Source organism: Calyptranema fuscum S582, from assembly GCF_055793305.1.
The window spans coordinates 57672-115342 of sequence record NZ_JBSLYH010000020.1 but is presented as its reverse complement, the minus strand read 5'-3'; the positions used below and the strand labels follow the sequence as shown (position 1 = coordinate 115342).

The 57671-nt window shown below is 48.3% G+C and carries 52 protein-coding genes and 1 pseudogene (2 of these 53 cut by a window edge); 39 read left to right on the top strand and 14 right to left on the bottom strand.

The window, feature by feature from the left end:
• The 3 genes from lpxA to ACR6Z4_RS15345 form a co-directional block, all read left to right on the top strand.
• On the top strand, positions 1-159 hold the 3' portion of the coding sequence (gene lpxA, locus ACR6Z4_RS15355) for an acyl-ACP--UDP-N-acetylglucosamine O-acyltransferase (protein WP_479718163.1). The gene continues 681 nt to the left of window position 1, outside the view; only the last 159 of its 840 coding nucleotides appear in the window; its start codon lies beyond the left edge, outside the window; the stop codon is at positions 157-159.
• Between the two features lie 172 nt (positions 160-331).
• Positions 332-1531 (top strand): lipid-A-disaccharide synthase, encoded by a 1200-nt coding sequence (gene lpxB / locus ACR6Z4_RS15350; RefSeq protein WP_479718162.1) that lies wholly within the window; start codon positions 332-334, stop codon positions 1529-1531.
• Between the two features lie 304 nt (positions 1532-1835).
• Complete coding sequence (locus ACR6Z4_RS15345) at positions 1836-2153, top strand: MGMT family protein (protein ID WP_479718161.1); 318 nt, start codon at positions 1836-1838, stop codon at positions 2151-2153.
• A gap of 91 nt (positions 2154-2244) precedes the next feature.
• Here the strand turns inward: ACR6Z4_RS15345 and ACR6Z4_RS15340 are convergent, their stop codons facing one another.
• On the bottom strand, positions 2245-2826 hold the full coding sequence (locus tag ACR6Z4_RS15340) for a hypothetical protein (RefSeq protein WP_479718160.1): 582 nt from the start codon (positions 2824-2826) through the stop codon (positions 2245-2247).
• 657 nt (positions 2827-3483) lie between these two features.
• Here ACR6Z4_RS15340 and ACR6Z4_RS15335 point away from each other — a divergent pair.
• Positions 3484-4407: an alpha/beta fold hydrolase gene (locus ACR6Z4_RS15335; protein ID WP_479718177.1), complete on the top strand. Its 924-nt coding sequence runs from the start codon at positions 3484-3486 to the stop codon at positions 4405-4407.
• Positions 4408-4567: 160 nt separating this feature from the next.
• Here the strand turns inward: ACR6Z4_RS15335 and ACR6Z4_RS15330 are convergent, their stop codons facing one another.
• Positions 4568-5542: a cysteine synthase A gene (locus ACR6Z4_RS15330; protein WP_479718159.1), complete on the bottom strand. Its 975-nt coding sequence runs from the start codon at positions 5540-5542 to the stop codon at positions 4568-4570.
• A 250-nt stretch (positions 5543-5792) separates the two neighbouring features.
• Between ACR6Z4_RS15330 and ACR6Z4_RS15325 the strand changes: the two genes are divergently transcribed.
• The gene (locus ACR6Z4_RS15325; protein ID WP_479718158.1) at positions 5793-6581 is read left to right on the top strand and encodes a class I SAM-dependent methyltransferase; all 789 of its coding nucleotides are present in this window, start codon (positions 5793-5795) and stop codon (positions 6579-6581) included.
• Positions 6582-6858: 277 nt separating this feature from the next.
• On the opposite strand, the gene ACR6Z4_RS15320 is transcribed toward ACR6Z4_RS15325, so the two are convergent.
• Complete coding sequence (locus tag ACR6Z4_RS15320) at positions 6859-8334, bottom strand: BCD family MFS transporter (protein WP_479718157.1); 1476 nt, start codon at positions 8332-8334, stop codon at positions 6859-6861.
• Between the two features lie 522 nt (positions 8335-8856).
• Here ACR6Z4_RS15320 and ACR6Z4_RS15315 point away from each other — a divergent pair.
• From ACR6Z4_RS15315 to ACR6Z4_RS15255, 13 genes and pseudogenes are all read left to right on the top strand, one after another.
• Positions 8857-10857 (top strand): cation:proton antiporter, encoded by a 2001-nt coding sequence (locus tag ACR6Z4_RS15315; protein WP_479718156.1) that lies wholly within the window; start codon positions 8857-8859, stop codon positions 10855-10857.
• A 59-nt stretch (positions 10858-10916) separates the two neighbouring features.
• Positions 10917-12515 carry a gamma-glutamyltransferase family protein gene (locus tag ACR6Z4_RS15310; protein WP_479718155.1) on the top strand — a complete coding sequence of 533 codons (1599 nt, stop codon included), beginning with the start codon at positions 10917-10919 and terminating at the stop codon, positions 12513-12515.
• 311 nt (positions 12516-12826) lie between these two features.
• Positions 12827-15613 (top strand): TM0106 family RecB-like putative nuclease, encoded by a 2787-nt coding sequence (locus tag ACR6Z4_RS15305; protein ID WP_479718154.1) that lies wholly within the window; start codon positions 12827-12829, stop codon positions 15611-15613.
• A gap of 184 nt (positions 15614-15797) precedes the next feature.
• Positions 15798-16127 carry a DUF433 domain-containing protein gene (locus ACR6Z4_RS15300; RefSeq protein ID WP_479718153.1) on the top strand — a complete coding sequence of 110 codons (330 nt, stop codon included), beginning with the start codon at positions 15798-15800 and terminating at the stop codon, positions 16125-16127.
• A 5-nt stretch (positions 16128-16132) separates the two neighbouring features.
• Positions 16133-16336: pseudogene (locus tag ACR6Z4_RS15295) on the top strand (DUF5615 family PIN-like protein); the annotation flags it as partial.
• Between the two features lie 97 nt (positions 16337-16433).
• Positions 16434-16601, top strand: coding sequence for a hypothetical protein (locus ACR6Z4_RS15290; RefSeq protein WP_479718178.1), 168 nt, complete (start codon positions 16434-16436; stop codon positions 16599-16601).
• 452 nt (positions 16602-17053) lie between these two features.
• Entirely contained in the window at positions 17054-17305 is a 252-nt protein-coding gene (locus tag ACR6Z4_RS15285; protein WP_479718152.1) for a hypothetical protein, read from the top strand.
• 29 nt (positions 17306-17334) lie between these two features.
• Entirely contained in the window at positions 17335-18210 is an 876-nt protein-coding gene (locus ACR6Z4_RS15280) for a DMT family transporter (protein WP_479718151.1), read from the top strand.
• A gap of 175 nt (positions 18211-18385) precedes the next feature.
• Complete coding sequence (locus ACR6Z4_RS15275) at positions 18386-18796, top strand: nuclear transport factor 2 family protein (protein WP_479718150.1); 411 nt, start codon at positions 18386-18388, stop codon at positions 18794-18796.
• A 3-nt stretch (positions 18797-18799) separates the two neighbouring features.
• Positions 18800-20137 carry a condensation domain-containing protein gene (locus tag ACR6Z4_RS15270; RefSeq protein ID WP_479718149.1) on the top strand — a complete coding sequence of 446 codons (1338 nt, stop codon included), beginning with the start codon at positions 18800-18802 and terminating at the stop codon, positions 20135-20137.
• A 113-nt stretch (positions 20138-20250) separates the two neighbouring features.
• Positions 20251-20748, top strand: a complete 498-nt coding sequence (locus ACR6Z4_RS15265) for an SRPBCC family protein (protein ID WP_479718148.1) — start codon at positions 20251-20253, stop codon at positions 20746-20748.
• Between the two features lie 268 nt (positions 20749-21016).
• Entirely contained in the window at positions 21017-21592 is a 576-nt protein-coding gene (locus ACR6Z4_RS15260; RefSeq protein ID WP_479718176.1) for a sigma-70 family RNA polymerase sigma factor, read from the top strand.
• A gap of 37 nt (positions 21593-21629) precedes the next feature.
• Positions 21630-22256, top strand: coding sequence for a cupin domain-containing protein (locus tag ACR6Z4_RS15255; RefSeq protein ID WP_479718147.1), 627 nt, complete (start codon positions 21630-21632; stop codon positions 22254-22256).
• A 170-nt stretch (positions 22257-22426) separates the two neighbouring features.
• Here the strand turns inward: ACR6Z4_RS15255 and ACR6Z4_RS15250 are convergent, their stop codons facing one another.
• A complete protein-coding gene (locus ACR6Z4_RS15250; protein ID WP_479718146.1) occupies positions 22427-25255 on the bottom strand; it encodes a TIR domain-containing protein in 2829 nt (942 codons plus the stop codon).
• Between the two features lie 369 nt (positions 25256-25624).
• Between ACR6Z4_RS15250 and ACR6Z4_RS15245 the strand changes: the two genes are divergently transcribed.
• Positions 25625-26839 (top strand): glycosyltransferase family 2 protein, encoded by a 1215-nt coding sequence (locus tag ACR6Z4_RS15245; protein WP_479718145.1) that lies wholly within the window; start codon positions 25625-25627, stop codon positions 26837-26839.
• Between the two features lie 145 nt (positions 26840-26984).
• Positions 26985-27545 carry a cysteine hydrolase family protein gene (locus ACR6Z4_RS15240; protein WP_479718144.1) on the top strand — a complete coding sequence of 187 codons (561 nt, stop codon included), beginning with the start codon at positions 26985-26987 and terminating at the stop codon, positions 27543-27545.
• A gap of 118 nt (positions 27546-27663) precedes the next feature.
• Here the strand turns inward: ACR6Z4_RS15240 and ACR6Z4_RS15235 are convergent, their stop codons facing one another.
• Positions 27664-28113, bottom strand: a complete 450-nt coding sequence (locus ACR6Z4_RS15235) for a helix-turn-helix domain-containing protein (protein ID WP_479718175.1) — start codon at positions 28111-28113, stop codon at positions 27664-27666.
• Between the two features lie 87 nt (positions 28114-28200).
• Between ACR6Z4_RS15235 and ACR6Z4_RS15230 the strand changes: the two genes are divergently transcribed.
• The 4 genes from ACR6Z4_RS15230 to ACR6Z4_RS15215 all read left to right on the top strand — a co-directional run bounded on the left by ACR6Z4_RS15230 (position 28201) and on the right by ACR6Z4_RS15215 (position 31068).
• Positions 28201-29010: a sulfite exporter TauE/SafE family protein gene (locus ACR6Z4_RS15230; RefSeq protein ID WP_479718143.1), complete on the top strand. Its 810-nt coding sequence runs from the start codon at positions 28201-28203 to the stop codon at positions 29008-29010.
• Positions 29011-29389: 379 nt separating this feature from the next.
• Positions 29390-30091: a hypothetical protein gene (locus ACR6Z4_RS15225; RefSeq protein ID WP_479718142.1), complete on the top strand. Its 702-nt coding sequence runs from the start codon at positions 29390-29392 to the stop codon at positions 30089-30091.
• Between the two features lie 106 nt (positions 30092-30197).
• The gene (locus ACR6Z4_RS15220) at positions 30198-30671 is read left to right on the top strand and encodes a GNAT family N-acetyltransferase (RefSeq protein ID WP_479718141.1); all 474 of its coding nucleotides are present in this window, start codon (positions 30198-30200) and stop codon (positions 30669-30671) included.
• Between the two features lie 4 nt (positions 30672-30675).
• Positions 30676-31068: a nuclear transport factor 2 family protein gene (locus ACR6Z4_RS15215; RefSeq protein WP_479718140.1), complete on the top strand. Its 393-nt coding sequence runs from the start codon at positions 30676-30678 to the stop codon at positions 31066-31068.
• A 168-nt stretch (positions 31069-31236) separates the two neighbouring features.
• On the opposite strand, the gene ACR6Z4_RS15210 is transcribed toward ACR6Z4_RS15215, so the two are convergent.
• Positions 31237-31914 carry a response regulator transcription factor gene (locus tag ACR6Z4_RS15210; protein WP_479718139.1) on the bottom strand — a complete coding sequence of 226 codons (678 nt, stop codon included), beginning with the start codon at positions 31912-31914 and terminating at the stop codon, positions 31237-31239.
• 838 nt (positions 31915-32752) lie between these two features.
• Between ACR6Z4_RS15210 and ACR6Z4_RS15205 the strand changes: the two genes are divergently transcribed.
• From ACR6Z4_RS15205 to ACR6Z4_RS15170, 8 genes are all read left to right on the top strand, one after another.
• The gene (locus ACR6Z4_RS15205; RefSeq protein ID WP_479718138.1) at positions 32753-33508 is read left to right on the top strand and encodes a phycobilisome rod-core linker polypeptide; all 756 of its coding nucleotides are present in this window, start codon (positions 32753-32755) and stop codon (positions 33506-33508) included.
• A gap of 296 nt (positions 33509-33804) precedes the next feature.
• Positions 33805-36081 (top strand): sensor histidine kinase, encoded by a 2277-nt coding sequence (locus tag ACR6Z4_RS15200; RefSeq protein ID WP_479718174.1) that lies wholly within the window; start codon positions 33805-33807, stop codon positions 36079-36081.
• A 3-nt stretch (positions 36082-36084) separates the two neighbouring features.
• Positions 36085-36672 carry a histidine phosphatase family protein gene (locus ACR6Z4_RS15195; RefSeq protein WP_479718137.1) on the top strand — a complete coding sequence of 196 codons (588 nt, stop codon included), beginning with the start codon at positions 36085-36087 and terminating at the stop codon, positions 36670-36672.
• 261 nt (positions 36673-36933) lie between these two features.
• Positions 36934-37407, top strand: a complete 474-nt coding sequence (locus ACR6Z4_RS15190; RefSeq protein ID WP_479718136.1) for a GNAT family N-acetyltransferase — start codon at positions 36934-36936, stop codon at positions 37405-37407.
• A gap of 52 nt (positions 37408-37459) precedes the next feature.
• On the top strand, positions 37460-37837 hold the full coding sequence (locus ACR6Z4_RS15185) for a GIY-YIG nuclease family protein (RefSeq protein WP_479718135.1): 378 nt from the start codon (positions 37460-37462) through the stop codon (positions 37835-37837).
• A 4-nt stretch (positions 37838-37841) separates the two neighbouring features.
• Positions 37842-38048: a hypothetical protein gene (locus ACR6Z4_RS15180; protein WP_479718134.1), complete on the top strand. Its 207-nt coding sequence runs from the start codon at positions 37842-37844 to the stop codon at positions 38046-38048.
• Between the two features lie 273 nt (positions 38049-38321).
• Positions 38322-38546 (top strand): DUF433 domain-containing protein, encoded by a 225-nt coding sequence (locus ACR6Z4_RS15175; protein ID WP_479718133.1) that lies wholly within the window; start codon positions 38322-38324, stop codon positions 38544-38546.
• Positions 38530-38862 (top strand): DUF5615 family PIN-like protein, encoded by a 333-nt coding sequence (locus ACR6Z4_RS15170; protein ID WP_479718132.1) that lies wholly within the window; start codon positions 38530-38532, stop codon positions 38860-38862. The genes ACR6Z4_RS15175 and ACR6Z4_RS15170 overlap by 17 nt, the downstream gene beginning before the upstream one ends.
• Before the next feature lie 328 nt (positions 38863-39190).
• On the opposite strand, the gene ilvD is transcribed toward ACR6Z4_RS15170, so the two are convergent.
• The 4 genes from ilvD to rimO form a co-directional block, all read right to left on the bottom strand.
• A complete protein-coding gene (ilvD, locus tag ACR6Z4_RS15165; RefSeq protein WP_479718131.1) occupies positions 39191-40876 on the bottom strand; it encodes a dihydroxy-acid dehydratase in 1686 nt (561 codons plus the stop codon).
• Between the two features lie 91 nt (positions 40877-40967).
• Positions 40968-41732, bottom strand: coding sequence for a 3'-5' exonuclease (locus ACR6Z4_RS15160; RefSeq protein ID WP_479718130.1), 765 nt, complete (start codon positions 41730-41732; stop codon positions 40968-40970).
• A gap of 438 nt (positions 41733-42170) precedes the next feature.
• Positions 42171-43592, bottom strand: coding sequence for a DEAD/DEAH box helicase (locus ACR6Z4_RS15155; RefSeq protein WP_479718129.1), 1422 nt, complete (start codon positions 43590-43592; stop codon positions 42171-42173).
• A gap of 9 nt (positions 43593-43601) precedes the next feature.
• Entirely contained in the window at positions 43602-44969 is a 1368-nt protein-coding gene (rimO, locus tag ACR6Z4_RS15150; protein WP_479718128.1) for a 30S ribosomal protein S12 methylthiotransferase RimO, read from the bottom strand.
• A gap of 704 nt (positions 44970-45673) precedes the next feature.
• Between rimO and btpA the strand changes: the two genes are divergently transcribed.
• From btpA to ACR6Z4_RS15135, 3 genes are all read left to right on the top strand, one after another.
• A complete protein-coding gene (gene btpA / locus ACR6Z4_RS15145) occupies positions 45674-46537 on the top strand; it encodes a photosystem I biogenesis protein BtpA (protein ID WP_479718127.1) in 864 nt (287 codons plus the stop codon).
• A gap of 425 nt (positions 46538-46962) precedes the next feature.
• On the top strand, positions 46963-47901 hold the full coding sequence (locus ACR6Z4_RS15140) for a vitamin K epoxide reductase family protein (RefSeq protein ID WP_479718126.1): 939 nt from the start codon (positions 46963-46965) through the stop codon (positions 47899-47901).
• A 19-nt stretch (positions 47902-47920) separates the two neighbouring features.
• Positions 47921-48499, top strand: a complete 579-nt coding sequence (locus tag ACR6Z4_RS15135; protein WP_479718125.1) for an Npun_F5749 family FMN-dependent PPOX-type flavoprotein — start codon at positions 47921-47923, stop codon at positions 48497-48499.
• Between the two features lie 226 nt (positions 48500-48725).
• Here the strand turns inward: ACR6Z4_RS15135 and ACR6Z4_RS15130 are convergent, their stop codons facing one another.
• Positions 48726-50021 (bottom strand): DNA double-strand break repair nuclease NurA, encoded by a 1296-nt coding sequence (locus ACR6Z4_RS15130; protein WP_479718124.1) that lies wholly within the window; start codon positions 50019-50021, stop codon positions 48726-48728.
• Between the two features lie 211 nt (positions 50022-50232).
• Positions 50233-50883, bottom strand: a complete 651-nt coding sequence (pdxH, locus tag ACR6Z4_RS15125; RefSeq protein ID WP_479718123.1) for a pyridoxamine 5'-phosphate oxidase — start codon at positions 50881-50883, stop codon at positions 50233-50235.
• 227 nt (positions 50884-51110) lie between these two features.
• On the opposite strand from pdxH, the gene ACR6Z4_RS15120 reads away from it, so the two are divergent.
• Positions 51111-52160 (top strand): glucokinase, encoded by a 1050-nt coding sequence (locus ACR6Z4_RS15120; RefSeq protein WP_479718122.1) that lies wholly within the window; start codon positions 51111-51113, stop codon positions 52158-52160.
• Here ACR6Z4_RS15120 and ACR6Z4_RS15115 read toward each other — a convergent pair.
• Positions 52147-52923, bottom strand: coding sequence for a phytochelatin synthase family protein (locus tag ACR6Z4_RS15115; protein ID WP_479718121.1), 777 nt, complete (start codon positions 52921-52923; stop codon positions 52147-52149). The genes ACR6Z4_RS15120 and ACR6Z4_RS15115 overlap by 14 nt on opposite strands.
• A 343-nt stretch (positions 52924-53266) precedes the next feature.
• Between ACR6Z4_RS15115 and ACR6Z4_RS15110 the strand changes: the two genes are divergently transcribed.
• The 3 genes from ACR6Z4_RS15110 to ACR6Z4_RS15100 all read left to right on the top strand — a co-directional run bounded on the left by ACR6Z4_RS15110 (position 53267) and on the right by ACR6Z4_RS15100 (position 57101).
• Positions 53267-54214 (top strand): class I SAM-dependent methyltransferase, encoded by a 948-nt coding sequence (locus tag ACR6Z4_RS15110; RefSeq protein ID WP_479718120.1) that lies wholly within the window; start codon positions 53267-53269, stop codon positions 54212-54214.
• A gap of 57 nt (positions 54215-54271) precedes the next feature.
• The gene (gene puuE, locus ACR6Z4_RS15105; RefSeq protein WP_479718173.1) at positions 54272-55183 is read left to right on the top strand and encodes an allantoinase PuuE; all 912 of its coding nucleotides are present in this window, start codon (positions 54272-54274) and stop codon (positions 55181-55183) included.
• Positions 55184-56210: 1027 nt separating this feature from the next.
• Positions 56211-57101: a class I SAM-dependent methyltransferase gene (locus tag ACR6Z4_RS15100; protein WP_479718119.1), complete on the top strand. Its 891-nt coding sequence runs from the start codon at positions 56211-56213 to the stop codon at positions 57099-57101.
• Here ACR6Z4_RS15100 and ACR6Z4_RS15095 read toward each other — a convergent pair.
• Positions 57098-57671 carry the final stretch of a diguanylate cyclase domain-containing protein gene (locus ACR6Z4_RS15095; protein WP_479718118.1) on the bottom strand. It continues 2873 nt past the right edge of the window, so only the last 574 of its 3447 coding nucleotides appear in the window; its start codon lies off the right edge, out of view; the stop codon is at positions 57098-57100. The genes ACR6Z4_RS15100 and ACR6Z4_RS15095 overlap by 4 nt on opposite strands.

Sequence of the window (57671 nt, the reverse complement as noted above, 5' to 3'; positions counted from 1 at the left end):
ACGTTTAACCAGGCGCTGGAGCAATTAGATGTATTAGCCGATAACGAGCTACTGCAACATCTCTGTCAGTTTATCAAGCTCAGCCAGATGCCGGGACGACGGGGTATTATTCCGGCTAAGAAAAAGAAACGGATTGAAGAGGATGACGAGAAGGGATAACAGTTAAATTTGGTCAGTTGGCTATGGAGCGGTTGGTAACGTAAGCTCAGCGCAGGTTCCAAACCATTCCACCACGAGTATCGCTTGATGAGCATTGCATTACGAGTATCAGAACGGGGTGTGTTGTGATTCCCCAGCGGAAGGGTGAAGAGGGGTTAAGGATAAACGTATTGTGAAAAGCCGTATCTTCATCAGCACCGGAGAAGTCTCTGGGGATCTTCAGGGATCGCTCCTGATTGAGGCATTGTTTCGTCAGGCGGATCGCTTAGGAATAGAGCTGGATATCCTGGGGTTGGGTGGCGATCGCATGGCAAAGGCGGGCGCAACACTATTGGGCAACACCAGCAGCATCGGCTCCATCGGCTTATTTGAATCATTGCCCTACGTCTTACCCACCATCTGGATTCAGCACCGAGCCAAGCGTTATCTCAAGCAACACCCCCCTGATTTGGTGGTGATGATTGATTACCTCGGTCCCAATATTGGTATCGGTAGCTATGCCCGGAATCAGCTGTCTCACATTCCGATTGTTTATTACATCGCTCCGCAAGAATGGGTTTGGTCACTGAGCCCGCGTAATACCCGCCGTATCGTCCAGATGACCGATCGGTTGCTGGCAATTTTTCCAGAAGAAGCTCGCTATTTTCAAGATTGGGGCGTAGACACGACCTATGTGGGGCATCCCCTGATCGATCGGATGCAAACGGCACCCAGTCGGGCAGAGGCGCGTGAGTATTTAGGGATTGCTCCGGACGAGTTGGCGATCGCCCTTTTACCTGCCTCTCGTCCGCAAGAGTTGAAATATCTTGTGCCTGTGATGTTTCAGGCTGCCCAAGAAATCCAGGCGAAGTTGCCGGAGGTGCGGTTCTGGATTCCGCTTTCGTTGGACATTTATCGTCGTCCTTTAGAACGCGCCATTCAACGCTATGGGTTGCGAGCACGATTGGTGACCCAGCACACCCAAATGGCGATCGCTGCTGCCGACCTGGCAATTACTAAATCAGGCACCGTAAACCTGGAAATTGCCCTCATGAACGTTCCGCAAGTGGTGATGTATCGGGTGAGTCCGTTTACTGCCTGGATTGGCGAACATTTGCTAAAATTTTCAATTCCGTTTATGTCACCGCCCAACCTGGCACTGATGCAGCCGATTGTGCCCGAATTTATGCAGTATCAGGCGACGCCTGCCAATATTACCCAGGCAGCCATTGACCTGTTACTCAATCCCGATCGGCAGCAATTGATGTTAGACGACTATGCCAGAATGCGGCAGGTTTTAGGCGAACCAGGGGTCTGCGATCGCGCTGCCCAAGAAATCTTGAACCTGTTGATGCGCGACGGGTCTAGACCTACTCAATCCCAGTCGGGATGACTGGAACTATGATCCCACGCTGATTGCCTGACACATCTCTGTAAGGGCAGGTTTAGCAAATCTCTGATCGCTTTGCAGTCAGCATATACAACGGTACGCATTAGGGTTAGGACGGGGTGCAGGGGTGGAACCCCTGCGTAGGGACACCGCCCCCATCCCCCCGATGTCCTAACTGGATTGCGTAGAGCCATACAACGGTGTACAAGTTCGTTAAGCACAGAGACAGTGTTGTGGGGCGCTCCGCGCCCCACAACACTGTCCTGAATCAACCTGCATAACGCTATAGAAACGGTATAAGACGTTTATGTCTACGTATGATGCCATTTATGCGATCGTTCGCCAAATTCCACCGGGGACAGTAGCCACTTACGGTCAGGTCGCAGATCTAGCCAACTTACCTGGACGGGCACGATTGGTTGGCTATGCGCTCTATCGGGTAGATATGCGATCGCCTGATATTCCCTGGCAACGGGTGGTCAATGCCCAGGGCAGGGTTTCAGAGTCGCCGTTTCGTCACGGCAGCGACCATCTTCAGCGATCGCTGTTAGAGCAAGAAGGCATTGAGTTTACCCCCGAAGGCACGATTGATTTAAGTCGCTACCGATGGCGATCGCCTGTGTAACATACACGTTGAGAGGGAGCTGTGCAGAGCGCGGCTCCCTCAACGCCCGTCATCGATCCAGGCGTCAAGCGCTGTCGTTAACAGCCGATCCCTAATAACTAAAGCTAAAATCATCCAGCGTAAATTGACCATCGAAGGTTTGAAACATGACCCGATGGATATTAGAGGCTTTCAGGCTTAATTTGACATTAGCGGGGGTAGGAGAACTGGACCCTGCCAGATTGGCTCCGGGGCTTTCGGTACGGGCAACAGGCTGCCCTTCAGCGTCGTAGGCAAGCAACACCGTGCGCCGAGAGCCGGTGACAAACCCAGCCACAGACCGCACCGGAATCTCAAACTTTGCTTCTACCCAGCCATCTTTGGGCGAACCCATCAGCACCGTCTTGCCCGACCGAGGCGGAAAGGCAGGATTAGAGGGTTGCAGTGCGATCGCATTAGAGAAGGTGACGCCACACTTCTGAAACTGCCGCTCTACCACTTCAAAACACCGCAACTTTTCTAAGTCTAAATGGACGCAAGACTTAGGCTTAGTCGGAACCAGGGACGACCCAGCCGGCCCGGGATCTTGAAAAGGACTGGTTGGAAAAACAGGAGCTTCAGCAAACTCAGCTTCGACTTCAAGACGATTGAAGGGCTGGTCAAAATCACGTTGAAACCCAGATGGCTTTACCATATCCTCTCCCAGAGATGACCTCATAACACTGACCAACATGGTTAACAGAACATTCACAACGGTCGAATCGTTCCGTTTCTCGTTACTTCAGCCAACATCGATCTCTCGTGTGTGAGATCGGGTAGCTGAAAAAAATATGAGAGATACAAACTAGACGCTAGGTTCTAGACAAAAGTGGCTCTCTCACTAACCAAACGTTGCAGCAATGTCACCCTGAGGAACTCGTAAACCCAAATCAATCGAAACCAAAAACCCATGTATCAAAAGATACTTGGCTTTCTATGTAGATACTCTTATTTTTACCTTAATCTCAAACTTTTCGATAGATGCAACCGCTCTTATGCAGCAAAATTTAATCTTTGACCGTCTGAGTCATCTATCTTAAGGCAGATATATGGGCTGTGCTTTTCAGATATCGGCTTAACGGTTGAGTAGTTTTTCAACGCTTTAGCGATCGCTGTGGTTGATAGAACGCCCTCAGATTAGCCTCAGTGTATTCACAGACATTGAGAATTTGTCTTGGAATCTCATCGGCGCAGTCAATCTGGCAAACCGTTTTCAGCCCCAGCACCCTGTACTCCAGATAGAGAACAGTGACTTCATCATGAATTTAAACTATCTATGGAAGAAGGCACTATTTCTTTATATCATTACATTATGTTACAACCATCCGGCTTTTTACAACAATCCGTAGCGACTAGTTTAGGGAATATCGTTTATTACACAGCGGATGGTCCCTTTTCTCAACCATCGATGTGGCTAGACCGAAGCGACTATAGCGATCGCCCGACGTTAGCATTCCTGCATGGCTTTGGCGGCGGGTCTTCGGCGTATGAATGGTCTAAGGTCTATCCGGCATTTGCCAGCGAATACCGCATCATTGCCCCCGATCTGTTGGGATGGGGGCGTTCTGAGCATCTCAGTCGCTATTACCAGATCGATGATTATCTGACGACACTCACCGAGTTTTTAGAAAAAACCTTTGAAGCACCCACCACTGTTATTGCGTCTTCTTTAACGGCTGCTTTGGTGATTCGAGTGGCGATCGCGCGTCCCGATTTATTTCAGTCGTTGATTTTGGTGACGCCTTCGGGATTATCTGACTTTGGCAACGACTATAGCCGCAGCTTCTTTGCTCAGTTAGTCAGCACTCCCGTTGTCGATCGGTTGCTTTACAATGTGGCGATCGCGTCTAGCAATGGCATTCGCAGCTTTTTAGAACAACGCCAATTTGCTCGCCCTGAGCGAATTTATCCCGAAATTGTAGATGCCTACCTTAAGTCTGCCCAACAACCCAACGCTGAATACAGTGCGCTTTCCTTTGTTCGGGGTAATTTATGTTTTGACCTTGCCAGCTACATTACCCAGTTGACCGTGCCAACCGCCATGCTCTGGGGACGGCAAGCCCAATTTACCGGCCCCGAAATTGGTCAACGGCTGGCTGCACTCAATCCCCAAGCCATTCAACATCTAGAAATTCTCGATGACGTGGGGCTGACCCCCCAACTCGAACTCCCTGCGGTCACCATCGGCTTGATCCGCAAATTCTTAACCCAGTTGAATGGGTCTCGCCCCACGTAAAGACAGGAGTTCTGCTGTGGCAACCCTCTGCGGTTTCAGATCTGGCGAGTGGATTTCGATCGGGTTGCGGTTGAATAGTGCGATCGCGACACCCTACCTGAAACGGGATGATCTGGATGGTGATGCCTGAGGCATCACCATCCATGCCGCAAATAGACCATCAGGCTGGCAATAATCCTTTTTCTGCCAACCATGCCTGATTAAATAACCGCGACTGGTAGCGGGCACCGCCATCACACAGCACCGTGACAATGGTATGTCCGGGTCCCAGTTGCTTGGCTAGGGTAACGGCGGCGGCGACATTGATCCCCACGGAGCCACCCATAAACAACCCATCCTGACGCAGCAGTTGATAAATCACCTGGATTGCTTCCAGATCATGAATCTGAAGGGCGTTGTCGATAGGGACATTTTCCATATTGGCAGTGACACGGCTATTGCCAATGCCTTCGGTAATCGAGCTGCCTTCCAGCTGAATTTGTCCCGTTTTGGCGTAGCTATAGAGACCGCTGCCCATCGGATCTGCCAGCACACACGTTATATCTGGATTTTTCTCTTTTAAGAAGAGTGCGACTCCGGCATAGGTGCCACCAGTTCCAGTAGCACAAACCCAGGCATCGACTTTACCCTCGGTCTGTTGCCAGATTTCGGGGCCTGTGGTTTCGTAATGGGCTTGGCGATTTGCCAGGTTATCAAACTGGTTTGCCCAGATCGCATTCTCCATTTCTTCGGCAACCCGTCCCGATAATTTGACGTAGTTGTTGGGATCGCGGTACGGCACAGCCGGAACTGGGCGAACTTCTGCCCCTAGCGTGCGCAACAAATCCATTTTTTCTTGCGACTGCGTATCGGGGATAATAATCAGGCATTTATAGCCTTTGGCATTACAGATGTGGGCTAAGCCAATGCCCGTATTGCCTGCGGTACCTTCGACCACCGTGCCACCAGGTTTGAGCAAGCCTTTTTTTTCTGCATCTTCAATGATGTAAAGGGCAGCTCGGTCTTTGACCGATCCCCCTGGATTGAGAAACTCGGCTTTACCTAAAATCTCGCATCCGGTTGCCTCACTGAAACTGTCTAACCGAATGAGGGGCGTGTTGCCAATGGTTCCTACAAATCCATGCTTAATATCCATTGTTGAGTTCCTGCGTCCTATTTCTATCTAGGGCTGTATACCTTGAGCTTACCAACGTCGAGCCGTTCAGACTAGCCCTTTAGGGTTGGGCGATCGCACGTCTCAGGGTGGGGCATGGTTGAATGCGGCTGTGCATGGGGACGCAAGCCCCCGGTTTACCGTTCTGATTCGCGCCCAAACCCAGTAACACCCCCGATGCTGCTAAGCTGATTGAAGCAATTAGACCCTTCGTTTGCCAAAGTTTGCCGATATGTCTTCTACCGGACTCTTGAGTTGGTTACGCCTGCCTGAAGCGACTCAAATGCAGGATTTAGATAACCCTGACAATATTCATACGATCCGCACTATTATCAAGCGCAAACCGTTTTTAAGAAATACTTACAAGAGCTTTTATCAAGACTTACTCAGCAAAATTAAAACCGTTCCATCGGATGGCGATGTGATTGAATTGGGCAGTGGAGCCAGTTTTTTAAAAAGCATGGCTCCCTCCATTGTCACCTCCGATATTTTGCCTTATAGCGGTGTTGATCGGGTGTTTTCAGCCATGGATATTCCGCTGAAAGATGGCACCGCTAGCGCCTTTTTGATGATCGATGTGTTGCACCACATCAAAGACTCCAGGCTGTTTTTTCAAGAAATGCAGCGATGTCTTAAAGTCGGCGGCAAGGTAGTCATGATCGAGCCTGCCAACACACTCTGGTCAAAATTTATTTATACCCATTTCCATCACGAACCCTTTGAAACCAGAGGGGGATGGGGTTTTGAAGAGGGTGGTCCGTTATCCGGAGCCAATATGGCAATTCCCTGGATTATTTTTAGCCGCGATGCCCAAATGTTTGCAGAAGAATTTCCCCAATTTAAAGTGCGATCGCAGCGAGTCCATACGCCATTTCGATATTTGCTCAGTGGCGGATTATCGTTCAGGCAACTGTTGCCTTCCCCCTTATATAAAGGGGTGGAATTGCTTGAATGGTTACTCAGTCCGTTCAACAATTACTTAGGCATGTTTGTCACCATCGAACTCGAAAAGATTGGATAAGGATCGTGAATGAAATAAATTCTCGTAGACCCCATTAAAAGTTTTAAACGGGGTGCAGGGGTGGAACCCCTGCGTGGGGCTTCGCCCCACCCCCCAGGGTGCCAAATTTAGGGTTCGCAACCCTAGTTCTTATTTGAGAGCGCGACGGCTTCGCCGTCGTGCGCTCAAAAAATTAGGCGTTGCTGATTTTGGGTATGAATTTGAACGTGAAACCAAAGGTTTCACGTTCAAATTCATACCATTATTAAGCACCGCCAAAAATTATGACATGGGCGGATCAGTCGATGTCTGCTTGCAATACATTGGCGATCGCTGCTTTGGCGTTGATGACAAACTCCTGGACATTGACTCGGCTGAGCAACCCAACTGCCACGATCATGGCGGTGGCTTCGGCAAAAAACACCAGCCCGTAGGCAAACGTGGCAGTTCCACCAAACAGCGTCTTGCCTAAATCAAGTAACGCGCCGCCGCTAATGGTGGCAAATCCTCGTGCCCAGGCTTGGGCTAAACCCCAGGCACCGATAAATGTGCCAGCCGTTTCTGCGGCAGTCAGGTCGAGCATCAGGGTAATCGCCCCGGTGGTGGCAACGCCGGATGCCAAACCAAACAGCAACATGACCCACTGGAGCAGTTGGGGCACTTGAGTCAAGCCAGCCACAATCAGCAATAGGGCACAGAAAGCAACCAGAAAGCAGCCCAGGCGGGTCGTCGCTTGCTTACCCATGCGAGGGATGATCAAAAACCCTGTGGTCGTCATCCCCATAATTGTCCCCACGCCAAAGAAGGCATTGAGCAAGGTCGTTTCGCCCACCTTCATGCCAAACACCTCAGCCCCATAGGCTTCTAAAACGGCATCTTGCATAAACAAGCCCATCGTCATGGTGATCAAAAAGGCAAAAAATAGCCCCGTCTGCCGCGATGCCGTCAACACCTTCCAGGCTCTGCCCAGAGTGATGCTATCTTCCCGATCGACCACCACCGAGCGCGATGGGTAGCGAGAATATTTGGGTTCAATCCCAATAGTCCCGATGACGGATAGGACGATGACCAGAAGTGGCAGGACGATGAACAGGGTGCTGACGACCTGCTGCAAAACGGCAGGTGGGGCATCGGCTTCTAGCTGGCTGAGAGAACCAAAAATGCCACCGGCTGCCAAAATCGTGCCAAACAACAGCATTGCCCAGACGATGCCAACCAGCTTAGAGCGATTGTTGTCTTCGGAAACATCGACTAATAATGCGGCAAAGGGCGTAGACCCGGCACTGATGCCTAACCCATACAGGGCAAAGACAAACGCCAACACCAGTGCCCACCCCCGGCTTTGCGTGCAATTGGCTTGAACAAAGAAGTCTTGCAGGGCTGCCCATCCGGTCGTTTGAACGGTGCAACTTTCTGTGGTGAGGCTGGCACCCAACTGCCACACCACTTGTACGGCTAAAAAGGCGATCGCCGCTGTGAACACAACGCTGATCCAGACGTAGCCCGTGCGATGTTGCCCAAACAACGGTTTTGAGTCCGACAGTTGACCAAACCAGACACGGGCTGGGGCAACAAAATAGGGAACGGCGAGAATTACAGCGACGATAGTAGGGGCGATCGCCAATTCTTTGATCATGATCCGGTTGAGCAATCCCAACGTCAGAATCGACATAATCCCTAACCCCATCTGATACAACCCCATGCGAAACATGGTTGGGAGTTGGATGCTGGGATACCGAATCGTCTCAGTTTGGATAAAGTGATCGGAGGTCATGCGGCTGCCAAATGGTTCGATTACAGGTTAGTTTTCTTGGGTTTGGGCGTTCCGCATTCGGGGAGTGGGCGACGCCCACTCCCCGAATGCGGAACGCCTATGATTTAAACATATCGGAATCAATCCCCCCGATGGATCAACCCAGGATTATTTTGGGCATTGCTGATTTTTGGTAGCGCGGCGACGCCGCGCTACCAAAAATCAACATCCGGGTTTTGTTGAATTGGTGATCCTGAGTGCGAAAAGAGGGTGAAATCTGAGACATATCACCTACTGCCGCAGCCTTTCATAGAATAGTCCTGCATGCACACCACTACATCCACCATACAATCTCAGGTCAGGCACTACAGCTGGTAGGACGGTTTCTCAGGGAAGGGCTGAATGATATACTTTACGGATTTGGTGATCGAAAAAAATCGTGTCGGTATCTTTCTAGTCATGGCAATGCGGTTCAGGCATTTGGCACCGTCAACATCATCGACTCACTGGCAAACCCGATGAGCGCTTCCTTAGGTAAGGCTGATGGATTCAACTCTTGAGATCACCTTGCAGATGGTCATGACCATCGTCGCAGGGATTAGTGCTCAAGTGCTGGCAGATTATCTGAAAGTCCCCAGCATTGTTTTTTTACTTCTCTTCGGCATTGCCCTGGGGTCTGATGGTCTGGGCGTGTTGCATCCGCAAGTCCTGGGGTCTGGTTTAGAGGTCATTGTCGCGCTGTGTGTTGCCCTGATCTTGTTTGAGGGAGGGCTGAGTCTAGAGTTACGCGATCTGGGGACGGTCTCCGATAGCTTGCGCAACCTGGTTACCTTTGGCACCCTGATCACGTTGATCGGGGGCGGCATGTCGGCGCATTGGTTTGCTGAGTTTCCCTGGGCGATCGCGTTTCTCTATGCCTCTCTGGTGGTGGTCACAGGCCCTACCGTGGTCGGTCCTTTACTCAAGCAAGTCAAAGTCGATCGCCGCGTCTCTGCCCTGTTAGAAGGTGAAGGCGTCCTGATCGATCCAGTCGGTGCGATTTTGGCAGTGGTCGTACTGGACGTGATTCTCAATGGCGATGCCGATGTGGTCTCCGTTGTCAGTGGGCTAGTGCTGCGGTTGGGAGTTGGTGCGGCGATCGGAGGTCTGGGGGGTTGGCTGCTCAGCCTGACGCTGAAACATGCCAAATTCCTGTCGGAAGATCTGAAGAATCTCGTGGTTCTGGCATGGCTGTGGGGATTGTTTGGCATGGCTCAGGCAATCCGCAGCGAATCAGGGCTAATGGCAACGGTGGTGGCTGGGGTCGTGTTAGGGGCAGCCGGTTTGCCCGACGAACGTCTGCTGCGCCGCTTTAAAGGACAGCTAACGATTTTGGCAGTGTCGGTGCTGTTTATTATGCTGTCGGCCGATTTATCCATTGCTAGCTTATTTGCCCTGGGTAAAGGAGCCGTGATCACCGTCGCCATTCTGATGTTTGTCGTGCGCCCGATTAACGTCTGGCTTTGCACCCTCAACAGCAGCATGAACTGGCGACAAAAGTTATTTGTCTGCTGGGTTGCGCCGCGCGGTATTGTGTCTGCCTCCGTTGCCTCATTGTTTTCCATTTTGTTGACGGAACGGGGCATCAATGGGGGGGATGCCATCAAAGCGCTGGTTTTTTTGACGATTATCTCCACAGTATTTGTGCAGGGGTTAACCGCAGGCTGGATTGCTCAGTGGCTTGGTATTACTTCCAGTCAGGCGACGGGGGCTGTGATTGTCGGGTGCAACCCACTCAGCCGATTAATTGCCCGTCTGTTTCATGAAAAGGGTGAATCTGTGGTGTTGATTGACACCGATGCCGATGCTTGTCAATTAGCCCGTGACGAAGGATTCACCACCTTTGTCAGCAGTGCCCTGGATACAGATGTACTGGAAAAAGCAGGCTTAGCAACGGCAGGTACATTTTTAGCCATGACCAATAATGGTGAAGTAAATGTGGTTCTGGCACAGCGAGCCGTCGAAGAATTTCAGCCGCCGAGAGTGTTGGCAATTTTTCCGGGTGATACTTCATCTACTACCAGTACAAGCCCCAAAGTGCAACAGGCATTTATCCCCGAAATTGCTCTGAAAACCTGGAATCGTTACATCAGTGATAACAAGATTCGTCTGGGTGAAACGATGATTCAACCCGCTACGGTGGAGGAACAGCGATCGCACTTGAAAGCATTAGTTGAGTCAGGTGAATTTGTCCCGATTTTGCTAGAGCGGGAAGGGCGTATCTTGATCAATCAGGGGATAGACGATTGGCAAGTTGGCGATCGCTTAATTTATCTGCTGCATGATCCGCGTGCAACCATGGTGAAGCGGCTGGCGGGCAGTTCTAGACCGCAACGGCTGAGTCTGGAAAAACTTCCCCAGATCGAAGAAATTCCTCGCTCGGTGAAATCCGACGAAACCCCAGTGCAAGAGCTGAAACCCAGCAGAAAAGTTGCCGAAGAGCTGACGAACGCGAGCCTTGATCTCACCCCTGCCGACATAGAGATTGTTGATAGTCCCAGTTGATTTCTGTCCCAAGTCAGCCCCATGCTGATAGTATCCCTACCTAACCCGCTGGCACGTTCATGAACATGAATACCCTGACCGATTATCCCTATGCTTCTGGTCGTCGAGTCGTTATGGGCCGACGCTGTGCCATGGCAACCAGCCAACCTCTGGCAACCCTGGCAGGTATGGAAATGATCTGGGCAGGGGGTAATGCCGTCGATGCTGCCCTGGCAATGGCGATCGCGCTCACCGTTGTCGAACCGACATCCAATGGTATTGGCTCCGATGCCTTTGCTTTGGTCTGGGATGACCGATTGCATGGCTTGAATGCATCCGGCAAAAGTGCCCAAGCGTTAACTCCAGACTTATTTGCTGGGATGGTTGAAGTCCCCCCCTATAGTTGGCTGGCGGTGACAGTATCCGGTGCTGTATCCGGCTGGCGATCGCTATCCGATCGATGGGGCAAATTACCGTTTGCACAATTGTTTGCTCCAGCCATTCGCTATGCCACCGAAGGCTTTCCTGTCTCCCCAGAAACAGCACGGGCATGGAAACGAGCAGAAGCTATCTTTTTACCGTTGACAGCGCCGGAATTTCAACCCTTGAAAGATGTGTTTTTCAAAGGCGATCGCGCCCCTCGTGCCGGAGAAATCTGGGGAAGTTTAGCCCATGCTCAGACGTTGCAAGCGATCGCTGAATCAGGCGGTGACGCTTTCTACACAGGTGAATTAGCCGAAAAAATAGCAGACTTTGCTGCCAGCACAGGCGGCTACTTGACCCGCGCCGATTTGGCAGCCCATGAAGCAGAGTGGGTCGAGCCAATTTGCACCACCTACAAAGATCTGACCGTATGGGAAATGCCGCCCAACACCCAGGGTTTAGCCACCTTGATGGCATTGAATCTATTAGAAGGCTTTGATATTGCTCAATATCCGCGTGATTCTGCCGATAGCTTTCATTGGCAAATTGAAGCGATGAAGCTTGCCTTTGCCGATGTGCATCATTACACCGCAGATCCATACTTCATGACGATGCCCGTCGAAAAACTATTGGATAAAGCCTATGCTGCCGATCGCAGACACCTGATTGGCGATCGCGCCATCCCACTTGCCGAACCAGGACTTCCTAAAGGCGGTACTGTCTATCTGGCAGCTGCCGATCAAGATTTGATGGTCTCTTTCATTCAATCCAACTATGAAGGCTTTGGGAGCGGCATCCTGATTCCTGGAACTGGCATTGCCTTACACAATCGTGGCTCAGGCTTTAGCCTGCAACCCGGACATCCCAATCAAGTTGCCCCCTGCAAACGTCCCTTTCATACCATCATCCCCGCCTTCCTCAGCCAAAACGATCAACCCTTGGGTCCCTTCGGGGTTATGGGCGCACCCATGCAACCTCAAGGACAAGTCCAAGTCGTGGTCAACCTGATGGACTATGGTATGAATCCCCAGGCTGCCCTGGATGCTCCCCGCTGGCGATTCATTGCCGACAATACCGTTTTACTCGAACAAACCGTACCCCGCGCCACCGCTATGCGATTGAGCGATCGCAATCACACTATTTTAATGAGCGGTGAAGTAGAGCGCTTTGGCAAAGGTCAAATCATCCTGCGTCAAGATGGTGTTTTAATTGCTGCTTCAGAACCCAGAGCCGATGGCATTGCGATCGCACAGTAATAGAGCTGAGAATCATCTCGAACTTGATCTAAAGCTATCTGGACGTGATTGCATGGTAAGAATCAGTCAAGCTAATGCCCAGCACAACCCATACGGCTACTCGTGTTGATGTGCTGCACCGGAAAACATACGGAAGATTTCTGCCTATTCCTTCCAACTAAACTATTATGGGAAATATTCTACCTATCCACCCATTCTGGAGTAATAGACAGAAGGATTTTATCTATACTACCTAATTTTGGCAGATGGGCGGAATCCTTTAGCCTAATAACAGTTATGTCGCCAATCCAGGGCAAACTTGAGAGATTATCATGAGCGACACACCAGTTATCACTTCTGAAATCTTTGTTGCCTATTCGCAGTGTCCTCGCAAGGCTTTTCTGCTTTTGTTTTCTGAGGACAGGGGAAAGCCTCATGACTACTCGTTAATTCTGGAAGAACGCCGCGAAAATAATCGATTCCAGTATTTGGAAAAGTTCCTCCAATACCATCCTGAAGCCAGGGCATATGACACAAAAGCTCTTAATAAGTATAAGTTCTTGTTTGATGTAACACTCCGGTCAGATCATTTGGAAGCTGACTGTGCCATCTTGACTAAAACGGATACTAGCTCGACGAATCGTCAGATCAGCTACGAGCCAATAATCGTTACGGGTACTTATAGCATCACCCTTGAGCAAAAAGTGGAACTACTATTCCTTGGGTGGGTACTAGGGCGAATTCAGAAGCAGTTACCTGTTTCAGGACAAATTGTCGGCATGGATGGGAAAGCTCATCGAGTTCAATTGAAAAGTGGTTATAAGAGCATCAAGCAAATTTTGAAAGTATTGCAAGACTGGTGCAACGTCCTCCCAAGTGAGCCTCCGCCTTTAATTTTGAACAAGCATTGCCCCTCCTGCCAGTTTCAGCAGCTTTGTCGGAAGCAAGCTGAGAAGGAGAATCATCTAAGCTTATTAGACCGCATGACGGGAAAAGTGATTCAGAAATATAATAAGCGGGGTATTTTTACAGTTAAGCAGCTCTCCTATCTGTTCAAGCCTCGCCGTAATCGAAAACAACAAAAAGAACCAAAAGCAGTAAAACACAACCTGGAGTTACAAGCGCTGGCAATTCGAGATCAAAAAATATATATTCAAGAAGCGATAGAATTAACTCGAAAGCCAATAGAATTATTTATAGATATTGAAAGTATTCCAGATCAGAACTTCCATTACTTAATAGGTTTATTAACCTGTGATAATGGAGATAAAACCTATTATTCTTTTTGGGCTGATGATAAAGATAATGAGAGAGAAATATTTCATAAGCTAATTGAAAAGCTTAAAGAATATCCTGAAGCTCCAATTTACCACTATGGAAGCTATGAGGCAAAAGCAATTAGTGATTTGAAGATTAGATATAATACTGACTGCTTAGATATCGAAAAACGTCTAGTAAACATCAACAAGTACATTTATGGCAAGATTTATTTTCCTGTATACTCAAATGGCTTGAAGCAGATTGGGCGTTTTCTAGGATTCTCTTGGTCATCTTCAGAAGCATCTGGTCTGCAATGTATTTTTTGGCGGTATAAGTTAGAGGAAACTCAGAACGACTCATATAGGCAGTCAATCCTCGCTTATAATCAAGAAGATTGTCTAGCATTAGGTTTGCTAACAGATACAATTTCCAATTTCGAAAAAGCTTGTAGTACTTCACTAAAAGTTGGCTTCGCAGATCAACCTCAAAAATTTTCTACTAAAAGTGGTGAGTCAATACATAGGCAGTTTGAGATCATTATAAAAACAGCTCATAAAGATTATGATAAGAACAAAATAAGCCTTCGACAGAATAAACATGAGCAAGATGATAATGGCAAAAAAAGAGGGAGCAAACGGGCAGGTACTCGCACCTACCGTAAAATAATACCTAAGGCTCAGAAAACAATTCAAGTTCCTCGGGACAAAATATGTCATAAGTGTCAAAATTCAATTCTTAGAAAGACCGATAGAGCCGCTGAGAGAAATATCATTGATTTGGTCTTCTTAAAAAACGGAATTAAAAAGATTGTAGTTAAATATACGGGTTTCCAAGGCTATTGCCCAAAATGTTCGCGTTACCATAGCCCGCTTGGCATTCGACAGTTTGATAAGCAACAGATTTATGGTCATGGTTTTCAGGTTTGGATGGTATATCAGAGACTTGAATTGCGCTTGCCCTACCGTACTATTGTGCGAGCCATTGAGGAACAGTTTAATGAATCCATTAACGATGACACGGCCGCCCGGTGCCTTACATATATTGCACGTTATTACCAAGAAACTGAGAAAAAACTACTGCAAAGCCTCCTAGAGAGTCCTTTTATTCATGTTGACGAAACAGGAGTCAGTATTGAAGGCAAAGACTGGTATGTGTGGGTTATAACAAATGGAAAACATACGGTCTTTAAACTCACGGAGACCAGAGAAATTGGGGTAGTTCGTGAAATTCTCTTAAATTACAGAGGCGTTTTAATTTCTGATTTTTATCCTGGGTATGACTCTCTAGAATGTCGTCAACAAAAGTGCTGGGTTCATTTAATTCGAGATCTAAATTATGATCTTTGGAAAGAGCCATTTGACTCAGAGTTCGAAAATTTTGTGATAGCTGTAAGAAATCTGATTGTACCTATTTTTGAAGCTATCGAAAAATATGGCTTGAAGAAGAGAAATCTTAATAAGTTTAAGAAGTCCGTCGATCAATTTTACGATAGAGAAATTAATGATAGAGTATATCTCTCAGAATTGGTTAGCAGATACCAAAAGCGATTTATTCGTCATCGAGAAAATCTATTTCAATACTTAGAAGAGGACGGAATCCCCTGGCACAATAATACAGCTGAAAATGGTATAAGACACTTTGCAATACAACGCACAATATCCGGTTCTCTTTATGAGTCTATCACCCGAGACTATTTATTGCTGCTTGGAATAAAGCAGACCTGTCGGTTTCAAAACAAGCCCCTTCTTAAATTTCTTTTATCAGGGCAACAAGATATAGATAAATTCAAGGTGCCTAGAGCTAAGAAATCTACGAGACCTGTTGGCATGCCAAAGCAGGAAGAAATGAATTCAGATTAGTAGCCGGACTCTACTGTTTTTATTCATGCTTTTTTGGTCAGCATTCTAGAAAATTTGTAAAGATCCCAAAATAAGAAACATGCAAATCTTGGAGATAGTGAGATTTTAATTGAAGCTTTTTGACAGAGTGACTTTGCTCTGATTCAAGTTAGGATGAACTTGTACCCAGGATAAAATTTAATCTATGAAGCTAATTTTAGAGCGTGAAGCACCACCTCTCCATGAGGATGAAACTGGAGCCGTGCGAGTTGGGAATTCAAGAGTTTTGGTGGAGACTGTAATTCGAGCGTTTCAAGATAGTGCTTCCCCCGAGTCTATTGTTAATCGGTACTCAACTCTATCCTTGTCTGATGTCTACAACACTATCGGCTACTACCTTCGGCATAAAGATGCTGTAGAAGCATATCTAACTCAGAGAGAGCAATTAGCTGAGTCTGTGCAGCAACGTTTATCTAGTATTCAACCTGATTTGAGTTTTATTCGTGCTCGCTTAATATCTCAACAAAATCTGTAGCAAATATGTTGAGTTTGTTGAGTGATGAAAACTTCAACGGTGACATTGTTCGGGGCTTACTGCTGCGTCAACCCCAACTTGATTTACTTCGAGTTCAGGATGTTGGTTTGCGAGAAGTAGACGACCCAGCAATCTTAGACTGGGCGGCACATCATGGACACATCCTTCTTACTCACGATCGTGCAACGATGCCAGATTTTGCTTATAGAACCCATTTGAGATCTTTTGCAAAACAGTTGCTGCGAAAGGGTTTCAGGAAAATAGAAAATTCCCTGGAACCCTTATCTGACAAGGATAGTAGGATAAATGTCAAATGGGTTCTATTGTCGCCTGATTAGAGGAGAGTCGATGGCAGGGATGTTTGTGGTAAATAATCGAATGCCTATTCGGCAGTCGATCGATGAGTTGCTACTGCTAGTAGATTGTAGCGAACAAGCCGAATGGAAAAATATCGTGTTATATGTACCACTGTAAAAGCAAAGTTGAGTTAAATCGCAGCATACATAACAACGCCCATGTACACTGACCGTCGGAAGTAAATCGGTGTGATTCAGAGGTTATCTGCGGCAGGTGATGGACGCCGTTAGACCGTTTCATTTGAGGTAGAAAATGAATGATTCGTAAGCTGTGGAAAAAAAGAATATGTACGAGAATGTGTACGAGTTTGAATGCCGATTTCAGTGAAAGCCTGTGAGTTATTTGCTGAGGCTGAGGAGTTCATCTCAAGATGGATAGTAGATGCTGGGAAATGCTCAAGCCTTGTATTGTTGGATAAAATGCACTAAACGCGATCGCCCTACGCTTCCTGCGTGAACGATATTGAAACGTCGGTAACGGGTTGGGAATTTTGCCAGAGACATCAATCTAGTCCTAAAGAGCAGGGTCGCTCATACTAGAGGGTAGACTCGTTGAGTGTAGAAACGTCTATGTTATCTCAGGAATTGAAAGCACAAGTTTTCAAACTGTCCCCCAGCGATCGCCTCGCATTGATCGCTGTGATCGTTGAATCCCTACAAGAGACGACTGTTGCCAAGCCTGACCGTTCTGATGCAATTCGCCGCATGAAGGGTTTACTAAAAACAGAGCAACCTGCACCAACCGATGAAGAAGTCGCACACTGTAAATTTTTATTTAATAAAAAGAAAAAGTATGACTTAATGTTCCTAGAATTTAGTTAAGTTTGGTTTGCGCCAAGCGAAGGACTATTATGCGACTTCTAGGTGTTCTACTCATTATCACGTCAGCAACGTCCTTTGGTGCAATGCCAATCTTTGCCCATTTTGCTTATGAATCAGGGGTCACCCCTCTGACTGCGTTATTTTTTCGATTTGCGATCGCTGCCATTTGTCTTTGTGCTTACTTATTGATCCGAAGGATTCCACTGCCCAAACACCAAAATTTGCGCATATTGATTTTGATAGGTGGTATTGGATTTGTCCTGCAATCACTCAGCTTTTTTACAGCGCTAACCGTTGCCTCGCCCGGTCTTGTTGTACTGCTTTTATACCTATATCCTACGATTGTTGTGGGTATATCGATTCTGCTCTTACATCAACCCAGCAGTCCTACAAAGTTAATGGCTTTAGGGATTGCGTTACTCGGTACCGTATCGACGATTGGATCTGGGGTAGACACGCAATTATCTGGAGTAATTTTAGGGCTGATTTCTGCCAGTGTCTATGCTACGTATGTGCTTGTGGGTGAACAGGTGATGCAGGAAGAAGAGCCGTTAACAGCCTGTGCTGTGATGATATCGTCTGCGGCACTGGTGTATGGAGGCATCGTGGCAATCCGTGGAATTAGCTTGCCGACCTTACTATCTGGTTGGTTTGCCCTTGCCGCACTTGCCCTTGTTTCAACAATTTTAGCGATCAGCACGTTATTTGCTGGAATTAAGCTGTTAGGCGCACCCACAGCAGCAATGCTATCGACGCTGGAACCTGTAGTCACCATCGTGTTGTCAACGACAATTTTGCATCAATCAGTTACCAAAATGCAATTGATTGGCGGAGCGTTGATTCTGATAGCTGTCGTTATGGTAGCGATCGCAAAGGATGCGAATCAGCCCGCTGAAATAAGTTAGGGTCAGGCTTCGTCTAGAGTTTGTGAAACTTGAACAGATCCAAACCATTTTCTTTGACGTAATCCAATGTATAGCAGTTGAAGGACTGATTGAGACAGGGGTTCCATCCCTGCACCCCGTCCTGATTAACCCTTCAATGGCTATAGATCCAACGCTGATCGAGGAACTAAAATCCATGACTACCCCTATTACGCCACTGCCGCAGATGGCTCAGTCAGTTGTACAACAGTACTTTGCTGCCAGTCGTTCTAACAACAAAGCAGACAACATGGCTGCCTGCTTTGCCGAAAACTGTATGCATCACGATCCAGCAGAAGCCCCTGCTCTGACCAGTCCTGCCGACGTGCGTCAATTTCTGCAATCCATTGCGGATCTGTTTGCATCGGTTGAACTGACTGAAGATTTTATGTCGGTCAATGGTCAAGAGGTTGCGGTCAAGTGGACAGGTCGTGGAATTGGCAAAAATGGGCGCAACGTTACCTTTGAAGGCATTGATGTGTTTGAAATCAACCTGGATGGCAAGATTCAATCGCTCCGAGCTTACTGGAATCCATCAGCATTGCTACCGCAATTACAGGATGGTTAAGCCATGCAATCTCATCGACGATTGGGTGCAACAGAGTGGGCAGTCTGGTTGCGCGATCGCACCACTCCTCTACATTTTGCTCTGACAGCTCAGGTTCAAGGAATCATTGATTCTAATCATCTGACCAACGCCCTACATCACCTTCAACAACAGCACCCGCTCCTGCGCGTCAAAATTGCCCTGGAGTCAGATGGAACGCCCTATTTTGTTGAACACGCCACTCCGATTCCCTGTCGAATTGTCTCACGGCAAGGAGAAACACAATGGCAGACAGAAGTCGCCTGGGAGTTGTCACAGCCCTTTGACTGGACAAAAGCCCCATTGATCCGAGTTATCTGGTTGAACTCTCCAATGGTGTCCGAACTGATTGTCGTGTGTCACCATGCGATCGCCGATGGTATAGCAACGGTCCATCTTATTCGAGAGATTTTGAGCTTACTAGAAAACTCTCAACACGCTGAGTTCAACCGGACTATTTTACCTCCTCTAGAATCATTGTTGCCTCACTATCAACCTGTTCCAACACTTCAGAAAGTTCTGGGGTTTGGGGTGTTGAAGTTACAGCAAGTGTGGCAAAGGATTCGTCAGAAGATAAATCCTAACTTGGTTGTGGGTGCTCCATTGCAAGTAAACGCTGGGTATTTGTCAGCGACCATCACCGCTCAATTGATTGACCGCTGTCGCCAAGAAGGAACAACCATTCATGCCGCAATTTGCACAGCCTGGCTGTTTGCGATCGCCCGGAATCATCGCGGCTCTAAGAAACTATTCCAGTGTTTTTCACCCATCAATCTTCGCCCTTACCTGACTGATCAATGTGAACAGGCGTGCGGCATTTACATTGCACCCGCTCAAACCACCCATACAGTCACGGCGCAAACTCAATTTTGGCAAACTGCGCGATCGCTCAAATCAGACCTCATGCGCCAAACAGACGCGAAGTACTTACTCGAACTTGCACAACGATATGAAGTGCTGATAGCCACCAATCCTCGTCCTGAGTTTGTCCAACACGTATTTAATCAACAGTGCACATCCGATGTGATGGTGACAAATCTGGGACGCTTAGCCATACCTCAGCACTATGGCAATCTGGTTTTGAACGCGATTTATGGTCCCATAGTGCTGTCAGGATTTGAACCAGAACGCGTATGCGGCGTAGCAACGCTGGGCGATCGCTTGTTTTATACCGTTGTCTGCCAGGATTCGGATGCAGAATCAAGTCTGGTGAAACAGGCAATGCAAACACTGGAACTGGCGATCGCAACACCAGAGATGACGCCATTCACTGTCATGCCACCGCCACCAGAAAACAACACAGCAGAATTACAACACGTTTAACTCCGATCTTGCCCCATTTGCAGGAGCGCTTCGCGCTCCTGCAAATGGGGCGGGTTTGAGAAAGATGCAAGATTTAAGCTAATGATTCATTCACTCATCAGGAGCAAATCACTATGGCAGAATATCAGTTTGTTACCCGCTGGCATATTGCCGCACCGATTGAGCAAGTCTGGGAGGCAATTACCCATTCTGAAGATTGGCATCTCTGGTGGCCTGCCGTGGACTCTGTGGTTGAACTGGAATCCGGGGAACCCGATGGACTGGGCAATGTGCGGCGGTTTATTTGGAAGACGCCTTTGTCTTATACCTTGACCTTTGATACTCGCGTTGTTCAGATCCAGGCTCCCGTGAGAATGGCAGCGATCGCTCTCGGTGATGTGGAAGGACATGGTTTATGGGAGCTATCCACAACCGATCGCGGCACAGAAATTTACTACACCTGGACTGTACGCACAACAAAACGTTGGATGAATGCCCTGGCTGCGATCGCTCGACCGCTATTGGAGTGGAACCACAATGCCATCATGCAGCAGGGCGGCAGAGGATTGGCTCAACGGCTTCAAGCAGAATTACTGGACATGGATAGTGCGGAACAGTCTAAAGCTACTTGATTGACTGCTGCTCATTGATCCGGGTTGCCGATGATGGGTGCTGATAATGACTGCTATTGACGATATCGCGGTGTCCTCTGCACCCCCTGCACTGAGTCAACTTGCCCATTGCTATAAACATTCAATGGATTGATCAGCTTCTATGAAGAACACGGCGATCATCGAAGACCATCCTCAAATTATTGAGTCTTCAAAAAAAATTGCTGAACTGACACGGGATTGGGGTACAATTTCTGCCCATATTCCCAGCAAGATCACTCGTGTTCGGATGGAGCCACCTACAGCGGTTGATGATATTTCGCTGCTTACCCGAATTGCTCAGCGCGATCAAACCGCTCTGTCCCTGTTTTACGATCGCTATGCCCGGATCGTGTATGGATTAGCCTTCAAAAGTCTGCGATCCGTTGAAGAAAGCGAAGAAGTTGTGTTGGATGTATTTGCTCAGGTCTGGCGAATTGGCGATCGCTACGATGTGCAAAAGGGCAGAGCAGACACCTGGCTATTTACCCTGGCTCGCAGTCGGATTTTAGATCGGGTACGGAAACTGCACCGAACCCACCCCTCTACCACCGTATCAATGGATGCAGTAGAGATCCAACCCAAAGCCGATGGCGTAGATCTATTTGAAGAAGCATCGATCCGAGAGCGTCGTAGCCAAATCAAGCTGGCTCTGCAAACGCTACCCCAAGAGCAGCAACTGGTGCTGGAACTGGCGTATTACCAGGGGCTCACCCAGAGTGAAATCGTTGCTCAGACGGGCTTGGCTCTGGGAACCGTTAAAACGCGGATTCGGTTAGGATTGAGTAAGTTAAAGTCTGCTCTTGGCTCAAAGGAGGACTTATAACAGCAGTGCACGGGATTGTCGTTGGGAAATAGCGAACATGGACAGAGTTAACGACTGCTTTTGTGAACTCGCTCCCCTCTATGCGTTAGATTTGCTGACCGAGGCAGAACGAGCCTGGGTCGAGCAGGAGGTTGCCAAGTGCCCCGACCTGGCAGAAGAACTGGCAGAGTATCAGTTGGCAGTCACGGCTGTGGCTTACGATGCTCCGGATTTGCCAATGGCAGCAGGCTTAAAAAATCAATTGTTCGATCGCCTCGGATTGGATGCCCCATCGTCACGGACGCTACCTGAGCCAGGATTAGCTACCCCGACAACGACAGGCTATTCTGCGATGCGATCGCAAGATCTCAACTGGCAACCTCACCCCACACCAGGAGTGTTGGTTGCGATCGTCCATCGGGATGACGTGACCCGAGAACTGGTTGGCTTTCTCAAGGCTGAACCCGGAGTCTATTATCCGTTTCATCGTCATGCGGCGATTGAAGAAATTTTTATGATGGAGGGCGATCTGGTGATTGGGGATCAGGTCTACGGAGCCGGAGATTACATTCGCTCGCTTCCAGGCTCCAGTCATGCTCCCTACACCACTGGGGGCTGCCGATTCTTCTTCCACACTTCCATGGACGATGAATATCCCAATCTGGCGACCGTAGGATCTGCTTAGGAATGGGAATTAAATAACTCCGATGATTTGTTGTACGGGCGAACGGCCGTTCGCCCCTCCAAACGATTCAATACTCGATCTGATTCAATCCACGATTCTTAGAATCCTGACAAAATTAAAGACCACAACTTTTTGGGAGAATGCAGCTCCGCCGCATTCTCCCAAAAAAGTTACTCAGGTTTGTGAATTTTCATCTGAGCGAAATGCTCTAGTAGCAATCGATGCGTGAAAATATAGCCACTTCCCACTTTTTGCAAAAAAATGCGCTCCGTGGCGTAGTTGAGAAACCGAGCCTGGTTCCAGGGAATGTATCCATGCCGCCACAGCACCATTCGCAAGATGACATGCTGCAAACAAACTAAGCCTGAATTGTCGCCACTCACGAGCCCGCCCAATAATCCCACCATTAACCCAACACTTCCGCCAAACCCCAGACCATCGTCCAGAGAATTTCCATAATAGATCCACCAGATTAAGGGGGAGTTGACAGCGACTCCTGGTGCTACAGGCATTTGAGCTGAATAGAATTGAGCCGAATAGAAGTAAAGTTGCCAGAAGACGAAACTGATTAAACCCGTCAGAGGTCCCACGATAAACATTAACTTGAGCATATTCAGGGCTGAGTTCCAAATTCCCTGGTTGGGGCGCGTTCTTTGCTCAACTTTTGGAACTTTTTCAAACCCCAGGATCAAACAAACGATTGACCCTACCATAAGACCGAGTGCTAACAGTCCTACTACAGCTAACCCACCGATTCTATGCTCGGGTCGGCATAAAAAGTTGATCAAAACGCTACCCGCCCATTGCGCTAGCACGTGAGAGTTCTGACAGTACTGATCGTGAAAGTTGGGCAACGAAGCGCGAGCAACCAGCAGAAACAGTCCGGCGATCAGTCCCCAGAGTCCGCTGACCCAAAAGATCCGCTTACCCTGCCGCCAGGACCATTGCGTCACGTCTACAGCCTCGATCCTTTGGTAATTGACCCGGGTTAAAATAATTCCAAACACCAGTCCAAAGATCAACAAGTTCAGCGGTTGAGGACTGCCCAACATCAGGCTGACACATCCAAAAAGGGCACTCGCGGTAATCCCAGCAACGATCCCAGACGTGCTTCTAGAGTAAAGCTGGTGAAGCAGACCTGTAATCAAGCCGGAGAAGAAACCTGCCAGGCTGCCAACCTGAAGTCCCAAAGGGATCGAAAGGCTGTAATTGACCACCTTGGAAAACATCCCGATCGCCAATCCGCAAACGACTCCGATTGCCATGTTGACCAGTACGCGATAACCCATCTTTTGCCAGCCGCTCTGTAACCAGCTCGGTTGCAGATTTTCGATGAGAAACACCGTTTGCGACTCCTGGCGCAGGCGTTGTGCTAACCAGCTTAGCCAGTACAGGGTGTGTGACTTATCGTACGGCTCATCAATGCCCCGGCGTTTGAACATCCGTTCAATAAATGAATCGAACAGGTGCTGACAGCGTTGGGTCAGATCCATGTCGGAAATTTGCTCGATCGAACATCCTTGATACGCCAGGATCATCACGTTCAGCATCAACGGCGATCGCGCTAACTCCTGCAAAGCCATGTCTCGTTCAAGTAGCGTTTTCAACGCACTTAATTCTGCCCTGGGCTGATTCAGGTACTGATGAATCTGGTCTAAGGTTAACGCCTGAACACAAATCGCACTTTGAAAGTAGAGTCTTTCAGTCAGGATTTCGTAGTCTTGCAAACGACTACATACCACCATCTCTGCACCCGATTGTTGCTGAAAAAAGTTCAAAGCCACAACACAACTATTGCGTTTTCCTTCCTCAACTTCATCCAGCCCATCCAGCAGCAATAGCAGTTGTTGTTCGTCGAGCCAGGTTTGCCCGATCGCCTCTGGCACCTGATATTTGGTGTGGAGTTCCTCAATTAACCAGTCGGCAATGGTTTGTCTGCCACCTTTCCAGGAAGACAGGTTAAAGACTACGGGAATGCGGTAATCCAGTTCACGTTCGGCTCGCGCCAGCAGATCTTGAGCCAGGGTTAGTAGTAGGGTGGTTTTGCCTGCCCCCGGTGCGCCCAAAATCAGTAACGTTCGCCCCTCCCCCAATTGATCCAACAGCGCCACGATGCGAGTACCCGGCTGCAACATCTGAGAACCAGCATCGGCACTCTCTAGGGTGATTTGCCAGGGATGCATGATCAGATCGGTGCGGTCTGCCAGATTCAAGTCCATCAAGACCTGACCCGACAGGGAGTTTTGCAAAACACTTTTAATCCAATAATGATCGACTTTATTGAGTAATGCCTGACGATTACGATATTGCTGCGGCGACATTTTTCGCAATCGTAATTCTATATCCTGGCATTCGACAGCATATTTTTGGCTGGCTTGAATATACTGCCGATGTAAATCTGTTGGATGAGGTGGTAGCGTTTCTCCCCGCACCAACCAGCTTTGGGCTTCTTCCAGTCCTTTTCCCTGCAAGAGAAAACTGCGATCGTGAGACTTGCGTTCCCATTCTTTGGCGCGGATGAGTAACTGGGTATGCAGGTGAACATAGTCAATCTCGGTTGCGATCGCCCCAATCAATTTCTGAAACGCCTGCTCAAAATCGTCGTTCTCGCGGCAAAAGATCCAGTTATGCCGAGAAATCGCGGGATGAACATCGTCCATACTGAAACCTTCTCGCCACAGCAACGGTACCAGACGCTTGTTATGGCTGATGGCATATTCAACCTCTTGGCGACAGACCTTAGAGGTTACAGAATCGGGACTGATGACAAAAATAAAGGTATTTGCCCCTTCAATCCCCAGTTCGATCGCGTGCCACCAATCTTCAGTCGGCTGAATGTCTTCCCAATCGACCCAGGGGTCTCGATTCGCTTGCCGCAGAGCTGTGTCTAACGTTTGGACAAATGTCTTATCTCGGCGACAATAGGAGATAAAGATGTCATTTCGGGGCGTTTCTGAAGCAGTGGTTGAGCTGGCTGCAACACTGGAATGATGGGTCATAGCAAGATGCGTTTAACCGCAGGTAAATGCAGTATGAATGATCACTAGTACACCAACTTAAAAGTTTTAGAGGGGGTGGAGGGGGTTTTACCCCCTCTTGGGGGCGCAGCCCCCAAACCCCCATGTTGCAAAATTTCGTGTTTGCAACACTAGGCGTTTAGTGCCGCCTGAAGCCGTTGACAGGCTAAATTTTACGCCAAAAAATTAAATCATAATCTAAGAATGCTCATAAAAATAATGTGAATAGATTTTTCAGGAGAGTGCGGCTTCGCCGCACTCTCCTGAAAAATCTATGGTTTTTAATTTTGTGAGGATCTGTCTGCTTTAAGCAGGCTAGATTTATCTTAATTTCTTTACCGAAGTGAATTGATGGTCATTCAAACTACTTTACTTCTGGATAGTGTACTGAGTTTATCCCTGGTCACGATGGGGATTTACTTGCACCAACTGAAGTGCGCGATCGCAGATATCAAGACGCTTTCCCCGCCGCTGATGACAGATTCAGTCGAGCTTTCAGCGACATGGCACCAGCCGATGATATCGGTGATTATCCCCGCCTATAACGAAGTCCATAATATTCATGACTGTGTGACCTCTGTATTAAATAGCACACCCTTAGGGAGCCAGTATCTGGAGGTCTGGGTCGTGGATGACCAGTCCACCGACGAAACCCTGCAAGTCCTGCGAACCTTAAACGATCCCCGGTTGAACGTAGTACCGGGACGACCTCGCCCAACGCAATCCCTATGGGTAGGTAAAACCTGGGCTTGCACCCAGGCAGCAGACCGGGCACAGGGCGACTTTTTACTATTTATAGATGCAGATGTCCGGCTTAAACCGGGAGCCGTTGAAGCCGCATTGCAGCTCATGACAGCAGACTCGATCGACTTACTCAACTGCATTCCAGCAGTCGTTTGTGGCTCTCTGGTAGAGTGGCTGGTTCAACCATTACTTTTCATCAGTATGTTGATTTCGTTCAATCAGCCAGCGATTCACGATCCAACCACAGACACGGCATTTGCTGCGGGTCCATTTATGCTATTTCGTCGCACCGCTTACGAACAAATTGGTGGCCATCGGGCTGTCGCCGACCAGGTTGCTGAGGATGTTGCCCTGGCGCGATCGCTCAAACACAAGGGCTTGATGCTGCAATATCGTCTGGCACCAGAATTAGCAACGCTACGGATGTACACGTCACTGGCTAATTTGTGGGAGGGTTGGACTAAGGTACTCTATGTCGGTGCCAATCGCAGTGTCGGGCTAATGCTGCTTCTGGTAGCAGTAATGCTAATGATCTACACGATTCCCTGGCTAGGACTGGCGATCGCCACATTTCAGTGGTTGCACACGGGTGGAACGCTGCTCGTATATGGTGCAATCATTTTGGCTCTGGCAACAATTGGTTTGCAATATCAGCTACGACGGCTGGCTGAACGTGCCTTGAACTGTTCCCCAAAATACTGGTGGTTACATAGTGTGGGCGGAGCGTTTGTTGCCCTGCTGGCGATCGCGTCGATTGTGAAGACGGAAACCGGATGGGGATGGACCTGGCGGGGACGTTCTCTGCGATCAACCCAGTCCTGATCAAGGGAATTACAGCCATTTTCAATTGATTAAGCCACAGATTTTTTGTTGTGTGCCGCGCTCCGCGCGGCACACAACAAAAAATCTAACCATGTTCAAGCGCGATGTTCAAGCGGGAAGCGCTGTAATGGAGAGGGAGAGTGAGTTGACAAGTATTTCATCCAATGCGGTTCTCATCATCATTGATGTCCAGAAGGCAATTGATCATCCCCGTTGGGGACGACGCAACAATGAGCAAGCAGAGGCAAATATTGCACAGTTACTGCATGCTTGGCGTGAAACTCAGCGCCCAGTCGTTCATGTTCGACACCTTTCAACGGAGCCAGACTCAACCTATCGCCCTGGACAAGCAGGGTGTGACTTTAAAGATGCTGTACTGCCAAAACCAGGTGAAAAAGTTGTTGATAAACACGTCAATTGTGCATTTATTGGCACTGATTTAGAACAGTGGTTAAGAAGCAACAACTATCAAACTTTGATTGTGACGGGTGTAATCACAAACAACTCCGTTGAAGCAACAGTCAGAGTTGCAGGCAATCTTGGGTTTGATACCTATGTTGTCTCCGATGCTACAGCGACGTTTGACAAGCGAGATTTAGACCAAAACCTCTACCGGGCAGAGCAGGTTCATGCACTTTCCTTAGCGAACATGCATCAAGAATATGCCACCGTGATTGATACACAAACTTTGATGCAACGCTTGTAATTACGGCAGCATCATGGATTTCTACCACCATTAGACTCTTGCAAATTCAGTGTTTGAGATTAGGGTGGGCGGGGGCAAAGCCCCCGCCCACCCTAATCTGCAAGAAATTTATTACAATTCACCGGGTTGATGTCTTCTGCCCACCTCGTTCAAGTTTGGTTTTCTGCAACTGATTGGGGTGTCTAGACCGATTTTTACCGGCAATATGGAGAAGACGAAGAAATTTTGGACATTCAAAATGGTTTGGTGCTTTGCAAACGGCGGCATGACGAAGCCCATCCCGCATTGAAGTAAGTTCCTTGATTTTCTTGTCTAGCTCGTCTGCTTTCGCGGCAAGCAAAGCTCTATTAATTGCAGGACCTTCCGGAGTAAACATTTCAGCGATCTCATCCAGCGAGAAACCAGCACTCCGCCCCAACGATATTAAAGCAAGCCGATCGATGACATCGGCATTGAAAAGACGGCGTAGCCCACTTCGTCCATTAGACTGAATCAGCCCCTTCTCTTCATAAAACCGTAGCGTTGAAGCGGGTAACCCTGATGCCTTTGCAACTTCAGATATATCCATCATGTCCTTTTCTCAACTCGCCCTTGACCTCAAGTTAACTTGAACTTGTATTGTAGCGTTATACGCAACTTTATGAGCTAGATACAGATGTTTGAACTTGCCTGGATCGTGTTGTACATTGCCTTGGGCAGCTTTGTTGGGTTTATGGGGGGCTTGCTCGGTGTCGGGGGTGGTGGAATATTGGTGCCGTTGCTGGCATCCATCTTGGTCTACCAGGGTATGGGTGGAGAAGATGTCATTCACTTAGCCCTGGGCACATCATTAATGTGCATGATCATTTCTTCGATCGCCAGTATTCGCGCCCATATGTCTCGGGATGCTGTGGTGTGGAAGGTAGTTGGTGGCATGGCACCCGGAATTATCTTGGGCGCTTTACTCTCTACTCAGGTCGCTGCCCATCTCAACTCCGCTTACATTGCTCTATTTTTTGCCCTGTTTATGGCGCTTGTAGCCGTGCAAATGTTTGTAAATTGGAAACCAAAACCTAGCGTGAAGCCAATCACCCTGCGTGGATTACTGACTGCCGGAGTTGTCATCGGCTCGGTATCCGCACTCGCTGCCGTAGGGGGTGGTTTTCTTACCGTTACCTACCTGAGCTATAAAAATATCAGCATGAAAAGCGCTGTCGGTACTTCATCTGCAATTGGCTTGCCCATCGCGATCGCAGGAACAATTGGTTACATGATTAGCGGCTGGTCTAAGACATTGAATGATCCCTATACCATTGGCTTCATTTACCTGCCTGCATTTTTTGCCATATCGATCGCTAGCTTCATCGCGGCTCCGTATGGCGCTCGTTGGTCACATCGTTTGTCGGAAGCTTATTTGAAAAAGATATTCGCCGTTATTTCACTCATCCTCAGCGTCAAGATGTTACTTTCATTTGTCGAATTCTGATCTATAGCAATAAGGCGATCGCCCCAAAGTTGTAGTGCTGCTGTCATGATTGCAAGTAGTCCAACCCATGCCCAACGTAGCCCATCCTGATAGGGGCATTAAATATTCTAAGTAGTCCTAAAAAAGTAATGATTTTGTTGCGCGGGCGTCGTCCGCATAACAAATCACTACTTGAATACTAACCATGTTCTGTCCATGAAAATATACGGAAGAATTCTACCTATCCAACCATTTTGGAGCAATAGACAGAAGATTCTATTTATCCACTTAATTTTGGCAGATAGGCAGAATCCTTCAGCCTCTATAAATTATACTTAGTCATCTTCACCATTAACTTTCATATTCATAAGGAAAGAATTACTGATTTGGAGTCAAGAACATGGACAACCAAGGCGAGATCAGTCTCGACAAGCAACAGTTAGAACTTGAGCAAAAACGTTGCGATCAAGATAAAGAGCTTAAACTCAAGGAATTAGACATCTTGAGTAAGCAGTCTAAAGGATCACAGTGGATCGTTCCTATCATCGTTGCCCTTGTAGGGGGTGGTATTGGCCTCATCAATAATATTGTGAACAGCCAACAAGCTCTGCAACTTGAACGCGAAAGGCAAGAAGGAAGTCTTATTTTAGAAGCAATTAAGACAGGAGATACAGAAGCGGCGGCAGCGAACTTGCTATTTCTATCTAGTTTAAAGCTAATTAGCTTGACTGATGATCAGATTAATTCTCTTGGCCAGAGTGCTGGCGAAAATCCATTACCATCTCTGCCCCCACCCTTGTCTGGATCCTCACAAGTACCCAGCGTCGATGAAGCTAAGGGTTTCCGTGCCATTTTAGAAGGAGATTTAGAAAATGCTCGTCGTTTGTTTGAAACAGCTTACAATGTATACCCTACCTACCACAACGTAGATGAGATTTACCATCGAGTTCTGACACAAGATCGTGTTAGAACTTATACCATTGGTTCTTCTAACGAGAAGCAATCAATTCAGCGTGAAATTATGCAAGAAATTGTTACGAATTATAGTTGGGGTATGCCTAAAGATTTATTAGATGAGATGAAGTCAAGGTTGGTAAGTTGAATCAATTAATTACTTCGAGAATCCAGTTTTTCTGAGCTATTGTTACGGTCACTGGTTGGGACGCATCGAAAGCTTACCTGCTGATGTTCAAAGTTGGAATTAACAGATGACCATGACCATAGTTACCTACAGACTTCCACAGATTGGAGACGAGCATCAAATCAGTGGTTGTATGTGGGCTTCTGCGGATTTATGGGAACTTACTGATGGCACACCCGAAAGCGTTGCCGAATGGAACAAGCTATGTAGTCTAGAAGAATTAAGAGACAGAATCTTAAGTCGTGAGACAACGCTAGTTGCAACATGGCATGAAATCGTTATTGGATTTATTGCTTTTAAGAGGAGCAATCATTTGTCATTATTGTTCGTCCGAAGAGAATTTTCTGGGCAAGGAATCGGTCGAGAACTCTTCACCCGCTGTAGCCATAGATTCGATGAAGTCACCGTTAACGCCGCAGAAAAAGCAGTTGGCTTTTACCAGAAAGTAGGCTTTATCCAAAGCGGCGATCGCTTTTTCAAGCATGGATTATGGGGAGTCCCGATGAAATGGATCAATCTTGCACATGACGTTATGAAGTAGCCCCATGGAAAACCTGTCACTGCTATCTATCCTTCAAACATTAGAGTGCGAATTGCATCAGCCCCAATGCCGTCGGGATCGAGAGCGCTTGACACAATTGATTGCACCTGACTTCAAGGAGTTCGGTCGCTCAGGGGCTTCATACACACGCGATCGCCTGTTGATGTCACTGCCGACGGATCCAGAACCACCACAGATCTATGCCCAGGACTTTGCCATCAACCAACTTTCAGACGCGATCGCCTTACTCACCTATCGATCAGCTCATATACACCCATCGGGAGAGTTGTTCCGGCATACCAACCGCTCATCAATTTGGCGGCTTAGTTCGTCAGGTTGGCAACTGGTATTTCACCAGGGTACGCCTACAGATCCGTTTGAGCAATCTGCGGTTTAAGCACTCTGATGCATGAGCATGGCTTAACATCGGGATGAAAGTGAACGTGAACCCCTTGGGTTCACGTTCACTTTCATTCTCAAAATCAGTAGCGCTGGCTATAGCCATTCTCAATGGCATGAAGTACAAGGTATTGAGAGAGCTGCGCGGAGTGCGGCTCTCTCAACATTAGGTGGATTGGTTCAGGCGATAGCCCATACTGTGAACGGTTTCAATGAAGTCTTCAGCAGCCCCTGCTGCTTTGAGCTTTTGGCGCAGTCCCCGAATGTGAACTTTGACAGTATGCTCTTCGGGGGGAGAGTCCAGGGACCAAACATGTTCAATCATCAAACTGCGGCTAAGAACTCGGCGACCGTTGCGTAGCAGTAGTTCTAAAAGACCATACTCTTTGGGTGTCAAATGAATGGGGGTCTTGCCATAGTTGACTTCGCAGGTGCTGGGGTTGAGGCATAAGGCACCCCATTCCAAAATCGGGGATGCTGTCACACTGCCCCGCCGCAGCAAGGCACGAATGCGGGCAAACAGCTTTTGTAAATCAACGGGTTTAACGATATAGTCATCCGCACCCACATCCAGCCCATCAATTTCATCATTAATGGTGTCACAAGCCGTCAGCATGAGGATGGGCAAGGTATATCCGTGAGATCGTAATCGTTGACAGAGCTTCATACCATCTAACTCTGGCAACATAATGTCAAGTATCATCAAGTCGTAGTCCAGCACGTTTGCTTGATGCCAGCCAGATTCTCCATCCGTCACCATATCGACCACATAGCGCTGGTCAGTCAGGGCTTCTGCTAGGGTTTCTGCAAGACGGATATCATCTTCAACCAAAAGAATTCTCATAGTCTGGTGGCAGGGGAAATGAAGCAAACCATTGGTGGTGGATGAGTTCAATCGGGGATAGTCCTAGCAATGTAATGCTTTTTTGTGGCGCGGGCGACGCCCGCGCCACAAAAAAGCATTACATCAATACCATTGCCCAATCGGGTTCTTCGATTAGTTTGGGTGTGATCGGAGATGATCAAACGCGCTATTCAAGGCTCATCCATTAGAATTTTACAAGTTAATGCGACCCTACATCTGAGCCGAGTCTTCATCACAACTCCAGCCCAATCACAGATTGGAATCAATAATCTTAAATAAATACAACGGAATTTCAAGATTTATTACCATCTCCGATTCTTTCCGTTTTCTTTACCATTTCCTGACCCATTTCCTTACTTTTGATATGCGATCCTCATAGCTTGAAAGGGTCATGGGATAAGGTGACTTCTCCCATGAGCTGTCGTATTTTCCCGGAGAGCATCATTCAATGCCATTTGGATTCGCATCGCGTTTGGGGCTCAGCCTGTTCGATGAACCCCCAGCTCAAGGAGAGGGATAACGGTGAAATCTGAGCAGAGGGTTTCAAACCTAAGTCCCCAGCCATGACGCTAACAGGCGTTATCCCTGAGCGCCTTGCGGTCGATTGGGCTTTGCAGCAGACCATTGAGGATCACAACTTAATTAAAACCCGGACGTTTATGTTTAGAAGCGCGGCTCCGCCGCGCTTCTAAACATAAATCTTCGGTTTTAAGAAATCCACGCTCCTAAGAGGTTGATTCCCCGGTTTGCGGCGAAAGCACAAACCTATCAATACCGATTCGAAATCATCAAATTCATTACTGTTGGAGAAATAGCCATGTCAATTCCCTTATTAGAATATGCCCCCGTCTCGCACAATCATCGAGTCAATGGGTTTGAAGTTCCCGGTGATGAGCAACCTCGGCTCTATACGACTGATAACCTCCTGGCAGCCTCAGAGCTGGACGATTTAATCAAGGCAGCCTATCGCCAGATCTTTAATGAACAACAGATGCTAACTCATCATCGCCAGCATTTTTTGGAGTCACAGCTGAGATCTGGTCAGATCACCGTTAAAGCCTTCATTCGCGGATTGGTGTTGTCTGACTCTTTCCAGCGGCTCACCTTTGAGAGCAACAATAACTATCGCTTTGCCGAAATTTGTGTTCAGCGGGTTTTGGGGCGCAACGTCTATGGCGATCGCGAAAGGATTGCCTGGTCAGCCGTCATTATGACCAAGGGAGTTCACGGCTTTGTCGATGAATTACTCAACAGCAACGAGTATCAGAGCACCTTTGGCGACAATACGGTTCCATATCAACGCCGCCGCATTTTACCGCAGCGCACCCAGGGAGAAGTCACCTTTGCGCACATGGCTCGATATGGCACAGATTACCGGAATAAACTTCCTAAACCCAATCTACGAGGACTCTGGGTCAACCGTCAGGCTACCGATGGCTTATTTACTCAAGGCGAACAGTTTGACTGGCAAACCTTTACAAACCGTGCGAACTGGCCCGTTGTAGGAGGTCTCTTAGTCTCGCTTTCTATAGTCTTGGTGGGGCTAGTATCTATTTCCCTATCGGCACAATAGGGCATCGCTGAATAGCAGGATGCCTTTGAACGGGAAACCCTCGGTTTCCCGTTCAAAGGCATCCCCCAAATCAGCAACGCTTACCATAGAAATCTGAATCGCTGCTGATTTGGGCTACGAAATTTGGTGTGAGTGCCGCGCTCTGCGCGGCACTCACACCAAATTTCGTAGCTGGCTTAAGCAATGCCAGATTCAAAATCATCAAGATTCGAGCGTGATGTTCTAGATTTGTGGTTAATTGTTTGGGAAGGCGCGCAGTGCGCGCCTTCCCAAACAATTAACCATCGCCAATGCCTATGCCATTACTGAGTTCTTCCCTTTGGGTTGCGATCGGCATTTTTCTTGGTGGGCTATTCCTGGGTGGAATGTATCGATATTTCAACCAGGAAATCACCCGTCGTCACCGTGCTACAAACGAATTGCGCCAGCAGAGCGATCGCGAACGGCTCGTGTATCAGATTGCCCAACAGATTCGTCAATCTCTCAATCTAGACGACGTGATGGCAACCACGGTCAAGGAAGTTCAACGCTTTCTGCATGCCGATCGCGTCCTAATTTATCGCCTGTGGGACAACGGTACCGGCTGTGCCATTCACGAAACCGTCTTATCGCCCTATGTCAGTATTTTGGGGCAACTATTTCCCGAAGAGGTCTTTCCTCAGAAGTACCATCAGGCATACTCTTTAGGGAAAACTCGTACCATTACCAATGTTAACCAGACCGATGTGGAAGATTGTCTGGCAGATTTTGTCAAACAGTTTGGTGTACAGGCAAAACTGGTGGTGCCGATTATCCAGGAACGTCGTCAGCAGCCTCCGGCAGCAGAGTCCCAAGCCCCTGTTGAGTCTCATCCCTACCTCTGGGGTTTACTGATTGCCCATCAGTGTAGTCATCCCCGGCAGTGGGAACCCTGGGAAGTCAACTTGACCAGGCAACTGGCAACTCAGGTGGCGATCGCCATTCAACAATCCGAACTCTGTAACCAACTCCAGCAACTCAATACCCAATTAGAACAGCGAGTCCAACAGCGCACCGCAGAGTTAGCCACAGCCAACGCCTCGCTACGAGCAGAAATTGCCGAACATCAACGCACCGAAATTGCCCTCCGTCATACCAACGACACGCTACAAGCCCTGGTGACAGCCTCTCCCCGCGCCATCCTCATGCTCGATCGAGACGGCAACATCAAAATTTGGAATCCAGCAGCAGAGCAAATGTTTGGCTGGACAGAAGCAGACGTGATCGACCGTCCCAGCCCAATTCGTCTGGACGAACCGCTAGAGGATTGTGCCACTCTCCAAAGCAGCGTTCTGCAAGGCAAAACCTATACCCGAGTCGAACTCCGTCGCCACAAAAAAGATGGTACTGCGATCGACCTGATTTTCTCCGCTGCCCCCTTGCTCGATACCAACACACAGATTAACGGCATTGTGGCTGTCATTGCCGACATCACCGAACAAAAACAACGTGCCGAACAGTTACGATTGCTGCAATCGGTGGTGGTAAATACGAACGATGCCGTAATTATTACAGAAGCCGAACCGATTGACGAACCTGGCCCGCGTATTATTTATGTGAATGAAGCCTTTACCCGCATCACCGGCTACACCCCCGATGAAGTATTGGGCAAAACTCCTCGAATTTTGCAAGGTCCTAAAACCGATCAAACAGAACTTCAGAAAATTCGTACAGCCCTGGCACGTTGGGAATCAATCACTGTAGAAGTCATCAACTATCGCAAAGATGGATCGGAATTTTGGAATGAATTCAACCTGGTTCCCGTCACCGATGCCAAGGGCTGGTATACCCACTGGATTGCAGTGCAGCGCGATACTACTGCTCGCAAACGTGCCGATGAAATTCGCCTTGCCCTGGAACGAGAAAAAGAACTCAATGCCCTGAAAACGCGCTTTTTCTCAATGGCATCCCATGAATTTCGCACACCCCTGAGTACGGCTCTGGCGGCGGCTCAAGTCTTAGAAAACTCTGAAGATGAATGGAATAATACAGAAAAACGATTGCGGAATCTTCGCCGAATTCAAGATTCCGTGAGAAATATGGTGCAATTGCTGGATGATATTTTAACGATCAACCGCGCCGAAGCGAAAAACCTGGCATTCAATCCCAAACCGCTCGATCTAGAGGAATATTGCCGCCATTTGATTGAAGAAATGCAACTTAGTGCTGGCACTCAACATACCCTAACCTTTGTTTGCCAGGGAACGGCTTCCCCCGTCAATCTGGATGAGAAGTTGATTCATTCTACCGTGTCCAACTTGTTGTCTAATGCAGTGAAGTACTCTCCCAAGGGGGGACATATCCTCCTGGCGTTAACCTTTGAAGTAGATACCGTGCAACTTAAAGTGCGAGATGAGGGAATTGGGATTTTGCCGGAGGATCAACCTAAGTTATTTGAACCATTTCATCGCGGTAAAAACATTCACACCATTCCAGGCACAGGGTTGGGATTGGTGGTGGTCAAAAAATGTGTAGAGCTGCATCAAGGGACGATTCAAATCACCAGTGAAGCAGGCGTAGGCACAACATGTTTGGTTACACTTCCATTGAGATAATCTATGCGTAGATTTTTGTTTATCAGTCATCCAAACGTCGTGGTCAGCCGTGAAATTCCAGTGCCCCAGTGGCATCTGTCTGCCGTTGGACAGCAACGGATGCATGCCGCACTTGCCCAACCCTGGATTCCTGAGATTTCGGCGATCTATTGCAGTACCGAGCAAAAGTCGATTGATAGTGCAGAAATTCTAGCTCGGCATCTCTCGCTTAACTTCACAGTGGTGCACGACCTTCGAGAGAACGACCGATCTGCAACCGGCTTTCTTCCACCCGATGAATTTGAAACTGTGGCGGATCAGTTTTTTGCTAACCCCACTGCATCAGTGCGCGGATGGGAAACAGCGGTAGCAGCTCAACAGCGAATCGTCCAAGCAGTTAAGTCCATTGCCGTGGCAGACCCTACACCGGGAGCGATCGCTATTGTGTCTCACGGTGCCGTGGGCACATTGTTGTATTGCCACCTGTCAGGGCAACCCATTTCTCGGCGATGGGATCAGTTGCCCAACGGAGGTGGCAACTACTATGCATTCCAGATCGACCCAGATCGTGTCTTCTCTGGGTGGAAGCCAATTGATGAAATCGGGGTTTGACAAGTATATTGCAGCAATATCAAGATAGTCGATAGGAGCTTGGGATGACTCGCTACCGTTGAGCATATACGGATGAATTATATTTTTTGCAAATGGCTACACAACTGAGCGATCGCTCCAGAATCCTAATATTATAGCGCTGTGCAGGTTGATTCAGTACGGTGTTGTGGGGCGCGGAGCGCCCCACAACACCGTTTCTGTACTTAACGAACTTGCATACTGCTATATTATTCGACCGATATTCGTGACGTAGATTTTTATATGAAAACCCGCAAGCTTTCTCATCATGAAACAGAGACAATTGCTGAATATCTTCAAGCAATGCTCGATGAGATGGCATCTTTTGGTGGTCATGTGTTTCAAGATTCTGATTCAGGTTCACACTGGTTGAGCGATTGTATCCGATCGCAGATCAACTCTCCTGATCACCTTTTTCTCGGTGTAGAACTGGATGTTGCATCAAGCCAATTGATCGGTATCCTCGAAGCTAGTATTGCTCATTCACCTCCCGTGTTCTTACCCAAATCATCCCTGCATATCCACACGATTTATGTTATTCCTGCATATCGACGATCTGGAGTTGCGCGATCGCTGATAGAAGCAGCATTTCAATGGGGTCGAGATAAGGGGTGTATAGAAGTTGACCTTCATGTCTTGCAAAATTCGCCTGCAAAATCGTTGTATGAAGGTTTGGGGTTTGAAGCTTTTCAGATAGAGATGCGGCGAAAACTATGAAGGTGCAGAATATGCGTGATCATGGCTTCTGTGAACTCCCTTTTTTACTTTCATGCCAACGAACGACTCTGACCTGCAAATCCAAGCTCGAAGGATTTTAGACGAAATCGCCTTTATCTCCTTTGAGCGGTGCCAACCATTAAGCCGAGAGTTTATTAGTATTCCTGCTCGTCCCGGTATTTATGCAATTCGGCACAAGACTGATGGACTACTCTACATTGGCAAAACAAAGAGTTTACGCGGTCGCTTTATTGGTGGGCATAAAGCTTTTTTGTGGGCATGGCTCGACAAATACGACGATGAAGATGTGCGGATCGCAGTACAACCCATTTCGCATTGGGAAAACCCCGCGCTACTATTGGAGCTAGAAGCCATCATTCTAAGAGCCACTGAACCCCCTTATAATGCCCAGATTCCTACTGAAAGGTGATGCTATGCAAGCCAAACTCCAAGAGCAAATTTCTCCGGCTGATGCTGAAGTCATTTTAGGGCGATTGCCTGAGCGAATTCGGATGGCTCTGATTAAGCATGCTGCTGAGATTGAATATCCCATCGAAGCAGTGATTGAGATGGCGATCGCAAGTTTCCTTGATTCCGAGGCGTTGGGTTTTGCAGATTGCAAGCCAGGGCGAGGTCAATAGAATTGTTTAGTTGACAGTCGCACGGTCTAACGATGCTCCTGCACACCGAATGCTGAAAGTTGATCACTAATAATGCAGAGGTTATCTGCAACGGGTAATAGGCACCGTTATACTGCTTAGGTCTCAGTGATGAAAAAGCCGGAAGCGAATCTGTTTGAAACTTGGGTTGCAAGCTATTCTGAAGCCTGGTACTGGGATGACGCCTTCTAATGAATGTTCTGACAATAAGGTGTAGGCTAAGATCAAAGAGAACTTTTCTAATGGATAGCTGATATGAAAGCCACAGCGCGCGTTATTCATAGTGACCCTGACATCCTGGGAGGAACTCCTGTGTTTGTGGGAACTCGTGTGCCAATGAAAACGTTGCTTGAATATCTTGAAGCGGGTGATTCACTCGATGAATTCTTAGATCATTTTCCGAGTGTTGGGCGTGAGCAAGCGATCGCAGCTCTTGAGTTGGCAAAGGAAATGCTGACAGCTTATGCGAATCCTGCTTGATGAATGTGCTCCACGTCCCCTTAAACGTGAACTGGTTGATTACGACATCCGTACCGTCGTTGAAATGGGATGGTCGGGGAAAAAGAATGGTGAATTACTACGGCTTATGAATCAAGAGGGCTTTACGATTCTGCTTACAACGGATCAAAATTTGCGATATCAGCAGAACTTAGAGCAAGCTGGCGTGGCAGTCGTCGTTCTTGTAGCACGAAGTAATCGGTTGCCAGATTTAGTGCCTCTGATACCTGATGTTCGTAGTGTGCTGATTACGATTGCTCCAGGGGAGGTAATCGAAGTTCGAGGTTCCTACTCGTAAAGTAAGCGGCGCAGCATGGCAATCCTAATGCACGCCAACCAACGAGAGTTTATTGGTTGGAATCCAAGGCTATCCGTGGCGGATGATTTGGATCGTTAGCTCGCTTTCTAATTGCGATCGCCCTTTATATAAAACAAGATGAATCATTTCAACCTAACTGAGTAAGGTGATGGCGAAGTCTAGCAATCGCTCCAGAATCATACTGTTGTTGTCATGATGGCGATCGCCAATTTTATAAAGTACTTCAAGTCGAAAGTGTGATGGTGTGGATGCTTGTTTGTGTCAGCGTGGCAATGCCACGCTGACACCACTGATTGATCCTGAAAATTTAGAACAGGTTCAGGTCGGTAACAGCACCTAAGCTGCTGGAAGAAACAAGCTTGGCATACTTAGCCAGTGTACCTGTGGTATACCGGGGTTTGGGTTGTTGCCAGTTGGCTCGGCGACGTGCCAGTTCTTCGTCAGAGATCTCAAGTTGCAGCAAGCGGGCATCGGCATCAATGGTAATGCGATCGCCTTCTTCCACCAGTGCGATCGTGCCACCTACAAACGCTTCTGGAGCCACATGCCCCACGACCATGCCGTAAGTGCCACCAGAGAAGCGCCCATCGGTAATTAAGCCGACCGAGTCGCCCAAACCTGCCCCAATGATGGCAGAGGTGGGTGCCAGCATCTCGCGCATTCCAGGCCCACCCTTGGGACCTTCATAGCGGATCACCAGTACGTCTCCTGCCTGAATCTTACCGGCGAGAATAGCATCCAGACAGGCTTCTTCGGATTCAAATACTCTGGCGGGACCTGTAATCTTACGATTTTTGATCCCTGTCAATTTGGCTACCGAACCTTCGGTTGCCAGGTTGCCTTTCAAAATGCCCAGATGCCCCTGGGGATACATGGGTCGATCCCACGGACGAATCACATCTTGATCGGGTCGGGGTACATCGGGAATGGGTGCCAAAATTTCGCCAATGGTTTGTCCGGTGACGGTGATGCAATCTTCGTGCAGCAGACCGTGTACCAACAGCATTTTCATTACCTGAGGAATGCCACCCGCTTTATGCAAATCAGTGGCTACATAACGACCCGACGGTTTGAGGTCACACAGAACAGGGACTCGTGCCCGAATGGTTTCGATATCATCCAGCGTCAGTGGAACGTTAGCGGTATGGGCGATCGCCAGAAAGTGGAGGACGGCATTAGTTGATCCGCCCACTGCCATGATGACGGAGAGCGCATTTTCAATGGATTGACGGGTGATGATCTGGCTGGGTAGCAATTGCTTGCGAATTGCGTCTACCAGCACCTCAGCAGACTTGGCTGTGCTATCTGATTTTTCAGCATCTTCGGCTGCCATGGTCGAAGAGTACATCAAACTCATGCCCATGGCTTCAAAGGCGGATGACATGGTGTTTGCAGTAAACATTCCTCCACATGATCCGGCTCCCGGACAAGCATGACGCTCTACTTCTAGCAGTTCATCTTGGGGAATCTTACCGGCACTGTATTGACCAACCGCTTCAAACGCACTCACAACTGTCAAATCACACCCGTTGTAGTATCCCGGCTTAATTGTGCCACCGTAGACAAAAACAGCAGGAATATCCATCCGGGCGATCGCAATCATTGCCCCCGGCATATTCTTATCACATCCCCCAACTGCCAGTACACCATCCATACTTTGGGCACTGCAAGCAGTCTCAATGGCATCAGCAATCACTTCGCGGGAGACAAGAGAATACTTCATGCCCTCGGTGCCCATCGAGATGCCATCACTCACGGTAATAGTGCCAAACATCTGTGGCATTGCCCCCGCTTCGCGCAGCGCACCCTCTGCCCGTTTTGCCAGATCGTTTAACCCCATATTACAGGGCGTAATCGTACTGTAGCCGTTGGCGATGCCCACAATAGGCTTTGTGAAATCCTGGTCACCAAATCCAACTGCACGCAACATTGCCCGGTTTGGGCTGCGTTGGACACCCTGGGTGATAGCTTGGCTTCTGCGATTTTCTGGCATGAATCTGTCCTTCATTCTGTTTAAAGCGAACAGCTTAATCAGTAGATGCTCACATCACACTGAAGCTACACTTTTTCTAATCTTCGCAGGATTAATGATTTTCAGCAAAGACCCGTTCGACATCACCACGGCGATACATCCATGTGCCATTTTTTCCCTGACCGACGTAGCGTGAGGTGATCCCAGCTGCTTCTAGCTGCGATCGCCCTATTTTGATGGAACATCCTAATAAAGCGACAGCTTCCTTTAACGGCAACCACTCTCGCGCAAATTTGGCTAAGAGAATTTCATCAGATTCAGTGATGATTTCTGATAACAAGCGTTTGGCTAATAGCCAGCAAGCACGGGCATCCGCTTCTGCCCGATGGGATGCGCCCACCTGAAACTGAAAATGTCGAACCAACACGGGCAAACTGCGAGACGGCAAATCGGGCAGCATTTGACGAGCCAGTTGCACGGTACAAAGCTGTTCTGTTTCAGACCGAATTAACCCGAGTCCTAACCGAGTAAATTCGGCTTTTAGAAACGAATAATCAAACTCTAAGTTGTGGGCTGTCAAAATGCCCGATCGCAATCGATCGAGATATCGCGGTAAAACATCAGCAGCAACGGGGGCGGCATTCACCATACGTTGCGTGATCCCCGTAAACTGTACAATCTTGGCAGGAATTTGAGTTTGAGGATTGATCAGATCCGTGTATTGATGATGAATGCCCTCTGCCAAAGTCGCCTGAAGTACCGAAATTTCTGTAATACGACTATTGGAAGCAAGGATACCTGTGGTTTCGACATCAACAACCGTCAGCAGTTGTTGAGCAATCTGGCGATAGTGGAGGAGGAGGTCTGGCGATCGCATCTCATACCTATCCGTAGAGCGTTATACATCGTGATTTTATAGCAACCGTCAAGACGGTTAAATCAGGAGGTTGTGTGAGAACCCGTGCTCTGCGCAGGTTCTCACACAACCTTTGTCCTAATCACCCCCTCGACGGCTATAAGCTCTTGATTGCGACTCAACAGTAGGCAACGGGTTTCAGAAGAAAAAAATGTGATGCGAGGGCGTTGCCCGCGCACCACGAAATCATTGGTATTCGGACGCCCCCAAATTAAACAGCGTCAATACCTGTGGGGTACTGACGCTATTCGATGAGATTACAGAACCTTCAAGACGTAAGACCTCCGAGGTTTTTAAAACCTCGGAGGTCTTGGGTTCCACCATCAGGAACCGACAGCCCTAACGCTTAACGATTTCTGCCCAAGAACAGCAATCTTCCAATCACTGCTCAAATAGGGTTTAGTGTTTGGGTGCAGATGCCTTAGACCGCTTCGCGGGTTTGGGCTTCGGATCGAAATTGCGCGATCTGGGTGCCGGATGAGAATCGTTGACGGGTTCTTCGGCAAAGCCTTGATCCATCCGCATCCAGGCAGGACGCGTATGATCATGAGACATTTGCAGAGCCGCTGCGGCAACAGTGCGTAGATCGTACTCTTCGCTTAGCTGCGCCACGATGGGTAAGAAAGACGCCAGGCGATCGCCAACAATGGCATCTCGCACTTCGTTTTGTAGCTTTTCCAAATACCGTGCTTCAATCTGCGCCCGAGTTGGAATATTGCCCCAATTTAGGGTCTGGCGAATATGACGCTCGATGTCACGCAGTTTGCGCTTATCGAGAGGATGAACCAGCGAAATCGCGGTTCCTTCTTTGCCAGCTCGTCCAGTCCGACCGATGCGGTGAACATAGCTATCCACACTATCCGGCAAGTCGTAGTTGATCACATGGGTCAAATCTTCGACGTGCAAGCCGCGTGCTGCAATATCGGTTGCCACAACCCAGCGAACTTGGCGTTGGCGGAAGCGTAGCAATAGCCGCTCTCGCTGAGCCTGACTCAGATCGCCGTGATATTCATCGACGCTGTGCCCCGCTGCCTGGAGTTGGCGAGTCAGTTCAGCGGCGGCTTTCCGGGTTCGAACAAAGATCAGGGCAGATTCCGGATCTTCTAGTTCCAAAATCGGTTGCAAAGCTCTGGATTTTGTCCAGCCGCGTGGCACCATGTACGCTACCTGGTTAATTCGCGCAGGGGCAGCTTTAGGTTGCTCAATGCTAACCGTGACAGGCGATCGCAAGAACTTGGCTGCCAGTTCTCGAATCGATGATTCCATCGTTGCCGAGAAAAAGGCAGTTTGACGCTCAGGCGAAGCCTGACTGAGGATGCGTTCTACATCTTGAATAAAGCCCATATTCAGCATTTCATCGGCTTCATCTAAAACTAGCCAACTCAACTGATTGAGCTTCAAATCACCCCGCTCTAGTAGGTCAAGTACCCGACCGGGTGTACCAACCACCACTTGAACACCCCGGCGCAATCGTTGAATCTGAGGTTCAATCGCTTGCCCACCATAGAGTGCCAGGACAAATAAGCGGCGATCGTCACTAAAGGTTCGGATCGATTGATAAACTTGCAGCGCCAATTCACGCGTCGGAGTTAAAATCAGTGCCTGCACCGCACGGCTATTGAGGTCAATCTGTTCCAAGATTGGTAGGGAAAAAGCAGCTGTTTTGCCAGTACCAGTTTGGGCTAAACCGACAACATCCCGACCAGAGAGTAGGTGAGGAATGGCTTCAGCTTGAATTTGTGTAGGAGTGTCAAAGCCAATTTTCTCCATGTGGCGCACGCGCGCCTCTGACAAACCTAAACTGTTGAATGAGAGGGTCATCGAGTCTCCTTAGCGTGTGTGAACAGAGACACGACTAAGCGCGCCTCTTAGTTGGGTTTTGTGATCGGCAATTTGACCGTTTAGGTCGTAAACATCAGCACCTGTAATCTCCACTGATGCCAGTGTCCCCAGGCGTGCTGTGCCCTGAACGTATACCAAACCGTCAACTTCTGGTGCAAACCGGGCGGAGCGACCGATCAATTCGCCCGTATCCGGATGTTCTTGCTCAATCAAGACGTCCACAACCTTGCCAATTTCTGCCTGATTGTTTTTCAGCGAAATGGGCTGTTGGGCTGCCATCAACCGATCCCGGCGTTCATCCATGACAGATTGGGGAATCTGATTGGGCAAGTCGTATGCAGCAGTTCCTTCTTCGGCAGAAAAGGTAAAAACACCGACGTGGTCGAATTCATGCCGTTGAACAAACTGCAACAAATGCTCAAACTGTTCGTCGGTTTCACCCGGAAAACCAACAATAAAGGTCGTCCGCAACACTGCATCGGGAATGGCAGCTTTAATCTTCTCAATGATGCCGTCGTTGACGCGCCCTTGCCAGGGACGGTTCATTGCCCGCAATACGTCGGGGTGAGAATGTTGCAGCGGTAAATCTAAGTAGGGCAATACGTTGGGTGTCTCCTGAATTGCGGCAATCACCTTGGGAGTCAGCCCTGTTGGGTAAGCATAATGCATCCGCACCCAGGGAATTGATACGTTACCCAGTGCGCGCAGAAGCTCTGCCAGCTTGGGTTCGCCATAGATATCAACGCCATAGTTGGTGGTGATTTGAGAGATCAAGATAATTTCTTGAACCCCTTCTGCTGCCAGTTGCTCTGCTTCAGCAACAATCGACTCGATTGAGCGCGATCGCTGATTTCCTCTAAGATGAGGAATAATGCAAAACGCACAGCGGTAGTCACATCCTTCGGCAACCCGAACATAGGCTGTTCCTTCAGCTGTTGTCCGGTATCGCGGCACTGTCTCATCCGCAATATAGGTCGGCTCTAAGGAAATCTCCTTGACCCGTTCTCCCGTTTCCGCTCGCTGGATGACATCCACAATCTTGTGGTAATCTCCAGTGCCTACGACAGCCACAGCTTCAGGTAGCTCATCCAGCAGTTCTTGCTGAAAATGCTGTGCCATACAGCCGGTGATGACAATCTTTTTGTTGGCTTCTGCCAGTTCGACAAGGGTACGAACCGACTCTTCTCGTGCCGCCTGGATAAAGCTACACGTATTCACGATAACGTAATCTGCCAAATCTTCGTTGGAATCGACCTGATAGCCTGCCTGCACTAACAGACCGAGCATATGCTCAGTATCAATTCGATTTTTTTCACAACCTAAATGAGAAATGGCGACGGTTGGCTTATTGCCCATGCGATCTCGGATTATTGGGAAGACGTAGACTGGTGATGAGAATCAAATTTGGTAACAGAACCAAAATAATGCAGCGATCGCTCAATCAACGGGCAGGTAGCTACTCTTCTTCCGATCACATTGCCTTGATAAGAACAATGTATACCGTTAATCGCAATCGCATTTGAGTTGTGACAATATATTAACGCAAATTTGCATAACATATCTACACAATTAATCCATTTTTAACGAATTGCTCTAATGCAGCGGCAGATTTTTCCCTCAAAAATGCTGCTGTGTCTCAATTACAGCTATTTTGGAAACGTCGTCTGAGATCGTGTCATTTTCAACGGGACTCACACAGGACTCACAACAGATACTCTTTTTTTGAAAGAGCGGCGGCTGAGCCATCGTTCTCTTAAGGATCGTGGATTTAACTAAGACCAGACATTTATAGAGTTGGCAGCGCAGCGACGCCGCGCTGCCAACTATAAATTACAGGATTGCTGCCAACCACAGATGTCTGGGGTTTAATTGATTTGGGGATCCTTGGCAACATGGACACCATTGGTTCAGGCGGATCGGGAATGGGTCGATTGAAAACGGTCTATTGCTGTTAAAGTAAATTGAAGGACTATAGAGGTATAAAAGACCTCGTTTCAGGCATTTTGCTTGAATTTCATTGTTGTTTATGTCGTGCGCTTGAGTCCGAACTAGCTAGACACGTGGACTTAAATCAAATTTTCAAGACCAATCATCCGATAATCGGTGTCGTTCATCTGCTACCCCTCCCAACCTCTCCCAGATGGGGCGGTAGCCTTAAAGCAGTGATCGATCGTGCTGAACGAGAGGCAACTGCGCTCGCATCAGGCGGGGTCGATGGCATCATGGTAGAAAACTTTTTTGACGCGCCCTTCCCTAAAGATTGCGTTGATCCGGCAACGGTTAGTGCGATGAGCCTGGTGGTGCAGCGGCTGATGAATTTGGTATCACTGCCCGTTGGGGTGAATGTGTTACGAAATGATGCGCGTAGTGCAATGGCGATCGCCTCTTGTGTCAATGCTCAGTTCATTCGGGTCAATGTGTTGACCGGGGTGATGGCAACCGACCAGGGATTAATCGAGGGTCAGGCTCACCAGCTTTTGCGCTATCGCCGTGAATTGGGCAGCGATGTCAAAATTTTGGCAGATGTGTTGGTAAAACATGCCCGTCCGCTGGGGTCTCCCAACTTAACCACTGCGGTTCAAGAAACCATTGATCGGGGATTAGCCGACGCGGTTATCCTTTCAGGCTGGGGAACGGGTAGCCCTCCCAGCCAAGAAGACTTAGAATTGGCGACAGCGGCGGCAAAGGGAACCCCTGTCTTTATTGGCAGCGGAGCCAGTTGGGAAAACATTCCCACCCTCATCCAGGCAGCGGATGGTGTGATTGTGTCCAGTTCCTTAAAACGGCGTGGGCAGATTGATCAACCCATCGATCCCATTCGTGTCAGTCAGTTTGTTGATTCGATGCGTCGCAGTCTGGCAACGAAGACCCAGGTATCGTCTAACAAAGCTTCGGTTGCGGTGTCATCTTATTCAGAACCCTAGATGCTGGGGCTATGGTGGATCTGCATTATGTATCATGCAATTTGGCGGTGGAGACTGCGTCTCCACCGCCAAATTATTGCCTGCCCCTGTTCGACTGGGAAATTTCGTGGTTCGATATAGTGCTGTGCCGATTGATTCAGTACGGTGCTAACTCGTACACCGCAGTAGTGATATTCATGTAATGATTTTTTGTGGCGCGGGCGTCGCCCGTGCCACAAAAAATCATCACTTTTTTAGGACTACCGCACACCACTATAGAGATTGATGCCGCAGGTCTAGAAAATTTACAGATGGCAAACTTTAGCCCATGTTTTTTTACAGGGTGAATAGTTTGAGTCAAAATGGAAACGTTCAGGATCAAGCTTAAGTTGCCTTGTGTCAACTCAAAGTTTTACTGAAAACAAGTACTCAATGAGTGGAATCTTATGAGCCGCCGACGTCAAACTCCTTGGCTGCATCGCAATTCAAGATATTTGATTGCAGCGATCGCCATTTTGGGTGTGCTGAATACGGGATACCTTACGTTCACCAAGCTATTTGGTGGAGAAGCAGCCTGCCCAACGAGCGGCTGCGAACAAGTTCTCTCTAGCGCGTATGCCTATGTTTTTGGGTTACCGCTGGCATTGTTTGGGCTAACGGCTTACCTGGGTATGACCGCCTTTGCGATCGCACCGTTAGTCGTGAATCCCGAGCAAAATAAAGACCTGCGTTCTCAATTAGACCGATGGACCTGGTTGCTATTGTTCATCGGGGCGACCGCCATGCTGGTGTTCAGCGCCTATTTGATGTACATCATGGTGTCTGAATTTGTCATTCCGAACGGCATCAAAAGTGTTTGCTTCTATTGCATTGCCTCTGCGCTGTTTGCGCTGACGTTATTTGTTCTGACGCTGATCGGTCGTGTTTGGGATGATATCGGGCAGCTATTTTTCACCGGGATCATTGTCAGTGTCGTGGTTTTAATCAGCGCTCTGGGAGTCTATGCCGAAGTTGGAGGTGCCTCTTCCGGTGCGGGGTTAAATGCGACCGGACAAGCGGGGCCGGAGATTACGACGACATCAGGACCTTCTGAAATTGCGCTGGCGCGTCACCTTAGAGAAAGTGGAGCCAAAATGTTTGGAGCCTATTGGTGCCCACATTGCCACGACCAAAAACAACTGTTTGGTTCCCCTGCGGTCAGAGACATTCCGTATGTTGAATGTGCTCCGGATGGGCAAAATTCTCAAACGGCTCTGTGTCAGGAAACGAATGTTACTGGCTTTCCCACCTGGCAAATTAATGGTCAGCTGCATCCCGGTACCCAAACCCTAGACCAACTCTCGGATCTATCTGGTTATCAGGGTTCTAGAGACTTCAGAAACTAAACGTGGATTTTGCCCTCCTATGCAGCTTGCTCCCTGGCGATCGCCCCTGGCGCGTGCGTTGCACCTGAATCGATCGCTGGTCTATGCCCGCTATGTGCAGCTAGCGACCGTGTGCCAAAATGGACGACCTGCCAATCGAACAATCGTGTTTCGCGGATTTTTGGAACATACCCAGCAGCTTCAGTTTGTGACGGATGCCCGTAGCGACAAGATAGACCAAATTGAAGGCAACCCTTGGGCAGAAGTCTGCTGGTATTTTCCTAAAACCAGGGAGCAATTTCGGGTATCTGGCAAACTCTGTCTGGTCGGTCCCCATCATCCGGATGTCGAGTTGCAAACGGCTTGTCGGTCGATGTGGGCTAAGTTATCTGATGCTGCTCGCTCTCAGTTTGCCTGGGCTACTCCGGGTCATGCCAGAGATCCCCAAGACGCCTTCGCTCCACCCGTACCCGATGCAGAGGTTCCGTTAGACCATTTCCGGCTGTTGCTGTTAGATCCGCTGCGGGTCGATCATCTGGAATTACGAGGCGATCCCCAAAATCGTCAGGTCTATGAGCGAATGGCAGAAACCTGGTCTGTTTTGACCGTAAATCCTTAAAGATCACAGATTCAGCAACCTAATTTTTTGAGCGCGCAACGGCTTCGCCGTTGCGCGCTCAAAAAATTAGGTTTTGTCTAGCAGTCGAGGGCTGATTAGGGAGAACCCTTGCGGAACGTAGGTTCTCACAGTCGGCTGCTATATAAAATTTACGCCCCTAAGTATCTGGTTTATTGCTAATGGGCGGCGTCTGCTGCTCATCGGCAATAAAGCTCCTTTACTCAAGTTAGGCAATGCTGCCGCGTTTGCGGGCTTCTTTATAGGATGTGCCGATATTTTTTAGCCCAGAGCGGATCATCTGTTGTTCTAATAACGCAAAAAATCGAGCGCGATCGCTGCCTCTAACAACCGCCTGATTGTGCGCCTCTGCCAGGGCTACCGGGTAACCATACCCCTTTTGCACCTGAGTAATGGTTAAATCCAACGCCATGTTGAGCAAACTGGGATCTTCTGCAACCCAGGCAGGAAATTCAACTCGGGCAATTTCTGCACCCACATTGACATAACAAAAATAGATAGTCTGATTGCCGTAGCAATCAAGAATTTGGGCAGAACTGCGCCACAAACAACTTCGTTGCCCCGGTTCTAATACAAGTGCCCACAAAGCAGTATCCCGCAGGGGTGCAAATACCTGGCAAGGAGCTTGCTCGGTTTGTCCTGGGCAATGAGCAGCGCAATCTGGCTCGGGATAAGGGCAAGTCTGAAGACGAAGAAAATTCAGCGCTTCGCCACTGCGGGCAGCACTCAGATAACCAACTAACGGGACTCGAAGCGATCGCAACTGATCCCAGGCTTTTAAAATTGGGGGCAAAATGCGATCGCGCGCTTCCGCAGGCAACGGCTCTAAAAACCAATGGATTAAGGAACCATCGACCATGGCTAAAACTGGCGAGTTGGCAAGGTTAGCGGGTTGCGAAACATCGCCGGATGGATTGCGAAAGACAGAAAACTGAACGCTGTCCCCCTCATCCCGATCGCCGCTGTCGTGTGCCCTGCGCCCCTCTGTCCCTGTTTTACTCACCATTGCCTCTGCTAATTCAGCCAGGGCGATCGCTTCTGAAACGGTGCGGCAGTACCCCATCCATTCTTCTGTACGAATGCCCCATTGCCGGGACACATAGAGGTCTTCGGGACGATAAAACACTTCCGGCAGGCTATCGAGTAAGGGGTAACGGCTGTCGCCATAGTGCAATGCCACGCGACCAACGTTGATCAAATAACAATAGGCAATTTCGTGGTGACTGGGAGCAATTTGAGACCCATCGGTTGCCAGGACGGTGTGAATTGCCGGAGCTACTGCCAGATCAATGTGTGTATCGAGCGGTTCCACAGGTTCCGCTGCCGTAAACCCAAGGCGATCGCCCCAGACTTGCTTCTGGTTGACCAGAAACGTTTGTCGTGCCTGTGCCTGCACCATAACCTGTTGTGCCAACTCAACCCGTTGTCGAGTAGCTGTTGCCTCCTGGGTCAAATGTTGACCGATTCCCTGCATCTGGCGAGCGAGTTTGGTGAGATCGAGCATGGTTAGGAGTGGGGGTGGGGATCAGAAGGATGAAGGGTGGAGGGGTGGAGGGATGAAAGAGTAAAGGGATGAAGGGGTGAAGGGATGGGAAGGGTGAGTAATTAATCTGAAAATTTCTTCGATTGCTTATTCTTAAGAATTACAGATGCATGAGCCTGGACTTCTGTTGAAGAGAGCGATGGCTCCGCCATCGCTCTCCTCAACTCAGATGCTAGGGGGAGAGTCTTTGAATTTTCCAACTGTGATCTTCAAGTTGCTGATATAGCAGGCGATCGTGTAAGCGGTTGGGGCGTCCTTGCCAAAATTCAAGCTGGGTCGGGATCAGGCGATAGCCACCCCAGTGGTCGGGGCGGGGAATGAGTTGATCGCGATATTGCTCAGAGAGTTGTTGGAGACGATGTTCGAGAAACTGGCGATTGGGGATGATCTGGCTTTGTGCCGATGCCCAGGCTCCCAGTTGGCTACCGATTGGGCGGATTTGGAAATAATCGTCGGCTTCCTGGCTGGATACAGTTTCGATAGACCCTTCAATTCTCACCTGACGTTCTAGTTCTGCCCACCAAAATACCAGGGCTGCATTTGGATTTGCGGTTAGCTCTTGACCTTTGCGGCTAGTGTAGTTGGTATAAAAGACAAACCCTTGTTCATCCAGTGCTTTCAACAATACAATTCTGGCAGATGGAATGCCCGTGGGTGTTGCAGTTGCCAGGGTCATAGCATTGGGTTCGGGTAATTCGGCAGCAACGGCATCTGCAAACCAGGTGCGAAATTGTTGGAACGGATCCAGATCAACGTGGGTTTCATCCAGCTCTTGTAAGCTATAGTTTCGCCGCAGGTCGGCGATCGCAGTATTAGTCAACATTTTATGTAGCGAGGATAGGTTTAGTTCCTGTTTTTATTGTGCGATATTAAATGGTTGGCAAACCTTCTCAGGTCTTTTTAAAACCTGATTTTTCGCACATACTCATATAGCGATAAATAAAACGTAGGGGGGCATCATTACAGCGACAATTTTGTAACCCTGGGTTGTGGGCGAAGCGCTATAGTTCATCAAATCCATGATCTTTGTTTTTATAAGTGAATGATGTTATGACTCAACTTCTGGCAGGGGATATTGGTGGTACAAAAACGATCTTGCGGCTGGTTGAAGCAGAAGCTGCACCCTCAACGACCAAGCTAAAAAACCTCTATGAAGTCCGCTATGAAAGCCAAACATATTCTGACCTGGTGCCAATGGTCAAACAGTTTTTGGCAGCAGCGGCAGCAGAGCTAGGGTTTCTGCCTCAGCCGGAAAAAGGATGCTTTGCGATCGCCGGGCCTGTGGTCAATAACACCTCTTCTCTTACCAATTTGTCGTGGGTGTTAGATGGAGAGCGGTTGGAACGAGAACTCGCCTTGACCAAGGTGGTTTTAATTAATGACTTTGCTGCCATTGGCTATGGCATTTTGGGGTTAGAGGCAGACGACATTCATACCTTACAACTTGGAGAGTTTCGGTCTTTTGCACCGATGGCAGTAATCGGCGCGGGCACTGGATTGGGAGAAGGATTTTTGGTACCCCATCAAGATCTTTATTCCATCTATCCTTCCGAAGGGGGACACGCTGACTTTTCTCCTCGATCAGAGTTAGAGTTTCAATTATTAAAATATCTGCGCGATAAGCATGGACTGACTCGGATTTCGGTCGAGCGGGTGGTGTCTGGGCAGGGAATTGTCGCTATTTATCAGTTTTTGCGCGATCGCCAAATTGCGGCGGAATCAGCTGAAGTCGGTGACCCAATTCGCACCTGGGAACGAGAAGCAGGGGTTAGTGAAAAATCGATTGATCCGGCGGCGGTGATTGCCCAAGCGGCGGCTGAAACCAACGATACCCTTTCCAGGGAAACCATGAATTTATTTGTCTCTGCTTATGGGGCAGAGGCGGGCAATTTGGCACTCAAGCTCTTACCGTATGGGGGGCTATATATTGCTGGGGGAATTGCGGCGAAAAACTTAGCCCTGATGCAATCGGGCGAATTTATGTCCGCGTTTACAGACAAAGGGCGGGTCAGCCCACTACTCAAGCGCATCCCTGTGCATATCATTCTCAATCCGCAAGTTGGGCTGATTGGCGCAGCAATTTGTGCTACTCGGTTGTAGCAGGCAAAGTCCCAGAGGAGACACCAACAACCACAAATCCACGGGTCTGGTTAGATGAACTATCTATCGTTGCCATTGCATTCCAGAGATCAGCCGTGGTGACCCAAACGGGAGGATATTTATACCGCGAAACATCCAGAATCAAAAAGCGATCGCTTTCCGCATCGTAAGCCGCTAAGGGTGAGATGTGTCCACCGCGTTCTTGACCCAACGTGCTGCGTAAATAATTCACCAAAATATAGTTATCGGGTTGCGCCAGATTAGCAATGGCGATCGCCCGAAAATCTGCCATGCTACTGGCGTCTGTATGATGTACCTGCACCGTAACCGGATAGCTTGCCAATAGTCTACCCAGTTCATCCAGAGTCATGCCCTGCTGTGCGACTACCTCGGGCGCTAAAACGGAACGGGTTTGAGGATTATCAAAAATATTGGCTTGCGTAAAAAAGTGAAACGGCTCATATTCCGGTGAGGTCGGTGCTGCGATCGCCAACGCATTCAGCACCATTGACATACTGGCAACCCCGCAATATGCCAGATTATCTTGCGTAACAAAATATTGGGTTAAGGGAAAATAGTCAGCTCTGGCGTCGCTTTCCAATAGCAACGTTTCGCCTGCGGCTGAATCTAAGCCGATTAAATTATCCGGCAAGGGCAATGTTTGTGCCAGCAGGTGAGTGCTGCCGGTTAATAAACTGGCGATCGCAGTGCTGAGCAAATATCCTAATTTTTGACCCACAGATAAGAGATGTTGTCCAGGCATATGAATTTATCACCGTCCGTTGTATTTCTTCCTAAGGATCACAAATTAATTAACCTGTAATTCTTTTTGAGAGAGCGGCGGCTCCGCCGCCGCTCTCTCAAAAAGAATCGGGTTTTATTCAATCCACGCTCCTAAAGATCCCAGGTTCATGGTTTGGGAAGGCGCGCAGAGCGCGCCTTCCCAAACCATGAACCGCAAAGGCAATGAACGCTATTAAAACGTGAGGATGCATTTTCTAGAGCACTCCCCTAGATTTCGTAACAGTGCTTAATCATGACTTCTTACCTATATAGCAATCCACAAACTCTATACAATAAAGAACGTTCTGACTATATGTGGTGCCATGAGTCTTCAGAGTAAGCCTGCTTGGGCAGGTGACGATTTTTTGTCCCGGTGTGTCAACGTCTTGATTCAGACCAAACCCATCTATGCGGTGATGAAGCAGCAAGCACGGCAAGTGCTGATCAAGACCGCTGAAAAAAATGGCGTTCCCTGGCGCAAGCATTATCAAGAGCTAGCGGCATCCGGTATTCAACACCAGGTGTCACAGGTGACCGATGCCAGCGTCACGTATCCCGACTACTATCAGGTGCCATTTCATGCCTACGACCAGGGCAACCTCTGTTGGGATGCTGCTTTTGAAGCCGAATCTGCCACCCATGCGATGGCACTGCGCGTCTGGAAAGGCGAAACTTTGACCTGGGAAGAAGCCCACAGCCGTTTACGTAACAGCTTTCATCAGGTGTTGGCAGAATCGATCTGTCAACCCGTCCATGATATTCTCGACATCGGTTGCTCTGTAGGCGTCTCAACTCTGGCACTGCATCGATTTTACCAGCAACAAAATGGTGCCGTGCGGACTGTCGGGTTGGATCTGTCACCCTATATGCTGACGGTGGCAAAACAACGAGATAAAAAAGGTGAAATCGCCCAATGGCTCCATGCCAATGCCGAAGCGACGTCACTTCCCGAGGCTTCGTTTGATTTAATCACGTTGCAATTTGTTTTGCATGAATTACCACGTCAAGCGACGATCGCCATTTTCAAAGAAGTCCTGCGACTGCTTCGTCCGGGGGGACACCTGGCAATTGTAGATAACAATCCCAAGTCTCCTGTGATTCAGAATTTGCCACCCATTCTGTTTACGCTGATGAAAAGTACAGAGCCCTGGTCCGATGACTATTACACATTTGATGTAGAGGCGGCGATGCAATCTGTGGGGTTTGACTATCTATTGACCATTGCCAGTGACCCCCGTCATCGCACTCTCTTGGGACGCAAACCCATGTAATCGGTCAACCTGGAATCGGCAACAACACACCCCATTGGCAGAGAGAGTTGATTCATGATATCTGGACAGTATCCGCGTAATATGGTGGGCTACGGTCGCCATACCCCCGATCCCAAATGGCACAACAATGCCCGTATTGCCGTACAGTTTGTCATTAATTATGAAGAAGGGGGTGAAAACTGCATTTTGCATGGAGATGCAGCGTCGGAAGCATTTCTCTCCGAAATTGTCGGTGCCAGTCCCTTGCCCGGTGTGCGCCATCTGAATATGGAATCGATTTATGAATATGGCAGTCGGGCAGGGTTTTGGCGATTGCATCGATTGTTTACCGAACGACAGATTCCAGTCACCATCTATGGTGTGGCAATGGCATTGGAACGTAACCCAGACGCGGTCGCGGCGATGTTAGAAGCCGATTGGGAGATTGCCAGTCATGGCTATCGTTGGATCGACTATCAATATGTCGGTGAAGAAACAGAGCGATCGCACATCCAAAAAGCGATTGAAATTCAAACCCGTGTGACCGGCGATCGCCCCCTTGGTTGGTATCAAGGACGCACCAGTCCCAACACCCGTCGGTTAGTGGTAGAAGACGGTGGGTTTCTCTATGATTCCGATAGTTATGCCGATGATCTGCCGTACTGGGTACATGACTATGGCAAACCTCATTTAGTCATTCCTTACACACTCGATACCAACGATATGCGGTTTGCGATCGCTCAGGGCTTCAACTCCGGCGACCAGTTTTTTGCCTACCTGCGCGATACCTTCGATGTTCTCTATGCCGAAGGTGAAACGGCACCCAAAATGATGAACATTGGCTTGCACTGCCGGTTAGTGGGTAGACCCGGGCGATCGGCTGCCTTAGCCCGTTTTCTTGACTATGTGCAACAGCATGAACGTGTATGGCTCTGTCGGCGAATTGACATCGCCCGTCACTGGCACCAATACCATAAACCATTGACGTAGGGTTGTATTAAAAGTTGTTTTTTCGTGCGCTTCACGCACGAAAAAACAACCCCCTTAGCAAGTTTTAAAACAAGCCATAGGATCACGCATGGGAGAGCGACAGCGGAGCCGTCGCGCTCTCAAAAAGAATTGAGACGTTGCTGATTTGGGCTATGACGTTTAGTGGAAGTGCGGCACGCCGTTCCGCACTTCCACTAAACGTCATAGCAAGATTAAGCAGTATGCTAAACAGTTAGTCCTATCTATTTAATTGTGGTTAATAATTATTTAACTCTGACTTTACCAAATAAACCATGACTATAAAACTTTCATGTGTTACGTTTAATAGAACTTTCTTCATCTTAAGTAGATCTACTAGTATTTGAAGTTATATCAGCCCAATCATCCTCGTAAACTAGATGAATGATGAATCGTGGTCTACCTCAACACCAAAGCCTATGCTCAACGATGGAAAACCCTTGATACTACTCCAGTAGACAAAAAACTAGAGCAATAGAATTCAGTATTTCTACGGTTATTTTCATCGATTCTGCCGTCGCACTTTACCAAAATTCAATTCAAAACTTAACCAAAGACATAGCGCCCGATACAGCCGTTTTTGTGCTTAACGTCACAACCGACGGTATCCCTAAAACTATATAAACACTGCAACGTTATTCGTCTGTTACAACCATTCATCCAGGTTTCCAGCGTTCTCACTTTCATTCATATCAAGATTCAGCAACACGTTCCAAATCTGTAAGGAACGGAAATTAAATAACTCCGATGATGTGCTGTACGGGGAAACGACGGTTTGCCCCTGCAAACGATTCAATATTCGATCTTATTTAATCCACGATCCTTAGAGAATTAGTATTCCATCTCAAACCCGTCTCAACATTATAGAGAATCAGTAATCCCATCTTCGGATCCGTCTCGATTGGAGATGGATCTAAGCGTAAAGCACGGTTCTTACTGCTCTATCTGTTTTTCGTGCAATCCCTTGAGTCTCTGTTGGCATTCATCACCTAAACCATCGAACTTAACCATGAACACTCAACAAAAAGCCGTTCTGCAACCTCTGTTAGACCCAACACAGCCTATTCAATTTAAAGATAATATTCCAGCATTTCCTATTCCTGATACATCTGGCATTCAAGCCAATAGCTTTTACTTTAGTCATCCTGAGTGGGCAAAAACGTATTTTGAAGCCTGTCACCGAGATGCTGCTTTTCAAGAACGTTGGCTTGCGGCAGCAGGAAGCTGGGATGGTAAAGTAGTCGTTGATGTTGGCTGTGGACCTGGTAATTTATACGCCAATCTAGGAGGAAAACCTAAGCTACTCATTGGTGTTGATGTAGCGCCCGGAGCGTTAATGATGGCACAGCAACTTGGATATATCCCCCTGTTAGCCGATGCCCATTCTATTCCTTTAATTTCTGAGTTTGCAGATATAGTGGCAGTCAATGCTACATTACATCATTGCGAAGATATGAATCGGGTCTTACAAGAATCGGCACGCTTAGTGCGTCCGGGTGGTGTGCTGGTGATTGATCATGATCCACAACTGTCTGCCTGGAATTACAAAGGGTTGGGATTATTTTTATATAAGATTCGCTTAGGGATTATTTATCGCTTTTTTCTGCGGAGCTTGCATGTTTCCAAAGGAGAACGAGCAAAAGCGTTAGCTACAGAACTGCACCATCGACCAGGACATGGGGTTACGGCTGAACTGTTCCACCAAATCTTAGAACCTATGGGGTTTGCAGTTAACGTATATCCTCATAACCATATGCTTGGAGCTGCGGTGTTAGAGGGAATTCCCGGCGACCCACCCCATTGGCGCTATCGGATTGGACAACTACTATCGGGAATTAATCCTTATTCTCCAGAAGCCGCTCTATCGTTAATGTGTGTAGCCGTTCGTAACTCGCTTTAAGGGGGTAAATAAATATAGCGATCGCGTCCTTGTCGTTTCGCTTCATACAATGCTTCATCCGCTTTAGCAATCAATACCTCTGGCAGAGTATTCAGGGTTGGAATCAAGCTGGCAATGCCCAAGCTGAGGGTGATTGAATCACTCACACCAGAGTCTACATGAGGAATATTGGCAGCTTTGATAGCGTGTTGCAGCGATTCGGCAACGGCGATCGCCCCTTCTAAACTCGTATTCGGTAAAATGATGGCAAACTCTTCACCCCCGTAGCGAGCAAATAAATCTGTGGAACGCTTGACCACCTGACTGACGGCTTTGGCAATTTGGGTTAAGCAAATATCTCCTTGCGGGTGTCCATAATGGTCGTTATAGCGTTTGAAATGATCGACATCAAACAAAATCAAGGATATAAAGTTTTGCTCACGGATCAGGCGTCGCCACTCTTGCGTAAGATACTCATCAAATCGACGTCGATTGGCAATTTGAGTCAATGAATCTAAATTGGCTAACCGTTGGAGTTTGCGGTTTGCATTGGCCAGTTTGCTTTGAATATTTTTGTAAGCCGTAATATCC

Bases quoted from the DNA above. Each gene is read 5' to 3' on its own strand.
- ACR6Z4_RS15345 (WP_479718161.1), top strand. From the start codon at position 1,836: ATGTCTACGTATGATGCCATTTATGCGATCGTTCGCCAAATTCCACCG.
- ACR6Z4_RS15340 (WP_479718160.1), bottom strand. From the start codon at position 2,826: ATGGTAAAGCCATCTGGGTTTCAACGTGATTTTGACCAGCCCTTCAAT.
- ACR6Z4_RS15335 (WP_479718177.1), top strand. From the start codon at position 3,484: ATGTTACAACCATCCGGCTTTTTACAACAATCCGTAGCGACTAGTTTA.
- ACR6Z4_RS15330 (WP_479718159.1), bottom strand. From the start codon at position 5,542: ATGGATATTAAGCATGGATTTGTAGGAACCATTGGCAACACGCCCCTC.
- ACR6Z4_RS15325 (WP_479718158.1), top strand. From the start codon at position 5,793: ATGTCTTCTACCGGACTCTTGAGTTGGTTACGCCTGCCTGAAGCGACT.
- ACR6Z4_RS15320 (WP_479718157.1), bottom strand. From the start codon at position 8,334: ATGACCTCCGATCACTTTATCCAAACTGAGACGATTCGGTATCCCAGC.
- ACR6Z4_RS15315 (WP_479718156.1), top strand. From the start codon at position 8,857: ATGGATTCAACTCTTGAGATCACCTTGCAGATGGTCATGACCATCGTC.
- ACR6Z4_RS15310 (WP_479718155.1), top strand. From the start codon at position 10,917: ATGAACATGAATACCCTGACCGATTATCCCTATGCTTCTGGTCGTCGA.
- ACR6Z4_RS15305 (WP_479718154.1), top strand. From the start codon at position 12,827: ATGAGCGACACACCAGTTATCACTTCTGAAATCTTTGTTGCCTATTCG.
- ACR6Z4_RS15300 (WP_479718153.1), top strand. From the start codon at position 15,798: ATGAAGCTAATTTTAGAGCGTGAAGCACCACCTCTCCATGAGGATGAA.
- ACR6Z4_RS15290 (WP_479718178.1), top strand. From the start codon at position 16,434: ATGTCAAATGGGTTCTATTGTCGCCTGATTAGAGGAGAGTCGATGGCA.
- ACR6Z4_RS15285 (WP_479718152.1), top strand. From the start codon at position 17,054: ATGTTATCTCAGGAATTGAAAGCACAAGTTTTCAAACTGTCCCCCAGC.
- ACR6Z4_RS15280 (WP_479718151.1), top strand. From the start codon at position 17,335: ATGCGACTTCTAGGTGTTCTACTCATTATCACGTCAGCAACGTCCTTT.
- ACR6Z4_RS15275 (WP_479718150.1), top strand. From the start codon at position 18,386: ATGACTACCCCTATTACGCCACTGCCGCAGATGGCTCAGTCAGTTGTA.
- ACR6Z4_RS15270 (WP_479718149.1), top strand. From the start codon at position 18,800: ATGCAATCTCATCGACGATTGGGTGCAACAGAGTGGGCAGTCTGGTTG.
- ACR6Z4_RS15265 (WP_479718148.1), top strand. From the start codon at position 20,251: ATGGCAGAATATCAGTTTGTTACCCGCTGGCATATTGCCGCACCGATT.
- ACR6Z4_RS15260 (WP_479718176.1), top strand. From the start codon at position 21,017: ATGGAGCCACCTACAGCGGTTGATGATATTTCGCTGCTTACCCGAATT.
- ACR6Z4_RS15255 (WP_479718147.1), top strand. From the start codon at position 21,630: ATGGACAGAGTTAACGACTGCTTTTGTGAACTCGCTCCCCTCTATGCG.
- ACR6Z4_RS15250 (WP_479718146.1), bottom strand. From the start codon at position 25,255: ATGACCCATCATTCCAGTGTTGCAGCCAGCTCAACCACTGCTTCAGAA.
- ACR6Z4_RS15245 (WP_479718145.1), top strand. From the start codon at position 25,625: ATGGTCATTCAAACTACTTTACTTCTGGATAGTGTACTGAGTTTATCC.
- ACR6Z4_RS15235 (WP_479718175.1), bottom strand. From the start codon at position 28,113: ATGGATATATCTGAAGTTGCAAAGGCATCAGGGTTACCCGCTTCAACG.
- ACR6Z4_RS15230 (WP_479718143.1), top strand. From the start codon at position 28,201: ATGTTTGAACTTGCCTGGATCGTGTTGTACATTGCCTTGGGCAGCTTT.
- ACR6Z4_RS15225 (WP_479718142.1), top strand. From the start codon at position 29,390: ATGGACAACCAAGGCGAGATCAGTCTCGACAAGCAACAGTTAGAACTT.
- ACR6Z4_RS15220 (WP_479718141.1), top strand. From the start codon at position 30,198: ATGACCATGACCATAGTTACCTACAGACTTCCACAGATTGGAGACGAG.
- ACR6Z4_RS15215 (WP_479718140.1), top strand. From the start codon at position 30,676: ATGGAAAACCTGTCACTGCTATCTATCCTTCAAACATTAGAGTGCGAA.
- ACR6Z4_RS15210 (WP_479718139.1), bottom strand. From the start codon at position 31,914: ATGAGAATTCTTTTGGTTGAAGATGATATCCGTCTTGCAGAAACCCTA.
- ACR6Z4_RS15205 (WP_479718138.1), top strand. From the start codon at position 32,753: ATGTCAATTCCCTTATTAGAATATGCCCCCGTCTCGCACAATCATCGA.
- ACR6Z4_RS15200 (WP_479718174.1), top strand. From the start codon at position 33,805: ATGCCATTACTGAGTTCTTCCCTTTGGGTTGCGATCGGCATTTTTCTT.
- ACR6Z4_RS15195 (WP_479718137.1), top strand. From the start codon at position 36,085: ATGCGTAGATTTTTGTTTATCAGTCATCCAAACGTCGTGGTCAGCCGT.
- ACR6Z4_RS15190 (WP_479718136.1), top strand. From the start codon at position 36,934: ATGAAAACCCGCAAGCTTTCTCATCATGAAACAGAGACAATTGCTGAA.
- ACR6Z4_RS15185 (WP_479718135.1), top strand. From the start codon at position 37,460: ATGCCAACGAACGACTCTGACCTGCAAATCCAAGCTCGAAGGATTTTA.
- ACR6Z4_RS15180 (WP_479718134.1), top strand. From the start codon at position 37,842: ATGCAAGCCAAACTCCAAGAGCAAATTTCTCCGGCTGATGCTGAAGTC.
- ACR6Z4_RS15175 (WP_479718133.1), top strand. From the start codon at position 38,322: ATGAAAGCCACAGCGCGCGTTATTCATAGTGACCCTGACATCCTGGGA.
- ACR6Z4_RS15170 (WP_479718132.1), top strand. From the start codon at position 38,530: ATGCGAATCCTGCTTGATGAATGTGCTCCACGTCCCCTTAAACGTGAA.
- ilvD (WP_479718131.1), bottom strand. From the start codon at position 40,876: ATGCCAGAAAATCGCAGAAGCCAAGCTATCACCCAGGGTGTCCAACGC.
- ACR6Z4_RS15160 (WP_479718130.1), bottom strand. From the start codon at position 41,732: ATGCGATCGCCAGACCTCCTCCTCCACTATCGCCAGATTGCTCAACAA.
- ACR6Z4_RS15155 (WP_479718129.1), bottom strand. From the start codon at position 43,592: ATGACCCTCTCATTCAACAGTTTAGGTTTGTCAGAGGCGCGCGTGCGC.
- rimO (WP_479718128.1), bottom strand. From the start codon at position 44,969: ATGGGCAATAAGCCAACCGTCGCCATTTCTCATTTAGGTTGTGAAAAA.
- ACR6Z4_RS15140 (WP_479718126.1), top strand. From the start codon at position 46,963: ATGAGCCGCCGACGTCAAACTCCTTGGCTGCATCGCAATTCAAGATAT.
- ACR6Z4_RS15135 (WP_479718125.1), top strand. From the start codon at position 47,921: ATGCAGCTTGCTCCCTGGCGATCGCCCCTGGCGCGTGCGTTGCACCTG.
- ACR6Z4_RS15130 (WP_479718124.1), bottom strand. From the start codon at position 50,021: ATGCTCGATCTCACCAAACTCGCTCGCCAGATGCAGGGAATCGGTCAA.
- pdxH (WP_479718123.1), bottom strand. From the start codon at position 50,883: ATGTTGACTAATACTGCGATCGCCGACCTGCGGCGAAACTATAGCTTA.
- ACR6Z4_RS15120 (WP_479718122.1), top strand. From the start codon at position 51,111: ATGACTCAACTTCTGGCAGGGGATATTGGTGGTACAAAAACGATCTTG.
- ACR6Z4_RS15115 (WP_479718121.1), bottom strand. From the start codon at position 52,923: ATGCCTGGACAACATCTCTTATCTGTGGGTCAAAAATTAGGATATTTG.
- ACR6Z4_RS15110 (WP_479718120.1), top strand. From the start codon at position 53,267: ATGAGTCTTCAGAGTAAGCCTGCTTGGGCAGGTGACGATTTTTTGTCC.
- ACR6Z4_RS15100 (WP_479718119.1), top strand. From the start codon at position 56,211: ATGAACACTCAACAAAAAGCCGTTCTGCAACCTCTGTTAGACCCAACA.